The sequence below is a fragment of the Streptomyces sp. NPDC019937 genome (assembly GCF_040631655.1).
GTDB lineage: Bacteria > Actinomycetota > Actinomycetes > Streptomycetales > Streptomycetaceae > Streptomyces.
Map to the genome: position 1 here is coordinate 1 of NZ_JBEYAL010000041.1, position 55,478 is coordinate 55,478.

Annotated in this window: 54 protein-coding genes; 29 read left to right on the forward strand and 25 right to left on the reverse strand. The window is 72.2% G+C overall.

All coding sequences use genetic code 11. The features are described 5' to 3' along the window. Positions 1-182 precede the first annotated feature (182 nt). The 3 genes from ABZ562_RS32345 to ABZ562_RS32355 all read right to left on the reverse strand — a co-directional run bounded on the left by ABZ562_RS32345 (position 183) and on the right by ABZ562_RS32355 (position 4,935). Positions 183-2,306: an FUSC family protein gene (locus tag ABZ562_RS32345; RefSeq protein ID WP_361486483.1), complete on the reverse strand. Its 2,124-nt coding sequence runs from the start codon at positions 2,304-2,306 to the stop codon at positions 183-185. Positions 2,307-2,335: 29 nt separating this feature from the next. Next, a complete protein-coding gene (locus tag ABZ562_RS32350; protein ID WP_361486486.1) occupies positions 2,336-3,844 on the reverse strand; it encodes an alpha-N-arabinofuranosidase in 1,509 nt (502 codons plus the stop codon). A 119-nt stretch (positions 3,845-3,963) separates the two neighbouring features. Further along, positions 3,964-4,935, reverse strand: a complete 972-nt coding sequence (locus ABZ562_RS32355) for an arabinan endo-1,5-alpha-L-arabinosidase (protein ID WP_361486488.1) — start codon at positions 4,933-4,935, stop codon at positions 3,964-3,966. A gap of 127 nt (positions 4,936-5,062) precedes the next feature. On the opposite strand from ABZ562_RS32355, the gene ABZ562_RS32360 reads away from it, so the two are divergent. The 4 genes from ABZ562_RS32360 (at position 5,063) to ABZ562_RS32375 (ending at position 9,487) form a co-directional block, all read left to right on the forward strand. Then, positions 5,063-6,454, forward strand: a complete 1,392-nt coding sequence (locus tag ABZ562_RS32360) for a glycoside hydrolase (RefSeq protein ID WP_361486491.1) — start codon at positions 5,063-5,065, stop codon at positions 6,452-6,454. A gap of 85 nt (positions 6,455-6,539) precedes the next feature. Then, on the forward strand, positions 6,540-7,127 hold the full coding sequence (locus ABZ562_RS32365; protein ID WP_361486493.1) for a GNAT family N-acetyltransferase: 588 nt from the start codon (positions 6,540-6,542) through the stop codon (positions 7,125-7,127). Positions 7,128-7,172: 45 nt separating this feature from the next. Further along, on the forward strand, positions 7,173-8,186 hold the full coding sequence (locus ABZ562_RS32370) for a hypothetical protein (RefSeq protein ID WP_361486496.1): 1,014 nt from the start codon (positions 7,173-7,175) through the stop codon (positions 8,184-8,186). Further along, complete coding sequence (locus ABZ562_RS32375; protein ID WP_361486499.1) at positions 8,183-9,487, forward strand: MFS transporter; 1,305 nt, start codon at positions 8,183-8,185, stop codon at positions 9,485-9,487. Before ABZ562_RS32370 ends, ABZ562_RS32375 begins: the two co-directional genes overlap by 4 nt. 67 nt (positions 9,488-9,554) lie before the next feature. Here ABZ562_RS32375 and ABZ562_RS32380 read toward each other — a convergent pair whose 3' ends face one another. Continuing rightward, on the reverse strand, positions 9,555-10,574 hold the full coding sequence (locus ABZ562_RS32380; protein ID WP_361486501.1) for an NADP-dependent oxidoreductase: 1,020 nt from the start codon (positions 10,572-10,574) through the stop codon (positions 9,555-9,557). A gap of 90 nt (positions 10,575-10,664) precedes the next feature. Here ABZ562_RS32380 and ABZ562_RS32385 point away from each other — a divergent pair, with 90 nt between their 5' ends. Then, a complete protein-coding gene (locus tag ABZ562_RS32385) occupies positions 10,665-11,093 on the forward strand; it encodes a MarR family transcriptional regulator (RefSeq protein WP_361486504.1) in 429 nt (142 codons plus the stop codon). Between the two features lie 40 nt (positions 11,094-11,133). Here ABZ562_RS32385 and ABZ562_RS32390 read toward each other — a convergent pair whose 3' ends face one another. The 5 genes from ABZ562_RS32390 to ABZ562_RS32410 form a co-directional block, all read right to left on the reverse strand. After that, positions 11,134-11,433 carry a hypothetical protein gene (locus ABZ562_RS32390; protein WP_361486507.1) on the reverse strand — a complete coding sequence of 100 codons (300 nt, stop codon included), beginning with the start codon at positions 11,431-11,433 and terminating at the stop codon, positions 11,134-11,136. A 99-nt stretch (positions 11,434-11,532) separates the two neighbouring features. After that, complete coding sequence (locus ABZ562_RS32395; RefSeq protein WP_361486509.1) at positions 11,533-12,390, reverse strand: SMP-30/gluconolactonase/LRE family protein; 858 nt, start codon at positions 12,388-12,390, stop codon at positions 11,533-11,535. Continuing rightward, the gene (locus ABZ562_RS32400; protein ID WP_361486512.1) at positions 12,387-13,166 is read right to left on the reverse strand and encodes an IclR family transcriptional regulator; all 780 of its coding nucleotides are present in this window, start codon (positions 13,164-13,166) and stop codon (positions 12,387-12,389) included. Before ABZ562_RS32400 ends, ABZ562_RS32395 begins: the two co-directional genes overlap by 4 nt. 163 nt (positions 13,167-13,329) lie before the next feature. Further along, positions 13,330-14,556, reverse strand: coding sequence for a helix-turn-helix domain-containing protein (locus ABZ562_RS32405; protein ID WP_361486514.1), 1,227 nt, complete (start codon positions 14,554-14,556; stop codon positions 13,330-13,332). A 14-nt stretch (positions 14,557-14,570) separates the two neighbouring features. After that, entirely contained in the window at positions 14,571-14,750 is a 180-nt protein-coding gene (locus tag ABZ562_RS32410) for a hypothetical protein (RefSeq protein ID WP_361486517.1), read from the reverse strand. A gap of 155 nt (positions 14,751-14,905) precedes the next feature. Between ABZ562_RS32410 and ABZ562_RS32415 the strand changes: the two genes are divergently transcribed. The 9 genes from ABZ562_RS32415 (at position 14,906) to ABZ562_RS32455 (ending at position 26,091) form a co-directional block, all read left to right on the forward strand. Then, positions 14,906-15,967, forward strand: coding sequence for a DUF3068 domain-containing protein (locus tag ABZ562_RS32415; protein ID WP_361486519.1), 1,062 nt, complete (start codon positions 14,906-14,908; stop codon positions 15,965-15,967). 106 nt (positions 15,968-16,073) lie between these two features. Beyond that, positions 16,074-17,264, forward strand: a complete 1,191-nt coding sequence (locus ABZ562_RS32420; protein WP_361486521.1) for a glycosyltransferase family 4 protein — start codon at positions 16,074-16,076, stop codon at positions 17,262-17,264. Between the two features lie 6 nt (positions 17,265-17,270). Further along, on the forward strand, positions 17,271-17,999 hold the full coding sequence (locus tag ABZ562_RS32425) for a class I SAM-dependent methyltransferase (protein ID WP_361486524.1): 729 nt from the start codon (positions 17,271-17,273) through the stop codon (positions 17,997-17,999). Further along, a complete protein-coding gene (locus ABZ562_RS32430; protein WP_361486526.1) occupies positions 17,996-22,213 on the forward strand; it encodes an alpha-(1->3)-arabinofuranosyltransferase family protein in 4,218 nt (1,405 codons plus the stop codon). The genes ABZ562_RS32425 and ABZ562_RS32430 overlap by 4 nt, the downstream gene beginning before the upstream one ends. After that, positions 22,210-23,607 (forward strand): condensation protein, encoded by a 1,398-nt coding sequence (locus ABZ562_RS32435; protein ID WP_361486529.1) that lies wholly within the window; start codon positions 22,210-22,212, stop codon positions 23,605-23,607. Before ABZ562_RS32430 ends, ABZ562_RS32435 begins: the two co-directional genes overlap by 4 nt. After that, on the forward strand, positions 23,604-24,344 hold the full coding sequence (locus tag ABZ562_RS32440) for a methyltransferase domain-containing protein (RefSeq protein WP_361486532.1): 741 nt from the start codon (positions 23,604-23,606) through the stop codon (positions 24,342-24,344). The genes ABZ562_RS32435 and ABZ562_RS32440 overlap by 4 nt, the downstream gene beginning before the upstream one ends. Beyond that, on the forward strand, positions 24,329-25,240 hold the full coding sequence (locus tag ABZ562_RS32445; protein WP_361486534.1) for a hypothetical protein: 912 nt from the start codon (positions 24,329-24,331) through the stop codon (positions 25,238-25,240). Before ABZ562_RS32440 ends, ABZ562_RS32445 begins: the two co-directional genes overlap by 16 nt. After that, entirely contained in the window at positions 25,237-25,446 is a 210-nt protein-coding gene (locus ABZ562_RS32450) for a Trm112 family protein (RefSeq protein WP_361486535.1), read from the forward strand. The genes ABZ562_RS32445 and ABZ562_RS32450 overlap by 4 nt, the downstream gene beginning before the upstream one ends. 33 nt (positions 25,447-25,479) lie before the next feature. Then, positions 25,480-26,091, forward strand: coding sequence for a hypothetical protein (locus ABZ562_RS32455; protein WP_361486536.1), 612 nt, complete (start codon positions 25,480-25,482; stop codon positions 26,089-26,091). Here ABZ562_RS32455 and ABZ562_RS32460 read toward each other — a convergent pair. The 4 genes from ABZ562_RS32460 to ABZ562_RS32475 form a co-directional block, all read right to left on the reverse strand. Further along, on the reverse strand, positions 26,066-26,491 hold the full coding sequence (locus ABZ562_RS32460) for an OsmC family protein (protein WP_361486538.1): 426 nt from the start codon (positions 26,489-26,491) through the stop codon (positions 26,066-26,068). The two genes, ABZ562_RS32455 and ABZ562_RS32460, sit on opposite strands and share 26 nt — an antisense overlap. 52 nt (positions 26,492-26,543) lie before the next feature. Next, positions 26,544-27,152: a histidine phosphatase family protein gene (locus ABZ562_RS32465; RefSeq protein WP_361486540.1), complete on the reverse strand. Its 609-nt coding sequence runs from the start codon at positions 27,150-27,152 to the stop codon at positions 26,544-26,546. Continuing rightward, on the reverse strand, positions 27,145-27,528 hold the full coding sequence (gene trxA, locus ABZ562_RS32470; protein WP_361486543.1) for a thioredoxin: 384 nt from the start codon (positions 27,526-27,528) through the stop codon (positions 27,145-27,147). Before trxA ends, ABZ562_RS32465 begins: the two co-directional genes overlap by 8 nt. Positions 27,529-27,628: 100 nt before the next feature. After that, positions 27,629-28,669 (reverse strand): hypothetical protein, encoded by a 1,041-nt coding sequence (locus ABZ562_RS32475; RefSeq protein ID WP_361486545.1) that lies wholly within the window; start codon positions 28,667-28,669, stop codon positions 27,629-27,631. 188 nt (positions 28,670-28,857) lie between these two features. On the opposite strand from ABZ562_RS32475, the gene ABZ562_RS32480 reads away from it, so the two are divergent. Then, positions 28,858-29,364: a DinB family protein gene (locus ABZ562_RS32480; protein WP_361486548.1), complete on the forward strand. Its 507-nt coding sequence runs from the start codon at positions 28,858-28,860 to the stop codon at positions 29,362-29,364. A gap of 9 nt (positions 29,365-29,373) precedes the next feature. On the opposite strand, the gene ABZ562_RS32485 is transcribed toward ABZ562_RS32480, so the two are convergent. Further along, positions 29,374-29,727 (reverse strand): VOC family protein, encoded by a 354-nt coding sequence (locus ABZ562_RS32485; protein ID WP_361486550.1) that lies wholly within the window; start codon positions 29,725-29,727, stop codon positions 29,374-29,376. A gap of 169 nt (positions 29,728-29,896) precedes the next feature. Between ABZ562_RS32485 and ABZ562_RS32490 the strand changes: the two genes are divergently transcribed. Genes ABZ562_RS32490 through ABZ562_RS32505 form a run of 4 tightly spaced genes read left to right on the forward strand, consistent with a single transcriptional unit; the run spans position 29,897 to position 36,199 of the window. Next, positions 29,897-30,337 (forward strand): SseB family protein, encoded by a 441-nt coding sequence (locus ABZ562_RS32490; protein ID WP_361486552.1) that lies wholly within the window; start codon positions 29,897-29,899, stop codon positions 30,335-30,337. Beyond that, complete coding sequence (locus tag ABZ562_RS32495; RefSeq protein ID WP_361486554.1) at positions 30,334-31,005, forward strand: hypothetical protein; 672 nt, start codon at positions 30,334-30,336, stop codon at positions 31,003-31,005. The genes ABZ562_RS32490 and ABZ562_RS32495 overlap by 4 nt, the downstream gene beginning before the upstream one ends. Further along, positions 31,005-35,747, forward strand: coding sequence for a putative T7SS-secreted protein (locus ABZ562_RS32500; protein ID WP_361486556.1), 4,743 nt, complete (start codon positions 31,005-31,007; stop codon positions 35,745-35,747). The genes ABZ562_RS32495 and ABZ562_RS32500 overlap by 1 nt, the downstream gene beginning before the upstream one ends. A gap of 29 nt (positions 35,748-35,776) precedes the next feature. Further along, positions 35,777-36,199, forward strand: coding sequence for a hypothetical protein (locus tag ABZ562_RS32505; protein ID WP_361486559.1), 423 nt, complete (start codon positions 35,777-35,779; stop codon positions 36,197-36,199). A gap of 14 nt (positions 36,200-36,213) precedes the next feature. Here ABZ562_RS32505 and ABZ562_RS32510 read toward each other — a convergent pair whose 3' ends face one another. The 5 genes from ABZ562_RS32510 to ABZ562_RS32530 form a co-directional block, all read right to left on the reverse strand. Beyond that, the gene (locus ABZ562_RS32510) at positions 36,214-37,728 is read right to left on the reverse strand and encodes an oligopeptide:H+ symporter (protein WP_361486561.1); all 1,515 of its coding nucleotides are present in this window, start codon (positions 37,726-37,728) and stop codon (positions 36,214-36,216) included. Further along, positions 37,725-39,170 carry an FAD-dependent oxidoreductase gene (locus ABZ562_RS32515; RefSeq protein ID WP_361486563.1) on the reverse strand — a complete coding sequence of 482 codons (1,446 nt, stop codon included), beginning with the start codon at positions 39,168-39,170 and terminating at the stop codon, positions 37,725-37,727. The genes ABZ562_RS32510 and ABZ562_RS32515 overlap by 4 nt, the downstream gene beginning before the upstream one ends. Positions 39,171-39,221: 51 nt before the next feature. Further along, a complete protein-coding gene (locus ABZ562_RS32520) occupies positions 39,222-39,788 on the reverse strand; it encodes an XRE family transcriptional regulator (protein ID WP_361486566.1) in 567 nt (188 codons plus the stop codon). A gap of 52 nt (positions 39,789-39,840) precedes the next feature. After that, a complete protein-coding gene (locus ABZ562_RS32525; protein ID WP_361486569.1) occupies positions 39,841-40,488 on the reverse strand; it encodes a transcriptional regulator in 648 nt (215 codons plus the stop codon). Between the two features lie 190 nt (positions 40,489-40,678). Then, the gene (locus ABZ562_RS32530; RefSeq protein ID WP_361486572.1) at positions 40,679-41,332 is read right to left on the reverse strand and encodes a hypothetical protein; all 654 of its coding nucleotides are present in this window, start codon (positions 41,330-41,332) and stop codon (positions 40,679-40,681) included. Positions 41,333-41,528: 196 nt separating this feature from the next. Here ABZ562_RS32530 and ABZ562_RS32535 point away from each other — a divergent pair, with 196 nt between their 5' ends. Together ABZ562_RS32535 and ABZ562_RS32540 are read left to right on the forward strand one after the other, a co-directional pair. Beyond that, positions 41,529-42,371 (forward strand): class I SAM-dependent methyltransferase, encoded by an 843-nt coding sequence (locus ABZ562_RS32535; protein ID WP_361486574.1) that lies wholly within the window; start codon positions 41,529-41,531, stop codon positions 42,369-42,371. Between the two features lie 82 nt (positions 42,372-42,453). Then, positions 42,454-43,002 (forward strand): DinB family protein, encoded by a 549-nt coding sequence (locus tag ABZ562_RS32540; protein WP_361486576.1) that lies wholly within the window; start codon positions 42,454-42,456, stop codon positions 43,000-43,002. 52 nt (positions 43,003-43,054) lie between these two features. On the opposite strand, the gene ABZ562_RS32545 is transcribed toward ABZ562_RS32540, so the two are convergent. After that, positions 43,055-44,023, reverse strand: coding sequence for a threo-3-hydroxy-L-aspartate ammonia-lyase (locus ABZ562_RS32545; protein ID WP_361486578.1), 969 nt, complete (start codon positions 44,021-44,023; stop codon positions 43,055-43,057). Positions 44,024-44,339: 316 nt separating this feature from the next. On the opposite strand from ABZ562_RS32545, the gene ABZ562_RS32550 reads away from it, so the two are divergent. The 4 genes from ABZ562_RS32550 to ABZ562_RS32565 all read left to right on the forward strand — a co-directional run bounded on the left by ABZ562_RS32550 (position 44,340) and on the right by ABZ562_RS32565 (position 47,650). Continuing rightward, complete coding sequence (locus ABZ562_RS32550) at positions 44,340-44,855, forward strand: toxin-antitoxin system HicB family antitoxin (RefSeq protein WP_361486580.1); 516 nt, start codon at positions 44,340-44,342, stop codon at positions 44,853-44,855. 107 nt (positions 44,856-44,962) lie between these two features. Beyond that, positions 44,963-45,805: a DUF4097 family beta strand repeat-containing protein gene (locus ABZ562_RS32555; RefSeq protein WP_361486583.1), complete on the forward strand. Its 843-nt coding sequence runs from the start codon at positions 44,963-44,965 to the stop codon at positions 45,803-45,805. Between the two features lie 85 nt (positions 45,806-45,890). Then, complete coding sequence (locus tag ABZ562_RS32560) at positions 45,891-46,871, forward strand: ATP-binding cassette domain-containing protein (protein ID WP_361486586.1); 981 nt, start codon at positions 45,891-45,893, stop codon at positions 46,869-46,871. After that, complete coding sequence (locus ABZ562_RS32565) at positions 46,868-47,650, forward strand: ABC transporter permease (protein WP_361486588.1); 783 nt, start codon at positions 46,868-46,870, stop codon at positions 47,648-47,650. The genes ABZ562_RS32560 and ABZ562_RS32565 overlap by 4 nt, the downstream gene beginning before the upstream one ends. A 74-nt stretch (positions 47,651-47,724) precedes the next feature. On the opposite strand, the gene ABZ562_RS32570 is transcribed toward ABZ562_RS32565, so the two are convergent. After that, entirely contained in the window at positions 47,725-48,135 is a 411-nt protein-coding gene (locus ABZ562_RS32570) for a cupin domain-containing protein (protein ID WP_361486590.1), read from the reverse strand. A gap of 140 nt (positions 48,136-48,275) precedes the next feature. Next, positions 48,276-49,292, reverse strand: a complete 1,017-nt coding sequence (locus ABZ562_RS32575) for a zinc-dependent alcohol dehydrogenase family protein (protein ID WP_361486593.1) — start codon at positions 49,290-49,292, stop codon at positions 48,276-48,278. Positions 49,293-49,545: 253 nt separating this feature from the next. Here ABZ562_RS32575 and ABZ562_RS32580 point away from each other — a divergent pair, with 253 nt between their 5' ends. Beyond that, entirely contained in the window at positions 49,546-50,433 is an 888-nt protein-coding gene (locus tag ABZ562_RS32580) for a helix-turn-helix transcriptional regulator (protein WP_361486596.1), read from the forward strand. A 76-nt stretch (positions 50,434-50,509) separates the two neighbouring features. On the opposite strand, the gene ABZ562_RS32585 is transcribed toward ABZ562_RS32580, so the two are convergent. Beyond that, positions 50,510-51,022 (reverse strand): PadR family transcriptional regulator, encoded by a 513-nt coding sequence (locus tag ABZ562_RS32585; RefSeq protein ID WP_361486599.1) that lies wholly within the window; start codon positions 51,020-51,022, stop codon positions 50,510-50,512. Positions 51,023-51,120: 98 nt separating this feature from the next. Here ABZ562_RS32585 and ABZ562_RS32590 point away from each other — a divergent pair, with 98 nt between their 5' ends. Continuing rightward, positions 51,121-51,675, forward strand: a complete 555-nt coding sequence (locus ABZ562_RS32590; protein ID WP_361486602.1) for a hypothetical protein — start codon at positions 51,121-51,123, stop codon at positions 51,673-51,675. Positions 51,676-51,733: 58 nt separating this feature from the next. On the opposite strand, the gene ABZ562_RS32595 is transcribed toward ABZ562_RS32590, so the two are convergent. After that, complete coding sequence (locus ABZ562_RS32595) at positions 51,734-52,249, reverse strand: MFS transporter (protein WP_361486605.1); 516 nt, start codon at positions 52,247-52,249, stop codon at positions 51,734-51,736. Here ABZ562_RS32595 and ABZ562_RS32600 point away from each other — a divergent pair. Next, a complete protein-coding gene (locus ABZ562_RS32600; RefSeq protein ID WP_361486608.1) occupies positions 52,242-52,925 on the forward strand; it encodes a substrate-binding domain-containing protein in 684 nt (227 codons plus the stop codon). The two genes, ABZ562_RS32595 and ABZ562_RS32600, sit on opposite strands and share 8 nt — an antisense overlap. 278 nt (positions 52,926-53,203) lie before the next feature. Here the strand turns inward: ABZ562_RS32600 and ABZ562_RS32605 are convergent, their stop codons facing one another. After that, positions 53,204-54,007 carry an SDR family NAD(P)-dependent oxidoreductase gene (locus tag ABZ562_RS32605; RefSeq protein WP_361486610.1) on the reverse strand — a complete coding sequence of 268 codons (804 nt, stop codon included), beginning with the start codon at positions 54,005-54,007 and terminating at the stop codon, positions 53,204-53,206. A 124-nt stretch (positions 54,008-54,131) separates the two neighbouring features. Between ABZ562_RS32605 and ABZ562_RS32610 the strand changes: the two genes are divergently transcribed. Further along, the gene (locus tag ABZ562_RS32610) at positions 54,132-55,040 is read left to right on the forward strand and encodes a LysR family transcriptional regulator (RefSeq protein ID WP_361486613.1); all 909 of its coding nucleotides are present in this window, start codon (positions 54,132-54,134) and stop codon (positions 55,038-55,040) included. Positions 55,041-55,478: the final 438 nt, after the last annotated feature.

Here is a 55,478-nt window from a genome sequence, read left to right on the forward strand (position 1 = left end):
AGCGAGCGGCGTCTGGTGCAGGGGGCACCTCCCAGCGGTAGCTGGGGGAGGCTCGCAACCCGCGTGAGGAGAGCGCGGCGGCGCTGCGTGCGACGCCGCCGCCGCCGCGAGGCGCCGCCCGCCGCGGCAGCGGCTGATGTCACAGCGGCGTCGGGAGCCCGGCATGATCCACACGACACCCCCTACCGCGCCACGGCGTACGAGGAGCGCTCTGCGGCCGGGGACAGGCCGGTGGCGAACGTGTCGACGGCCAGAGCCGTGCGCAGGCAGAGGGTCAGGGCGCGGGCCCGGGCGTGGGCGATGCCGTCCGGGGAGCGGTGGTCGGTGAGATCGGTGAGCCCGCCGCGCCGGGCCGACTCGTCGAAGGACGCCCGCAAGGTGGCGTCCGGGATCGGGGCGCCGCTGTCCAGGGCGTCGGCGAGGGCGGTCAGCCGGGCGTCGAAGAGGGCCGCGATCTCGGCGGCCTCCGGCACGGCGTCGGCCTCGCCGCGCGGCTGCGCGGCGTACAGCTGCGACGCGCACCGGCTCAGCTCCGCGATCGACCGCTGGATGGACGCGATCTCGGCGGCGCTCCAGCGGGCGCGGTGGCCGCGCGGCTCGTGGCGGACCGCGGCGACCGCGGCGTCCAGCCGCTCGCGGGTGTGGCGGCTGCGGGAGCGCAGCGCGTCGATCTCCTCGTGCCGCACCACGCCCGGCTCGGTCAGCCCGCCGACCAGTACGTTCAGCAGCCGCCGCTGTACGTCCGTCCAGGCGGCGACCAGCGAGGACAGCCGGTCGTGGTGGTACGTGGGCAGGACGACGAAGACGAGGAGCCCGATCATCGCGCCGAGGAGGGTGTCCGCGGGGCGGCCCCAGGCGATGAGGTCGGGGGCCTTGCCCAGCCGGGTGATGAGGACGACGAGCCAGGCGGTGATGAAGAAGTTCAGCACCAGCTGGCCGACGCGCAGCGTGAGGAAGACGCACACGGCGAGCACCACCGCGGCGATGACCAGCCCGTCCGGGGTCCACCAGGCGGGCCGCAGGGCGGCCCAGGCGGCGAGCCCGCCGAGGATCGAGCCGATGGGGCGGGCCCAGCCGCGGGCGAAGGTGTGTCCGTAGTCGGGGAACAGCACCAGCATGGTGGTGAGCGCCGCCCAGAAGCCGTGGCCCGGCAGGCCGTGGCCCCAGAAGTCGCCGAGGGCGCGGCCCGCCGCCTCACCGGCCGTGGTGCCGATGACGACGCGCAGGGCGTGCGGGAACAGCGGGTCGCCGGGGCGCGCCGCGGACCACAGCCGCCGGAACCCGGCGCGGGCGGGGTGTTCGGCGGGAAACAGGTCCAGGACGGGGTGCGTGCCGCCGGGAGCCTCCGCGTCGGCCCACAGGCGGGCCAGCCGCCCGGCCTCCTCCAGTGGCGGCAGCAACTCCTCGGCGATCGGGCCGCGCCAGGTCTCCAGGGCCCGCGCGACGTCCGGTGCGAGGGGCTCCGGGCGGGAGGTGCGCAGGGCGCGCGCCACGGAGTCGAGCGCCGCGGCGATCTCCTCGCGGGGCGCCTTCGGGGTGTCGGACACGAGCAGCAGGGCGCGCCGGATCCGTTCGGCCTCGACGAGCAGTCCGTAGAGCGGTGCCGCGCCGGAGCGGGCGAAGCGCGGCAGCAGATCGAGCGCCCTGCGGGCGGCGGTGAAGGGCGCCGGGGCGGGGTAGCCGCCGGTCCCCTCGGTCCGCGCGTACGCCGCCAGCGAGGCGTAGAGCGCGGCCAGCGCCTTGCGCTGCGCGGGGTGGCGCCGCCCGTACGGGGGCAGCAGCTGCGCGGCGAGGGTCAGGGCCGCGCCCGCGGCCATCCAGCGCACCATCACGAGCCCCGCCTCGACGGTGGCGGCGAGGTCGGCGGTGATCAGGCAGCCGATGACGACGAGGCAGGCGCGGATGCCGGGCGCCACGCCCAGCGCCCGCCACAGACCGGCCAGGTACGCGAGGACCGCGAGGGCGATCAGGAAGTACCAGCCGGTCCGGTGCAGCCAGACACCGGCGAGGGCGGCGAGCGAGAAGCCCGCGCCGAACGCGAACGCGTTCACCGCCCGGTGCCGGACCGGCGCCAGCAGGGTGCCGATGCCGCAGATGAAGGTGCCCACCGTCATCATGACCCAGGCCAGCGGATCGCCGGTCAGGGCGCCGAGCACCGCCGCGGCGACGACCGCCAGGACCGCGCGTGCGATCGCGGCGGGCTCCGAGGACACCCGTTCCATGGTCAGCGCGGCCCGGAAGCTACGGCCGACCGCCGATGCCCACCCCTGTATCCCGTCCTGTATCTCGCGTCGCACCGTACTCATATAGGTGCACTATACAAGTTATTTGCGGCCTACCCCAAACGGATCATGTTCCAGGACATCGGCTCCAAGGTGGCGCGCAGCACGCCGTCTGCGAGCGCCGTGCCCCGGCCCGGGTGCGGGGTGACGCGCTCGGGCTCGGCCAGGGTGTTGCGGGCCTCCGGGTCGGCGTCGGCCAGCACGCTGTGCTCGACCACCCGGGCGGGCGCCATCCCGTGCAGCGCCACCTCCAGCGGGAGCGGCCGGTGCTGGTCGCGGTTGACGGCGAAGACGGTGACCTCGCCGGTCTCCTCGTTCCGCACGGCCGTGGCGTGCAGCAGCGGCACCTCGCCGTACCGCGCCGTCTCGTGCGCGGGGCTGTCGACCGCGACCTGGAGCACCCGGCCGCGACCGTACGCCGAGGCCTGGGCGAAGGGGAAGAAGGTGGTCTGGCGCCAGGCCGGGCCGCCCGGTTCGGTCAGGATCGGGGCGATGACGTTGACCAGCTGGGCGAGGCAGGCGACCGTCACGCGGTCGGCGTGGCGCAGCAGCGCGATGAGCAGCGAGCCGAAGACGACGGCGTCGGTGACGGAGTAGTTGTCCTCCAGCAGCCGCGGCGTCTCCTCCCAGTTGGGCGGCTCGGCGTTCGCGAAGCGGCTCTGGTACCAGACGTTCCACTCGTCGAAGGAGAGGTTGATCTTCTTCTTCGACTTCAGCCGGGCGCCCACGTGGTCGCAGGTGGCGACGACGTTCTCGATGAAGGACTCCATGTCGACGGCGGAGGCGAGGAAGGAGTCGCGGTCGCCGTCGTGCTCCTCGTAGTAGGCGTGCAGGGAGATGTAGTCGACCAGGTCGTAGGTGTGCTGGAGGACCGTGGCCTCCCAGGCGGCGAAGGTCGGCATGGCCTGGTTGGAGCTGCCGCAGGCGACGAGTTCGACCTCCGGGTCGATCTGGCGCATGGCGCGGGCGGTCTCGGCGGCCAGCCGGCCGTACTCCTCCGCGGTCTTGTGGCCGGTCTGCCAGGGGCCGTCCATCTCGTTGCCCAGACACCACAGCCGGATGGCGTACGGGTCCTTGTCGCCGTGGCCGACGCGGCGGTCGGACAGGGCGGTGCCGGACGGGTGGTTGGCGTATTCCTGCAGCTCCAGGGCCTCGGCGACGCCGCGCGTGCCGAGGTTGAGGGCCATCATGGGCTCGCCGCCGACCTTGCGGACGAAGTCGACGTACTCGGAGATCCCGAAGCGGTTGGTCTCGGTCGAGCGCCACGCGAGGTCCAGGCGGCGGGGGCGCTCGTCGGCGGGCCCTGTGCCGTCCTCCCACTTGTAGCCGGAGACGAAGTTGCCGCCGGGGTAGCGCAGAGCGGTGACGCCGAGTTCACGGATCAGCGCGAGGACGTCGGTGCGCAGCCCGGCCTCGTCGGCGGCGGGGTGGCCGGGCTCGTAGATCCCGGTGTAGACGCAGCGGCCGAGGTGTTCGACGAACGAGCCGAAGAGACGGGGGTCGACATCACCGACGGCGAAGGCGGGGTCGAGGGTGAACCGGGCGGGGGCGGTCGACTGCATGGCACGCCTCTCTACTGCTCTGTTCGATATGCCGGATAGGGATCGCATATCCGAACGAGACGGTAAGAGCTGGCCGCCCGGGCGTCAACGCCCCCGCCCAAGCCTCATGGCGCGGCGCCTCAGTACGCGGTCGGCCAGCCGCCACTCCAGCTCAGCAGGTTGACGCCGAGCTTGGCGGTGCCGCCCGCCTGGCCGTCGTAGTAGTGGTAGACGAGCAGGTCGCCGTCGCTGTCGCTCATGATCGACTGCCCGCCGGGGCCGATGTAGCGGCCGTGGGACTCCAGGACCGGGGAGCCGCCGTTGTTCATCATGTTCACCCCGTTCTTGTCGTAGTACGGCCCGGTGGGCTTGGTGGCGCGGCCGACCTTGATCTTGTACGTGGAGCCGGTGCCCGCGCAGCAGGTGTCGTACGACGCGAACAGGTAGTAGGAGCCGTTGCGCTTGACGACGGACGGACCCTCGACCGCCTTGGTGCCGGTGGGCCGGGAGGCGATGCCGTAGACGGTCCTGTCGCCCGTGTACTGCTTGCCGGTGGAGGGGTCGAGGCGGATCATCTTCAGCCCCGACCACCACGAGCCGAAGGCCAGCCACCACTTCCCGTCGTCGTCCACGAAGAGGTTCGGGTCGATGGCGTTGTAGTCGCTGCTGCCGGTCGTGGAGTGGACGATGCCGTGGTCGGTCCAGGTGCCGGCCCGGCCGCTGGGCGACGTGGCGAAGCCGATGGCGGACGTGCTGGAGCCGAAGGACGAGACGGCGTAGTACATCAAGTACGTGCCGCCGTGGTACGAGATGTCCGGGGCCCAGGGGTCGTTGCCCGGGGAGTACGTCTTCCACCAGGACGGCGGGGAGTTGAAGGCGTTCCCGGAGCGGCTGAAGGCGATCCGGTCGGTGGAGGTGCGGGCCTCCAGACCGCCGTGGGTGGAGTAGAGCAGATAGGTGCCGTCGGCGGCGCGGAGCATCGTCGGGTCGTGGACGGCGATGTCGCCCGTCACCCGGCCCGGGTTGGGATAGGCGGAGGCGCTGGCCGGGAGCAGGGCGAGCAGGAGTGCGGCGGGCAGGGCGAGCCATCTGGTGCGCTGACGCGTTGTCATGCGGCGGTTGTCCTCTCGTGTGCCGTGTGTGTGCTCACTCTTGACCGGGGTGGGGGCCGCCTCTAGCGTGCGGCCGACGTTACGGAAACGTTCCGGAAGTTTTCGGAGCCTGGGAAGGGAAGTTTTCGTGATCAAGACGGTCCGTACCGCTCTCGTCGGCGCGCTCGCCGCCGCCCTGATCCCTCTGGCCACACCGTCCGCCGCCGCTGAGCAACCTTCCACCCCCGGCGCGGATTTCGGAAGACCCCTCCAGCCGATCGACGGCTTCGGCTTCTCGGAGGCCTTCCAGCGCGCCGATCTGATGCGGGGCGCGGGCGGGCTCACCCCCGAACACCGGCGGGAGGTGCTGGACCTGCTGCTCAACCGGCGCACCGGCGCGGGGCTCAGCATCCTGCGGCTCGGCATCGGCTCGTCCTCGGACGAGGTCTACGACCACATGAAGTCCATCCAGCCCACCGACCCCGGCGGCCCGGACGCCCCGCCGGCCTACGAGTGGGACGGCAAGGACGGTGGCCAGGTGTGGCTGGCCAAGGAGGCGAAACGGTACGGCGTGCAGCGCTTCTACGCCGACGCCTGGAGCGCGCCCGGCTACATGAAGACGAACGGAACGGACGGAGGCGGAGGCACGCTGAAGCCGGAATGGCGGCGCGCCTACGCCGACTACCTGGTGCAGTACGCGAAGTTCTACCGCCAGGAGGGCATCCGGATCACCGACCTCGGCTTCACCAACGAGCCGGACCTCACCACGTCCTACGCCTCCATGCGGTTCACGCCGAAGGAGGCGGCCGAGACCGTGAAGGCGCTCGGCCCGGCGGTCCGGCGCGCGGGGATCAACCTGGTGTGCTGCGACGCGGCCGGATGGGACCAGCAGGCCGAGTACAGCGCGGCGATCGAGGCGGACCCGCAGGCGTCGCGGTACGTCGGCACGCACACCGGACACCCGTACGTCACGCCCTCGGACCAGCCGCTGCCGACGACCCGGCGCACCTGGATGTCCGAGTGGAGCCCCAACGGCACGACGTGGAACGAGGCGTGGGACGACGACAGTGAGTACGACGGGCTCGCTGTCGCCGAGGCGATCCACACCACGCTCGCGGACGCGCGGGCCAGCGCGTACGTGTACTGGTTCGGCGCCTCGGTGGGGGCGACGCGGGGGCTGATCCAGCTCGACGGCGCGGACTACCACGTCTCGAAGCGGCTGTGGGCGCTCGCCGCGTACAGCCGCTTCGTACGGCCGGGAGCGGTGCGGGTGGCGGCGTCGGCCGGGGCGGCCGCCGCGGACGGCGTGAAGGTAACGGCCTTCCGGAACCGGGACGGGAGCCGGGTGCTGGAGATCCTGAACACCGGCCGGGAGGCGGTCCGTACGGAGTTCGTGGTGGGCGGCGGACGAGGCCGCGGCGCGGTGTACCGGACGGACGAGACGCATGCGCTGAGCCGGGTCGGCGCGGCGGTGGTGCGGGGCGGCGCGCTGGACGCGGAGCTTCCGCCGCGCGCCCTGACGACGGTGGTCCTGCCGTGATGTGCCGCCCGGCCTGACGTTCCGGGGATTTTTGCGTTAGGCGTTCGTTAGCGGTGCGTCAGCGCCCGGGCCGTAAATTGTCCGCGTGAACTTCCAAGAGAAGCTTGAGGACGCCCGTCGACGTTTTTTCCCGATACGCCTTCCGGGGAAGAATAGCGGCGCCGGCCTCTGCGTTGATGAAGCGACCTTCCGCGAAGCGGTAACGGAGATATACGCCGACGTCTTCCCCGAACGGGACGCCTACCCGTACAACCCGAAGTCCCCCGAACTCGTCCAGGAATACAGCGGGCTCCATGCGGAGCGCATCCTCATCGAGAACTCGGAAGGGAAGGTGGTGGGCTGGCTGAAGGGCAGGATGGAAGACCCCACCACCTTCTACCTGGGCACGAGCGGACTCCTGCCGGAGTACCGGGTGCAGCGCCTCGCGGCCCTGGTCTACTCCAGGCTGCTGGAGTACCTGGAGGACCTGGGCTACGAGCGGGTGACCTCACAGCACCATCCGCACAACCGCGCCGCCATGATCCTCCAGCTCAAGTACGGCTTCGCCTTCGAGGGCATGAGCCTGGACGAGCGGTGGGGACCGATGGTGAAGATGGTCTACTTCTTCGACGGCGACCGCCGTGCGGAATTCGAGAGGCGATTCGGGTTCGAGCAGTACCCGAAGGGGCCGTGATCCCGGCATGCCCCCGTTACCGCTCGCCATCTCATCGAGGACACCGTGCACGTAACCTATCTGCTCGCCACCGGCAGCAACTCCATCTACGACGGAAAGCATGACCAAGGCGGCCGCTATCACACCTACGGTCAGCACAGCTTCGTCCTGGATCTGATCGGGGTCATGAGCAAGGACGGGCACGAGGTCCGTCTCGTGGTCGACGACCTCCGCAGATTCGCGCTCACCTCGCAGGTCCGGAAACTGGACTCCGTGTCCGTATCCGTGACGGACGAGATCGGCCCTTCGGACAAGACCGACCTTCTCCTGGTCGACGAGGTGTCCGACGAGATGCTGCGCCTGTTCCCCGATGACATCCCCGCGTTCAGGATCGTCCATCACGCCGGCCGCCGCTCCTCCGATTACCTGGTGTCGCGCTGTTCGCGCTTCCTCTGCATGACGGAGAACGCCCTCGCCCTGCAACAGGCGTACCTGCCACCGGGCCGGGCGGTGCTCGCCCACCAGGGCGTGGACCTGGACCGCTTCCCCGCGATCTGGGACAAGAGCCGGGCGGCCAGGCCGCGCGTCCTGGTCTACGGCCGGATGGATTCGGGGCGTGAGGCGGTCATGGGCACGGTCATGGAGCACCTGGACCGGGAAAGGCTCCTCGTGTACGCGGCGGGTGACGGACCGGGGTTCTGGGACATCAGCGACCGCTTCGGCAGCGAGATCATCCTCATCAACCACGTGCCGTGCCCCTCGATACCGAACCTGCTGGCGGAGATGGATGTCGTCATCTCACTCGGCCGAGGCGCGATGGAGGCCATGGCGACCGGCATACCCACCCTCTGCGCGGGCTACGGCTACGCCGGTCTGATCACGGAGGACACCATAGGTTCCCTCCTGCGGTACAACCTCACCGGCGCGTACAGCGATGGCGACGCCGCGTCCGTCATGGAGGACGTCCACGCCGCCTTGCGCAGCGATCGCCGAGCCGTCCGGAAGCTCGCCGAGACCCACCTGTCGGCCGGCGCCTTCGCCCACCGCGTAGGCGAGTTGTACGCGCGGGCCACCGGATGACGGACAGCCGGCCGCCGGGACTCTTCGGCGCCCGCAACCCCCGGTTCTACTTCGTCGGACAGGTCGTCTCCCAGGTCGGCACCAATATGCAGATCGTGGCGCTGGGCTGGTTCACCTACCAGCTCAGCCGCGACGAGCTGGTTCTCGGTATCGTCACCGCGGCACCGATTCTCACGATGCTTCTGATCGGCCCGGTCGGAGGCCTGGTCGCGGATCGCTTCCCCGCCCGCCGGGTGCTGCTGTGCACCCATGCCCTGCTCGCGCTCTTCGCGCTGGCCCTGGGGCTGCTGGCCGAACACGGCTCGATCGCGGTGTGGCAGCTCATCGTCAGCGCCCTGTGCGTGGGGGCCGTGAACGCGATCGGCCTGCCCACGGCACAGGTGTTCGTCTCGGAGATCGCCGGAGACGCGATGCTCCGGCAGGCGGTCACCCTCAACAACGTGATCCTGGATCTGTCGCTGATCGTCGGGTCGGCGGCGGTGGGACCCGTGATGGCCATGATGGGGCTGGGCGGGGTGATCCTGCTGAACGCCGCGTCCTATCTGACGGTCGTCGTGGCCCTGCTCCTGGTCCGCCCGGCGGAGCTGCACACCCGCCGGCAGGCGCCGAAGGACCGCACCCAGTTGTGGCGGGCGTGGGTGTACCTGTGGGCCCGGCCCGGTCTCGCGCTCCTGATCGTCATCATCGCCACGGTGGGCGTGTTCGGAACCAGCCTGCCCTCACTGCTGCTCCTGCTCACCTCGAGCGAACTGAACGAGGAGGCGGGCGCCTACGGTGTGCTGCTCGCCGTGATCTCCGTGGGATCGCTGTTGGGCGCCTGGATGATGTGGCGCGCCAAGGTCGTCCTGGGCACGGTCCTCGCGGGCAGCGTTCTCCTGGGCGTTCTGGAGATCGTCACCTCGGTCATGCCCACGGTGGTCACGCTCGGCCTGGTGCTCCTTCCGCTCGGCATGGTGTCCCTCGTCCTCCGGGCGGGGCTGCTCAGCCTGGCGCAGCTCCAGACGAGGCCGGATTACCGCGGCCGCGTCATGGCCATCTTCCAGCTGGTCTACCGCTCCGGCTGGCTGCTGGGCACCCTGCTGACCAGTTGGCTGGCCGGAGTGCTGGGTCCACGGCCCGTGATCGGTCTCGGCGGGGCCGGTGTCACCCTCGGCGTGGCGCTGATCATCATGATCATGGTGACCTTCGGGGTCATGTCGGTCTCCTTCACCGCGGCCCGCCCTCCGCGGCTCCACGTCGAACTCCCGCAGCCGCCCGAGGGCCGCCATCGGCGCCGCCCCCGCCACGCGATAGCCGACTGAGGCGGGGGCGTTCGCCGCCTCGTGGCGCGACGAACGCCCCCGCCTCAGCGCTGCGGGGACCCGGTCCTCAGTCCTCGAAGGCGACGATCATCTTGCCGATGTTCTCGCCGCGGAGCATGCCGAGGAAGGCGTCCACCGCGTTGTCCACGCCCTTGACGACGGTCTCGCGGTAGTGCAGCTTGCCCTCCCGCACCCAGGCGCCGACCTCCTCGAAGAACTGCGGCTGGAGGTGGTTGTGGTCATTGACCAGCATGCCCTGCATGCGCAGCCGCTTGCCGATGACGAGCGCGAGGTTGCGCGGGGCGGCGGGCGGCTCGGTCACGTTGTACTGCGCGATCATGCCGCAGACGGTGATGCGGCCGTGCACCTTGAGGCTGCCGAGGGCGGCCTCCAGGTGCTCACCGCCGACGTTGTCGAAGTAGACGTCGATGCCGTCGGGGGCGGCCTCCCTCAGCTGCTCGGCCACGGGTCCGTTCTTGTAGTTGAACGCCGCGTCGAAGCCGTACTCGTCGAGCAGCAGCCGCACCTTCTCGTCCGAGCCCGCGCTGCCGATGACCCGCGAGGCGCCCTTGAGCTTGGCGATCTGGCCGACCTCGCTGCCGACCGCGCCCGCCGCGCCGGAGACGAACACCGCGTCGCCCTCCTTGAACGACGCGACCTCCAGCAGGCCCGAGTAGGCGGTGAGGCCCGTCATGCCGAGCACACCGAGGTACGCGGTGAGCGGGGCGACCTGCGGGTCCGCCTTCACCGCGCGCTTGCCGTCCACCACCGCGTACTCGCGCCAGCCGCTGAAGTGCAGGACGTGGTCGCCGACCGCGAGGCCGTCCGCGTTCGAGGCGATCACCTGGCCGATCGCGCCGCCCTCCATCGGCTGGTCCAGCTGGAACGGCGGCACATACGACTTCACGTCGTTCATCCGCCCGCGCATGTACGGGTCCACCGACATGTACAGGTTGCGGACCAGCACCTGGCCCGGGCCCGGCTCGGCCACCGGAACCTCGCGCAGCGCGAAGTCCTCCGGCTTCGGCCAGCCCTCGGGGCGGGCGACGAGGTGCCATTCACGGCCGGTGGCGGGGATCGCGGACATGGAAGTGCCTCCTCTTAATTACTTCACTACCTGAAACAATCATGGGACTCGATATTTCATGTTGTCAAGCAAACGGGTAGCCTGAGAGGCATGACGTCGCCCATGGACCCGCTGACCCTCGAGGTCGTCGAGCTGATCGGCACCATCGTCGCCCGCTATCACGAGGAGTACGAGGAAGCCGCTGCCAAGCATGCCCTCACCGGCGCCCAGGCGCGCGTCCTCGGCCTGCTCTCCCGGGGACCGACGCCCATGCGGCGCATAGCGCAGCAGCTCAAGTGCGAGCCGTCGAACGTCACCGGGATCGTGGACCGTCTCGAAGCCCGCGGCCTCGCCGAGCGCCGCCTCGACCCCGCCGACCGCCGCGTCAAGCTCGCCGCCGCCACGGAGGCGGGCCGCGAGACCGCCGAGCGGCTGCGCGGCTCCCTGGACTTCGCCCGCGAGCCGCTGGCCGGACTGTCGGCGCAGGAGCGGACGGTGCTGCGGGACCTGCTGCAGCGCATGGTGTGCGTCACGCCGTAGTCGTTCACGCGCCCGGGGCGGAGCCCCCGTGGCGCTCCGGTCAGGCGCACCACCACAGGAAACGGGTGCAGGTCGGCGACGGGCCGGGGGTCGGGGCCACCGGGGAGGGCGGGGGCGGGTGCGTGGGGTCCGCCGCCGGGCGCTCGGGCCGCTCCGGGGACGGCTTCGGCGCCGGGGCGCGCCAGTAGCCCTCGGTGGCCAGCTCCGCCACGAAGACCGCGGCGAGCACAGGGCCCAGCACCGCGGCCAGGATCAGCACGCGGCGGCCCCGCCCCCGGCGGGCGCGGCGGCCGCGGGTGCGGGGCTTCGGCTTTCGGCGGGAGGTGCGCGGATCGTTCATTTCGCCGGTGAGGTTATGTGACCTGCCCGGAGCGCGGGGGCCGCCGACTGTGAGGATCTTGTGCGGAGAGCCGTCGGGTCCGGCGGTGTACGACCCCGCTCAGCCCGCGAACGCCGGCTGCGCCAGCCCGCTCCCCGCGTCCGGGATGACCAGCACCGACCCCGCCAGCGGCGGGGCGGCGGCGCCGAGGCCGACGCGGGCGGAGGACACGTACAGATCGCTGAGTCCGGCGCCGCCGAAGGCGCATGCGGTGGGGCGGGGGAAGGGCAGCGGGATCACCCGATCGAGTGTGCCGTCGGGGGTGTAGCGGCGGACCGCGCCGCCGTCCCAGAGGGCGACCCACACACACCCGTCGGCGTCCACGCACAGCCCGTCCGGGAAGCCCGCGCCGTCCTCGATGTGGGCGAGGGGGCGGCGGCCGGTGACGCCCTCTCCCGTGACGTCGAAGACATCGACGCGGCGGGTCGGGGAGTCGACGTAGTACATGAGGCGGCCGTCCGGGCTCCAGCCGGTGCCGTTGCTGACCGCCACGTCCGGCAGGATCTCCGCCACGGAGCCGTCGGAGCCGATACGGGACAGGGTGCCGCCGCCCGCCGCCTCGTCGTAGCGCATCGTGCCCGCCCACAGCGAACCGTCCGGGGCGACGGCCGCGTCGTTGCCCCGGCGGCCGGGGACGGCGTCCCGGACCAGCCAGCGGAAGCCGTTCGCGGCGGAGTCGTACAGCCCGATGCCGTCGCGCAGGTTGACCACCAGACCGCCGCCCGCCCGTGGCTTCGCCGCGCCGACGTGCTGCTCGGTGGCCAGGGTGGTGTGCCGCCCGGTGGCCGGATCGTAGGTGTGGACACGGGCGGAGAGGATGTCCACCCAGATCAGCCGCCCGGCCGCCGGGTCCCAGGTCGGGCCCTCGCCCAGCTCGGCGGTCGCCCGGACCGCCACGTCCCATGTCCGGCCGCTCATACGCCGCGTCCCCTCCGGTGTCCGAGGCGGACGGACAGCTCGCCCGCGCCCTTGGCCGCCAGTTCCTCCAGCTCCGTCTGGCGCTCCTCGCTCCAGCGGATCGTCGGCACCGAGATGGACAGCGCCGCCACCACCTTGCCCGCCGAGTCCCGCACCGGCGCGGCCACGCAGCTCACATCGGGGTTGGACTCCTGCCGCTCGACCGCGACGCCGCGCTCCCGCACGGCGGCCAGGTGGCGGCGCAGCTCGGCCGGGGACGTGATGCTGTTGTCCGTCATGGCGACCAGCGGCCGGTCCTCGGGGAACCGGGCGGTCAGCTCGTCCTCCGGGAGGGAGGCGAGCAGCATCTTGCCGACCGAGGTGCAGTGCGCAGGCAGCCTGCGGCCCGCGGCGGAGACCATGCGCACGGCGTGGGTGGAGTCGACCTTGGCGATGTAGATGACGTCCGTGCCCTCCAGAATGGCCACATGGACGGTCTCGTCACAGGTCTCGGCGACGCTCCGGGCCACCTGCCGGCCCTCGGCGGCCAGGTCGAGCTGTTCCGCGTACCGGCTGCCGAGCTGGTACGGGCGCACACCGAGCCGGTAGCGGCCGGGCTGGTCGGGCACATGGACCAGATAGGAGCGAGCGGCCAGAGTGGTCACCAGCTCATGGACGGTGGTCCGGGGCAGTCCGAGCCGGCGGGTGATCTCGGGGGCGGAGAGTGTGCCGTCGCCGTCGAGGAACAGCTCGAGAATGTCCAGAGCCCGGGTCACCGCGGGCACGAGGCGTCCCATGTGGTTCGCCCACCCCTTCTGGTCCAGATGGCAAGTGTTCGAGATTCCGGCCGCTGGCCGGTATCGCGAACACAGATTACGCGTAGGCCACTTCCTCCGGCAATGGTTGCGCAAAGACCCTGAAGATCACTGACAAGACTGCCAGGGTCCCGGCCGCCATCCGCTAGGGGGTGGGCGGCAGCAGGTCGCCGCGGAGCCGCCGCGCCCGCAGCACCAGCTCCAGCTCGAAGCGGCGGTCCGGATCCTCCACCTCCTCGCCCCACAGCTCCCTGATCTGGCGGAGCCGATAGCGCACGGTCTGCGGATGCACCCCCAGCCGGTCCGCGATCTCCGGCGCGCCGCCCCGCGTCTCCAGCCACGCCAGCAGCGTCTCGGCGAGGCGACGGCCCTGGGCGGGGCCGCACCCGGCGAGCGGGGCGAGACGGCGGCGGGCCAGGGCGTCGATCAGCTCCTCCGGGGGCAGCAGCACCAGCGCCTCGGTGTGCTCGGTGCAGTGCAGCACCTCCCCGGCGGGCAGCAGCCCGCGCTCCATCAGCCGGACCGCGGCCGCCGCCCAGCGCAGCGACTTGGCGGCCTCGGCGAGCGGTACGGGCGGGCCGACCGCGCCCGACCACCCGGCGGTGGCGCGGCGCAGCAGGTCGGGGCGGCCCGCCTCCTCGGGGTCGGGGAGCACCATGCGCGGCTGTTCGCACTCCATGTCGAGGAGGACGTCCCGGCCCACGGCGGGGGCCAGCGCCTCGCGCGCGGGGCGCAGCAGTACGGCGACGGCGACCCGCTCGGGCAGCGGCCAGCCGATGCGGGCGGCCCGTTCGGCGAGGGCGTCGGCGTCGTCGGGGCTCTTGCGGGGGCGTTCGGTGAGGAGCAGGTCGAGCAGTCGGCGCTGGAGCCGCAGCCGCTCCCCCGCCTGGCGCGCGGCGGCCTCGGCGTAGCCGCGCATGGACTCGGCGACCAGCCCGTCCAGATACTCGAAGCCGGACTCGGCGAGTTCGTACATGGCGGGCGCGGGGATCTCGACCTGCTGGCCGATCTCGGCGAGGCGGCGCCAGGCGAGCCGTACGCCGAGCCGGTACATGGCCTGGAGGGAGTCGAGGCTGCGGCCGTGCTGCACCTGGCCGCGGCCGAACTCCTGGAAGACCTGGGGGTGTTCGCGGGGGCCGCCGGAGCCGTCCGACACGTAGCCGACGAAGTGTTCGAGGGCGCGCCGGATGCCCACCAGCGCCACCGGTTCGCCGCTCTCGTCCGGGACGATGGTCAGGTTCGGGTACTCGCGGCGGATCTCGCGGAAGATGTCCTCGGCGAGGACCGGCACCTCGTCCAGGGCGAGCCGGGCGAAGTGGCGCACCCGCGACCGGGGCACCTCCCGCCAGGCGGAACGCAACGGCGATGCCATCCCCGTCCCTCCCCCTACCGCTTCTCCGCCGGGGTCGCGGGGGAGGCCGGATGCGACGAGGTCGGGAAGGTGACGAGGGGGACGTTCGGCTGGTCGGGGGTGGCGCCCAGCAGGGCGACGATGCCGAACGCGGCGCCGACCGCGAGGGCGGCGGACAGGACGCAGGTCACGGCGGCGGCGAGCAGTCTGGGCATGGCGCGGTGAGCCCCTTCCGTATGACGTGCGCACCGGCCCGGTCCGGCAACTCACCAGCATGGAAGGAGGATTGACACTCCGTCAACCCTGCGCTTACGGTCCCGCCTCAAGACTCGCCGGTCATATCCGGCCGCATCGAGACGGAGTGCCTGCCATGCGCCGCTCGGTACCACCCACTTCACCCGTTTTCTGGCCGCTGTCGCTGGTCCCGCTCGGGCTCGGCGTCTTCCTGCTCGTCCTCGCACCCCTGCTGACCTGGTACGTCGAACCGCGTGCGAAACGCACCCCGATCGACACCGATGTGACCACGGTGTTCACCGGACGGGGCAGCTACTTCGACACGGACGACGTCAAGGAGCGGCGGGGGCAGAAGCTGACCATCACCCGCCGGGTGCTGGGCGACGTCCACGACAGCGACCGCACGGGCCGCGCCGTCTGGGACGTGTCGACGACGGTCGACACCCCGCGCACCCTGCCGCTGCGGGATCCGCGCCGGGCCTTCCAGTGGAAGACCGAGCGCTGGGTCACCGACCGCCGCACCAACGAGCCGGTGCACTGCTGCGGCGAGGCGCCGGGCCCGTTCGAGGGGGACGCGTACCTGAAGTTCCCGTTCGATCTGAAGAAGCGGACGTACCGCTGGTGGGACAGCACGCTGGGCGACACCGTCCCGCTCCGCTTCGCCGGGACCGCGAAGATCCAGGGGTACGAGGGCTACCGCTTCACCGGCACCGTGCGGCCCACCAGGACCGGCACCCGCCAGGTGCCCGGGCGGCTGGTCGGGCGGGCGAAGCAGGGCCAGGTGCAGGCCGAGGAGTGGTACGCCAACACCGGCATCGAGCTGGTGGCCGACCGCCGCACCGGCCGGATCATCTACGCCGGGATCTCGCCCAAGGTCACCCTGCGCGCGCCCGGCGGCCACCGGGACCGGGTGACGCTGCTGCGCGGCGAGGGGCTGGCGTTCACCGAGGCCACGCAAGCCGGCCAGGTGAAGCTGGCCAGGGACGACAACCGCAGGCTGAAGCTGGTCGGCGAGACGGCGCCACTAGCCGCGGGGATCGCCGGGGCGGTGCTGACCGTGGCGGGCGTGGTGCTGATGGTGCGGGGGAGGCGGCCACGCGTGAGTGATACTGCGCAAGGTGATGAAGCGTCAGCTTCCGGGGGCGGTCAATTTGTCACGCCGGTGAGTAGCCGGGGCGAACGAGGAAGCGAAAACTGACCACCCCACGAGCATCACGCCATCGCACACCCCCGGTTCGGCACGTCTCCTCCCGCAGTCTTCCCACGAAGTCTCCGCACCCTGAGGCGAGTTGGAGCACCCCGCCATGCCCCAGCCGTTACGACCGTCCCCCGCCGCGACCCATGAATCCACCGCGGAGGCCATCGCGCCGCTGCCGCGCCGGATCGTCTTCCTCGCCCGCCGCGACCTCGGCAATCCGGCGGCCGGTGGCTCCGAGCTGCTGGTGGACCGGATCGCCGAGGGGCTGACCGCCCACGGCCACCAGGTCACCGTGGTGTGCGGCGGACCCGCCCACGCCCGCGGCTACCAGGTGGTGTCCGCGGGCGGCAACGGGCGCGCCCTCGGCGAGCTGGGCCACTTCCTGCGCGCCCCGCACACCCTCGCCCACCGGGTCGGCCCCTGCGACCTGCTGGTCGAGGTGTGCAACGGGCTGCCCTACCTCGCCCCGCTGTGGCATCGCGGCCCCACCCTGTGCCTGGTCAACCACGTGCACACCGACCTGTGGAAGCTGCGCTTCCGGGGCCCGGCCGCCCGGCTCGGCAGGCGCCTCGAACACTGGGCGCTCACCGGCACCCACCGCGGCAACCTCATGGTGGCCGTCTCCGACTCCACCGCCGCCGGCCTACGCTCCCTCGGCGTGGACCGGACCCGGATCCGGGTGGTGCACAACGGCGTCGAGGAACCCGGTCCCCTGCTGCCCACCTCCCGTGAGCCGCTGTTCCTCGCGATGGGGCGGCTGGTCGAGTACAAGCGCGTCGACTTGCTGCTGCGGCTGTGGGAGCGGGTGCGGCCGGTCACCGGCGGACGGCTCGTCATCGTCGGCGACGGCCCCGAACGGGCTCGGCTGGAGGCGATGGCCGGTCCCGGGGTCACCTTCGCCGGCCATGTCACCGAGGAGGAGAAGCACCGGCTGCTGTGCCAGGCGTGGCTGCTGCTGCACCCCTCCCTCATCGAGGGCTGGGGCCTGGTGGTGATGGAGGCGGCCACCCGGGGCACGCCCACGCTCGGCTTCGACATCCCCGGGCTGCGGGACTCCGTCGATGACGGGGTGACGGGTGTGCTGGCGCGCGGCGAGAGTTCGTTCGCCGCCGCCTGGTGCGCGCTCGCGCTCGGCCCGGAGCGGCGCGACGCGCTGGGCCGGGCGGCGCGGCTGCGCGCGGAGCGGTTCCGGTGGAGCGCGACGGTGCGGGGCTTCCGGGCCGTCGCCGCCGAGGCGTATCTGTCGGAGCCACCGCCGCTCCCCGCTGTCGCGTCGTCGCCCGGACCCTGGCGGTGAGCGGCCGTGCGGGACCCCTCCATCCGTCGCTCCGTCGCCCTCTTCCGCGCGTTCCTGCGGGAGCAGACCGACCCCGGACACTGCTACCGGCTCCTCGCGCGGGACGCCGCACAGCAGCTGACGCGCTACGCCGGGCCGCTGCGCGGGCGGGTGGTGGTCGACGTGGGCGGGGGCAGCGGCCACTTCACCGAGGAGTTCCGGCGCCGTGGCGCCCACGCCTACCTCTTCGAGCCGGACACCGGTGAGCTGACCGCCCGGGGACGCCCGCCCGCCGGGGCCGTCCTCGCCGACGGGTATCTGCTGCCGCTCGCGGACGGCGTGGCCGACATGACGTTCTCCTCCAATGTGCTGGAGCACGTGGCCGATCCGTACACCTTCCTCAGCGAGCTGGTGCGGGTCACCCGCCCCGGCGGGCTGATCTACCTCTCGTACACCAACTGGCTCTCCCCCTGGGGCGGCCACGAGTGGGCGCCCTGGCACTATCTGGGCGCCGAGCGGGCCCGGGCCCGCTACCGGCGCCGCACCGGCCGGGCCGCCAAGCACACGCTCGGCGAAAACCTCTTCCCCCTCCACATCGGCCCCGTCCTGCGCCACGTCCGCGGCCGCGCGGACGTGTCCGTGGTCTCGGCGCGCTCCCGCTACTGGCCGTTCCTCACCGAGGCGGTCACGCGCGTGCCGGGGCTGCGGGAGGTCGCGACGTGGAATCTCCTCCTGATCCTTAGGCGGTCGCCATGACCCAGGTCGTCCCGTCCCCGCCCCGGTTACGCACCCCGGCCGCCCCGCCGCCGACCGCGCCCGGCGAACGGCCGCGCGGGCGGCGGTGGCTGGTCGGGTTCTGGGCCGCCGTGCTGGTCGCGTTCCTCGCGCCCTCGCCCGGCAGGATGTCCTTCGACACCAAACTGCCGGTGGTCCTCGACCCGTTCGGCTTCCTCGCCGACCTCGGCTCGCTGTGGCACGACCGGGCGGGCTTCGGCGGGATCGCGGACCAGTACGTCGGCTACGCGTTCCCGATGCTGCCGTACTACGCCCTCGCCCACCTCCTCCACATCCCGGTGTGGTTCGCCGAGCGGCTGTGGATGTCCCTCATCGTCACAGTCGCCTTCTGGGGCGCGCTGCGGCTGGCGGAGCGGCTGCGCGTCGGGAGCCCGGCGGGCCGGCTGCTGGGCGCGGCGGGGTACGCGCTGTGGCCGGTGTTCACCATCGTCGTCGGCTCCACCTCCGCGGCCGCGCTCCCCGGCGCGCTGCTGCCGTGGGTCGTGCTGCCGCTCACCGACCCGGCGAGCCGCCCCCGTATCGCCGCCGCCCGCTCCGCGCTGCTCGTGCCCTGCATGGGCGGCGTCAACGCCGCCTCCACGCTGGCCGCGCTGCTGCCGGTCGCGCTGTATCTGCTCAGCCGCCCCGCCGGGCGGCGGCAGCGGGCCCTGCTGGGGTGGTGGATCCCGGGGGTGCTGCTGGCCACGCTGTGGTGGGTCGTACCGCTGCTGCTGCTCGGGGTGTACGGCGAGAACTTCCTGCCGTACATCGAGCAGGCCGACACCACCACCGCCACCATGTCCGCCACCGAGACGCTGCGCGGCGCGGGCAACTGGGTGGCGTATCTGCACTTCGGCGAGGCCTGGCTGCCCGGCGGCTGGACCGTGGCCGCGTCCGTCGTCGCCGTCCTCGGCTCCGGGCTGGCCGCCGCGCTGGGGCTGGCCGGGCTGGCGCGGCGGGATCTGCCCGAGCGGCGGTGGCTGCTGCTCGTGGTGCTGTCCGTCGCGCTGATCACCCTCGCCGGGTACGGGGGGACGCTCGGCGGGCCGTTCCACGAGGCGGTGCGGGGGTGGCTGGACGGGTGGCTGCGGCCGTTCCGCAACGTCTACAAGTTCCAGGCCGGGCTGGCCCTGGCGCTGGCGCTGGGGCTGGCGCACGTGGTGGGCGTGGCGGCCACCGGAGCGGCCGGGGACTCTGCCCGGCCGCGCCTGTTCCGCGGCCGCCGCTTCCTCCCCGCCGTCCTGGCCCTGCTGCTCCTCCCCGCCCTCGCCTGGCCGTACCTCAACGGAACGGTCCTCCAGCCGGGCCGCTTCAGCGCGCTGCCCTCCCACTGGAAGAAGACCGCCGACTGGCTCGACGCACACGCCGGACAGAGCCGCGCCCTCGTCGTCCCCGCCACCGCGCACGGCCTCTACACCTGGGGCAGCCCCATCGACCAGCCGCTGGATGTGCTCGCAAAATCCCGCTGGGCACAACGCGACTTCGTGCCCTTCGGCACCGCCGGATCGCGGCGGGCGCTGGACGCGGTCGAGCAGGCGCTGCTGAGCGGCGGCGAGGTGCCGGGGCTGCGGGACTTCCTCGCCAGGGCAGGGCTGCACGAGGTCGTCGTGCGCAACGACCTCGACCCGGACCAGCTCGGCTACGTACCGCCGCAGACCGTCGTCCGCACCCTGGAGGCCTCCGGCTACCGCAAGGTCGCCGGGTTCGGGCCGCTCATGACCGGGGGCCGGATCGCGGCCGACACCCCGGTGCAGGTGCAGGGGCTGTTCCCGCGCCGTCAGGCCGTCGAGATCTACCAGCCCGAAGGGGTACGGCGGCCGGGCGCGGTGACGGCCAAGCAGGTGTCGGCGACCGCCGCCGTCAGCGGCGGCCCCGAATCGCTGCTCCAGCTCTCCGCCGACCCCTCGATGGCCGACCGCCCCACCGTCCTCACCGGCGACCGCCACCCCGGCACGAACGCCCCCGCCCTGCAGGCGGTCGGCGACGGCATGCGGCGCGCCGACACCCGCTTCGGGCTCGTCAACTCCAATACCTCGTACACGTACACCGCCGACGAACGGAACCCGTCCGGCAGCCTCACCGACCCGGGCGACACGCCGCGCCAGATCCTGCCGAAGAAGGGCACCGCGCACCAGACGACCGCCACCCTGCGCGGGGCGCTCTCGGTGACCGCCTCCAGCAGCGGCAACTGGCTGTTCCAGCTGCCCCAGTACGACCCCGTGGGCGCCTTCGACGGCAACCCGGACACGGCGTGGGCCGAGGGCAGCGCGGGCAAGCCGGTGGGGCAGTGGCTGCGCATCGAGTTCGCGCAGACCCTGCGGCTGCCGGATTCCATCCAGCTGACCCCGCTGCCCGGCGACGGCATGCGCGCCGCGCCCACCTCCGTACGCGTCGAGACCGACAACGGGTCCGCGGACAGCCCGCTCCAGCCGCACGGCACCCCGCAGCCCGTCAAGGTCCCCTCCGGTCCGGCGAAGTGGCTGAAGATCACGATCACCGGTTCGCAGACGCCCAGGCCCGGCCTGTCGGGCGCCGGGTTCTCCGAGGTGTCCGTGCCGGGTGTGCAGGTCACGCGGCTGCTGTCGCTTCCGGCCGACGCGGAGCGGAGCACGGCCCCGGCCGAGGTGGTCTCGCTGCACCGGTCCGCGGACCCCGGGGGCCTCGCGCCGGTGTCGGCGGAGGTCGGGCTGCACCGCCAGTTCCGCACCGGCAGCGGCGGTACGTACGCCATCGCGGGCCAGGCGCTGGCCGTGCCCGGTGGCGCGCTCGACGCCCTGCTGAACCGGGCGGGCGCCAAGGGGCCGCGGATCGAGATCACCGCCGACTCCACCAGCCGCACCGGCACCGCGCTCAGCGCGCGCAACCTCCTCGACGGCGACCTCACGACGGCGTGGATCGCGGGCGACTCCCCCGTGCTGCATCTGCGCTGGCCGGAGAAGAGACGCGTCAGCGAGCTGGTCCTCGCGGCCGCCGGCGGGCTCTCCACCCGCCCCGAGGAAGTGCTCATCAACTCCCCCGACGGCGCCGCCACCGCCGGAGTCGACGCAGACGGCTGGGTCCGCTTCCCGGCCTTCACCACCGACCGGCTCGACATCACCATCAGCAAGACCGCGCCCTTGACCTTGCACAACCCGGTCGCCGGGCAGGAGTTGCAGCTCCCGGTGGGGCTGACCGAGGTCGGCCTCCCCGAACTGGGGGACATACCGCGCGTCACCCAGCCCTCGCCGAAGGCCCGTTTCTCCCTGCCGTGCGGCCAGGGCCCGGCGCTGGCGGTGGACGGCACCCTGCACGCCACCAAGGTGTCCGGCCCGGTACGGGACCTGACCGAACGGCGGCCGGTGAAGGTCGAGCTGTGCGGTGACGAGGCCAAGGGCGGCAAGCTGCGGCTGGACGCGGGCCGCCACACGGTCGAGGCGGGCGACGCGGGCCCGCTGGCCCTGACCGATGTGACCCTGACCCGCGGCAAGCCCGCCACCGCCGCGCTGGAGACCCGTACCGTCCAGGCCGAGGACTGGTCGGGCGACCGCAGAACGGTCGAGGTGGCCCCGGGCCAGGCCGTCTACCTCCAGACGTACGAGAACCACAACGACGGCTGGAAGGCCACGCTGAACGGCCACTCCCTCACCCCGCTGCGCGTCGACGGCTGGCAGCAGGCGTTCCTCGTCCCGGCGGGCCGGGGCGGCACGGTGACGCTCACCTACGAGCCCGCGACGACGTACCGCGCTGCCCTCATCGGCGGCGCGGCCGCGCTCCTGGTGCTCGCCGGCCTGGCGTTCGCCCGGCGCCGCGAGCCCGAGCCGGAGGTGGCGGAGGCTTCGGTGCCACCGGGGCCGGGCTGGGTGCTCGGCACGGTCGCCCTGACGGCGGTGATGATCGCCGTGGCGGGCTGGCTCGCCCTGGCCGTCCCGCTCCTGGCGCTCCTGGCCTGGTACCGCCCCGGCTGGCTGCCCCCCACGGCCCTCGTGGCGATGGCCGCCGCGACGGTGGTGGCGGCGACGGGCGCGGGCGAACCGGCGGCGTCCGGCGAGGGCGCGTTCAGCGGTGCGGCCCAGGCTCTGGCGCTCGTGGCCCTGACGGCGGCGGTGGTGACGCTGCCGCCCCGGGCCGCCGGGCACGCCGCCGACGGCGCTCCGCCGCCACCGCCGCCTACCGGTGCGCACGGTGCCCGGCGGCCGGCCGAAGGTGAGGGCCGATGACCGCGGTCGAGCGGAGCGCGGGCTCCGGCGCGGCCGCGTACGGGCAGGCGGCGGACCGCGCGCGGCGGATCCCGTTCCCCACCGTGGACGAGGTCTCCCGGCACTGTCTGCAGGACGACGAACCCGAGACCGTGCACATCGAGGTGCATCTGCCGGGACGGCCCGAACCCGGCCGGTTGCGGGCCGCGTTCCGGGAGGCGTTGCGGCGGCATCCGCGGATTCTGGTGCGGGAGGCACCCGGGCGGTGGTGGCGGCGGCGGTACGAGTGGGAGGTGACCGACGGGCCGGACGTGGAGCCGGTGAGCTTTCCGCCGTGCGCGGCCGACGCCCTCACCCGGGCCCGGGAGCGGGCGCTCGCGGTGTGCCCGCCGCTGACGGCGTCGCCTCCGGTGCGGCTGGAGGTGGTGACCGAGCCGGACCGTACCGGCTGTGTGCTGGTCCTCACCGTCAACCACACCGCGCTCGACGGGCCGTCGTGCCTGCGGGTGCTCGCCACCGCCGCCACCCTGTACGGCGGCGGTGCCGCCCGGGCGACGCCCCCCGCGGCGCCCCCGCCCCTCGCGGTGGCCCCGCCGCCCACGGCGGCCGGGACCCCGCCCGCGCGGGGGCTCGCCCGGCCCGTACGGATCGCCGGGGACACCCACGCGCCCCGCACCGGCAACGCCATGCTGCTCTCCGAACTGCCCGTACCGCCCCGCCCGCCCGGCGCCCCCGGCCCGGCGCCGCGCCCCACCGTCAACGACCAGCTCCTCGTCGCCACCTGCCTGATGGCCGCCCGCTGGAACGCGTTGCACGGCCGCCCGCCCACCCCCGTACGGATCACCATGCCCGTGGACGACCGGCCGCGCGGCGCGTCCGAGATGGCCATCGGCAACGGCACCCGGCTCGTGGAGGTCGGCTTCGGACCCGAGGAGCGGGCGGAGTCGCGGCTGCTGACCCGGGAGACGCCCGATCCGGCGGCGGTGGCGCGGCTGCTGCGCCGCACCGCGGCCCGCACCCGGGCGCTGAAGGCCGCGCCGGGGGCGCAGCTGGGGGTGGCGGGGACACTGCTCACGCTGCCCGCCGTACCGGTCGGGCTGCGGGCCGCCGTGACGCGGGGGCTGCGGCGGGCGGCCGGGCCGTGGACGTCCACCACGCTGCTGAGCAACATCGGCCGGATCCCGTACGCGCTCGACTTCGGCGAGGCGGGCGAGGCCACCGCCGTCTGGTTCTCGGCCCCGGCCCGTATGCCCCGCGGGCTGACGGTGACCACGGCCTCGACCGGCGGGCGGCTGCACGTGACGCTGCGCTGGTCGCGGGCGCTGCTGGACGACGCGGCGGGGGCGGGGCTCGCGGGCCTGTTCCAGCGCGCGCTGGCGGCCACCGCCCGAGCACACGGGGAAGGGGCCTCGTGAGCCCGGCGCTCCGGGAGTTCTACGAGAACCCGGCCGTGCCCGTCGCGTCCGGCCCGGACCGCAGCCGCCGCCAGGCGCGGATGCTGGCGCGGGCACTGAACGCCGCGGGCCCCGGCAAGGCCGCCACCATCCTCGACATCGGCTGTGGCGACGGCACCGCGGCCGCCACCGCCCTCCCCCTCCTCCGCGGCCACCGCCTCATCGGCGTCGACTGGTCGCAGGACGCGCTGCGCCGCGCCGCACGGCGGCTGCCCGCCGTCGTACGGGGCGAACTCGGCCACGGCGGGCTGCCGTTCGCCGACGGGAGCGCCGACGCGTGCGTGTTCAGCGAGGTGGTCGAGCATCTGGTCGACCCCGACGCGGCGCTGGACGAACTGCGCCGCGTGCTGCGCCCCGGCGGCCATCTGCTGCTGTCCACGCCCAACCTGGCGGCCTGGTACAACCGCGGGCTGCTGATGGCCGGGGTGCAGCCGGTGTTCTCGGAGGTCAGCCTGCGGGGCATCCACGGCCGCCCCGGCCGCGAGGTCGTCGGCCATCTGCGGCTGTACACGGCGCGGGCGCTGCGCGGGTTCCTCACCGCGTCCGGGTTCGAGGTGGTACGGCTCGCGGGGGCGCCGTTCCACGGCGTACCGCGGGGCTTGCGGCCACTGGACCGGGCCGCCTGCCGGGTGCCGTCGCTGGCGTCGATCCTGCTGGTGCACGCGCGGCGGAGGGAGGACACATGGGGTGGGGCGTGATGGCGGCGCTGCTCGCGAACGTCGCGTACAGCACCGGTTTCGTCCTGGAGAAGCGCGCCCTGTCGGCGCTGCCGCCGCTGAGCACGACCCGCCCGGCGCGGCTGCTGCGGCTGCTGCTGGGGAGCCCGCTGTGGCTGGCGGGTTCGGCGGCGCTCGCGGCGGGGTTCGCGGCCCAGCTGGTGGTGTACCGCACGTTGCCGATCGCGGCCGCGCAGGGCCTGTTCGTGTCCGGTCTGGTGCTGCTCCTGCTGCTGTCCTCGCGGGTGCTGGGCGAGCGGACCAGCGGCCGCGAACGGGCCGGGATCGGGCTGATCCTGTGCGCGCTGGTGATGGTGGTGGCCTCACTGCGAGGTGGCGGCGCGGTCAGCCGCACCGCCACCGGCAACGGGACGCTGCTCGCCCTCTGCGTCCCCTCCCTGGTGGCGGGGGTGTGGCTGTACGGCGCGACCGAGTGGCGCGCCCGCCACTCCGGTCGGCGGCCACCGACCGGGGTGGAGTACGGGGTGGCGGTCGGGCTGCTGTACGGGGTCAGCTCGCTCGCCATCAAGGGCGTGTCCGGGCTGCTGAGGACGGACGGCCTCGGATCGCTGGCGCTCACGCTGCTGCGCGGCCCGTACCCGTATCTGCTGCTCTTCACCGGGGCGGCGGGATTGGTGCTGTCGCAGACCGCGCTGCAGCGCTGCCGCGCGTCGCTGATCGTACCGGTATGCACGACGGTGACCTGCGTGTTCACGGTGGTGTGCGGGACGGTCGCCTTCGGTGAGCCACTGCCGCACGAGCCGTGGCGGCTCGCGCTGCGGCTCGGCGGGACGGCGCTGGCGGTGTGCGTCCTGCTGACCCTCCCCCGCCACGACGCCGCCCGCCCCGATCCGGTACCCGAAGGAAGGCAACGATGACCCCCGACGACCCGATCCTGGCCATCCTGGCCTGCCCGCTCGACAAGGGCCCGCTGACCCTGCTGCTGCCCGAGGACGTCCTGTACAACCCGCGGCTGCGCCGCCGCTACCCGATCGTGGACGGCGTCCCGCAGCTGCTGCCGTCGTCGGGGGAACGCGTCCCGGACGAGGAACACGAACGGCTGGCGCGGCGCCTCACCCTCTGAGCCGGGCGGTACGCCGTACGCCACGATGGAGCCATGGACTCCGCGCACGACCCGTCGTTCCCCACTCCCTTCCCCTTCGTCCTCGTCCTGCTGCGCCGCATGGCCGACTACCAGCCGGGCCTGGTCGAGGACGCGCTGCGCGAACTGGGCCACGGGCGTGCCGTGATGCGCGAGGCCAACCGCCGCTGGCAGGCGATGCGGCGCTCACCGCGACGGCGCCCCGCCGTCGCCCGCTACCGCTCGGTGCTGGGCCCGCCCGAGACCACCGCGCGGCGCCGCATCGGCGATCTGACGTGCGACGCGCTGAGCTGGCCGGTCCCACTGTGGCCGGATCTGCGGTTCGAGGTGCTGACCGCGCCGGGCGGGGCGGTGTGGAACGAATGGCTGGTACGCGCCCCCGGCGCCCCCGCGCCCGCCCTGCGCACGGCCGCCGACCTCGCGCCCTGGTCCTGCACGGTGGACGACGTGGCGCGCGCCTTCCCGCCCGCGCGGCCGATGGAGGGCTCCGCCCCGACCCGCTCCCGGCTGGCCTTCGACGCCCCGGCCGACGCCGAAGGCGGTGAACTCCGCCACTATGTGGCGGAGTTCACCTGGGGACTGCTGCAGCGGGTGGAGGACGTCAGGCCAGCTTCGCCGTCAGCGTGATCTCCGTACCGGCGAGCGCCTGGCTCACCGGGCAGTTCTTCTTCGCGTCCTCGGCGGCCGCCGTGAACCCGGCCTCGTCGAGCCCCTCGACCGTGCCCTCCACCGTGAGGTGGATACCGGTGATGCCGGTGCCCGGCTGGAAGGTGACGTCGGCCTGGGTGGTGAGCCGGGTGGGCGGGTTACCGGCCTGGGTCAGACCGTGCGACAGCGCCATGGAGAAGCAGCTGGAGTGCGCGGCGGCGATCAGTTCCTCCGGGCTGGTCTTGCCGTTCGCCTGCTCGGCGCGCGACGGCCAGGAAACCGGCTGCTCGCCGATCCCGGACGAGTCGAAGGTGACCGTCCCCTCGCCCTCGGCCAGATTGCCCTGCCAGACGGTGTGCGCGGTACGCGTCGTAGCCATGCTCGCTGTTCCCTGCTTTCCTCTGCTCAGTGTGTACGGTGGCGTACGGAACTTACGGGACCTGCTGCTCCGAGCCTACGTTCCACGCCATGAGGGCCGGACGCCCGTGCTCGGTTCCCAGTCGACTGACGGTCGCGGTCTCCAGCCGGAAGAGCGCCCCCGCGGACGGCGGCAGGCCCAGTCGGCGGGCGGTGAGCACCCGCAGCACATGCCCGTGCGCCACCAGGACGACGTCGCCGCCGTCCGCGCGCAGCTCGGGCTCGATCCTGGCCAGCACCCGGTCGACCCGCGCCCCGACGTCCCCGGGCGCCTCCCCGGGGTGCTCGTCATCGCCCGGGGCGACCCCGTCGGTCCACAGCTCCCAGTCGGGCCGGGTCTCGTGGATCTCGGCGGTAGTGACGCCCTCGTACCCGCCGTAATCCCATTCGTGCAGCTCAGGCTCGGTCGTCACGTCGGTGAGCCCGGCGAGGCGGGCCGTCTGCACGGCCCGCCCCAGCGGGCTCACCAGCGTGAGCCCGATCTTCCGCCCCGCGAGCAGCGGGCGCAGCGCCCGGGCCTGCTCCTCCCCGCGCGCCGTCAGCGGCAGATCGGTCCAGCTGGTGTGCTTTCCGGCCCGGCTCCACTCGGTCTCGCCGTGCCGGATCAATACCAGCTCAGCCACGGCCGTCGGAGGGCGCCGGAGTGGCGACAGAGGCGCGTACGACGTCCATGTCGAGGTCCCGGGCCTGCCCGATGACGTCCTCCAGGGCCTGCTCGGGCAGGGCGCCGGGCTGGGAGAAGACGGCGATGTTGTCGCGGACGATCATCAGCGTGGGAATCGACTGGATGTCGAACGCGGCCGCCAGCTCGGGCTGCGCCTCGGTGTCGACCTTCGCGAAGATCAGGTCGGAGTGGCGCTCCGCGGCCTTCTCGTACACCGGTGCGAACATCCGGCAGGGGCCGCACCAGGAGGCCCAGAAGTCGATCAGCACGAAATCGCTGCCGGAGACGATGTCGTCGAAGTTGTCCTTGGTGAGTTCCACAGTGCTCGCGCTCATGGGTGCGTAACGGCACGACCCGCCCCGGTTATTCCTGCCCGGGGCAAAGTCGCAGGTCAGCGCCCCACCCCCGCCCGCTCGAACGTGGCGGTCGGGGCGGTCAGTGGAAGCGGCGGATGAAAACGTCCGACTTTCCGTTGGTGTCGCCGGGCACGATGTCGTCGGCCGTGGATTGGAAGACCACGTCGCGCCCACCGGCGCTGACCGCGTCGGTCCCGGCCGAGGCGACCTGGTTCGAGACGATCTCCTCGGTGCCCGTCTCCAGGTCGCGCAGCATGAGCGACGGTCCGCTCGTGTCGTGCGGGGCGTACAGCAGATAGCGTCCGGTGGGATCGATGGCCACGCCCCGCACGTCCGGCACCCGTTGGTCGGCGCCCGAGCTTCTGTCGTGGACGTAGGTGTCGGAGCCCGAGAGGTAGACGACCTTGCCGCCGTCCTTGCTGAGCTGGACGAGTGTCGCCGCCTTGGCCGGGCCCTCGATCGGGCCGGTGGAGGTGGCGTCGGTCCGGTCCCACACGAAGACGTCCCCGGCCCGGCCGTCCTGGTAGGCGACGAAGCGACCGTCGCCGCTGATGGACGGCCGAGCCGAGACGGTGTGGCCGAACTCGGCGACGGTCGCCGTGGTGTCGGCGCGCCAGTCCCGTACCTCGATGCGCTGCCGGGACGGCGGTCGGCCGAAGGTGGCGGCCTGGGCGATGGAGCGGCCGTCCGCGCTCGGCGACGGCTGGCCGCAGCTGAGGCCCGGACAGTTGATGCCGATCGTGCTTCCCGAGCTCACCTGGGACAGGAAGGACTTCGTGTCTCTTTGCAACAACCCCCAAAAAGCGACGTATTGCCCGTCACCGCTGATCACCGGGCCCTGGTTGGTCGGGGTGATGCTGCTCATCAGCGTGGTCAGGCTCGTCTGCTGATCGCGGACGAACACCCTCTCCCAGGTCACCGGGTTGGCGGGGGTGAGGTTGTTCGCCAGCGACGAGAAGGCGATACGCCGGCCGTCGGCCGTGATCGTGGCGCCGGCGGAGTCGCCGTCGCCCTGGGTGCCGTCGGTCGCGACACTGATCCGCTCGACGGTCACGGGCTCGGCCGAAGCGGCTCCGGGCAGCACCGTCGTGACCGCGCAGACCACGGCCGTGGCGCTCAAGGCGACCCGTACACGTCTGGTGGCGCTCCGATTCGTGTTTCCCCTCATTTTTTCTCCCTGAGACAGCCGCATGACTATGGACAAAGGCCGAGCCCGATGCCGCCGCAGCCCCGAAACCGGTTGCCCGGGAGCCACCGAACGCTGATCGTGGTCACACACACGGCCCGCCCCCGGAAGGACCCACGGCCATGCCCGCCGAAAGACCCGTCCCGCCCCTCATCGCGGGGGAACGCGAAACCCTGCGCGGCTTCCTCGACTTCCACCGCGCCACGCTCGCCATGAAGTGCGACGGCCTCTCCGACGAGGAGCTGCGGCAGCAGTCGATGCCGCCGTCGACGCTGTCGCTGCTCGGCCTCGTGCGCCACATGGCCGAGGTGGAGCGCACCTGGTTCCGCATCGTCGTCAACCGCGAGGATGCCCCCCTGGTCTGGTCCGACCGGCGCGACTACCAGGTGGCGTACGACGCCACGACGGCCACCCGCACGGAGGCGTTCGACGCCTGGCAGCGCGAGGTGGAGCACGCGCGCCGCATCGAGCGGGAGGCCGCGTCGCTGGATGCCGTCGTGCACAGCGAGCGCTGGGGCAAGGACGTGACGCTGCGCCTGGTGATGACCCATGTGCTGCTGGAGTACGCCCGGCACAACGGCCATGCCGACCTCCTCCGCGAGGGCGTCGACGGAACGGTGGGCGCCTGACGAGGAAGCCTACTGACGCCGCTGCCCCAGGACGCAGAACTCGTTACCTTCGGGGTCCGCCAATACCACCCACGGCTGATCACCCTGGCCGATATCGACACGCTGCGCGCCGTGCGCCACCAGACGAGCCACCTCGGCGTCCTGGTCGTCGGGCCTGAAGTCGAGATGCAGCCGGCTCTTGGCCTTCTTGGCCTCATCGAGCCGGACGAAGTCCAGCCCCGGCAGGCGATCCGGCTCCGGACGGATCTCGAACTCCTCGTCGGAGGAGTGGACCACGACCCAGCCGAGGGCCTCGGCCCACCACTGCCCCAAGGCCACCGGATCCTTCGAGTGAACAATGACCTGTTCCCATGCCAAAGCCATCCGCCGAGCCTAGCCCTGCCGGACTTCGGACGACACGCATTTAACGAGGCGTGCGGTTCGCCGAAGGCCGCGGCCCCGCCGCTCCTGTGAGAAAGCCCCTCCTCCGTTCCGGCGCTCGGCCCGCTGCGTTACCGTAACCGCGATCGGAAAGGGAACACGGGGGTCCGCAATGGAGCTGGTGGAGCATATAGCGGCGGTACGGGACGGATCGGGCGATCCCTCCGCGATGGTGGGCGAGTTCCGGCGTACCGCGGTACTGGTGCCGCTGGTCGACGACGACTTCATGACGGCGACGTACGGCGGGATCCACTGGATCTACGCCTTCACGGACGAATTCGCCCTGGCGCGCTTCGCCGAGGCCCGCGGCGCGGCGCGCGAGGAGTGGGAGTTCGCGTCCGTGCTGGGGGCCCGGCTGCTGGATGTGATGGTCCCCGCGCTGGACGGTCCGGCGGGGGTCGCCCTCGACGTGGCCGACGAGGACGGCTCGATGATGTTCCCGCCGGTGAAGGGGATCGTGCCGGACGAGGTGGCGGTGGACCTCACCGAAACCGAAGCCGCGGAGATCCGGGCGGAAACCGGCCCGAACACCACCCCGGGAACCCCCCGATGAGCGGCGGCGGAAACGCCGACTTCAAGGTCACCCAGGAGTCCGTCGGCCTCATCACCAAGGGCCTGCGCTCCGCGATCGGCGAGCTGAAGGACGTGGGCAGCTCCACCGGCGCCCTCCAGGGCAGCGGCTTCGGCGACATGACGATGTCGAAGACGGAGGCCGGTGGCGGCGGCCTGGCGGACGCGTTCGAGGGGTTCTGCGACCGCTGGGAGTGGGGCGTACGGGCGCTGATCCAGGACGCCAACGCCCTCGCCGACCGGCTGGGGATCGCGGCGGGCGCGTCCTGGGAGGAGGACCAGTACTGGGGCGGCACGTTCAAGGTGGCCGTGAACGCCCTGTCCCCCACCGGCAATCCGCACGCCACCGAGGAAGAGATCGCCAAGCAGAGCTGGGGCGATGTCCTCATGCCCGACGCGCCCGACTACAGCGCCGAGTCCTGGAAGCAGGCGGGCGCCGAGATGGGCCAGACCTGGAAGGACACCGGCCGCAGCCTGGTGACCGAGGGGTACGGCGGTTTCCAGACCGGGCTGGCGAACGACATCGCCGGGGTCGACGACCAGCGGTTCGACCAGGCCGTGGACGACACGTTCGGCCCCTCCCCGGAGGAACGCGCCCAAGCGCAGGCACAGGCACAGCAGCCCGGCCAGGGCAGCGGGGGTGAGCACTGATGGGGCTCGGTGACTTCGTACCGGACGGCGTCGAGGACTGGGTCGAGGACCGGGTCGAGGACGTCGGCGACGGCATCGAGAGCGCGGGCAGCTGGACCGCGGACCGGCTGGACGACGCCGGCTGGGAGAGCGGCGCGGAGTGGGTCCGCGACAAGAGCGCCACCGCCGCCGACGCGCTCGGCGCCGACGTGGACGAGTGGCAGCTCGACCAGACCGACGACCCCAAGAAGCTGATCCACGGCGACCCCGGCAAGCTGCGGTCCACCGCCGAGCACCTGACCGACTTCGCGAAGGCGTTCAACGACGTCGGCCGCGGCCTCAAGGGCGTCGACCCCGACCAGCTCATGAAGGGCGTGTTCGCCAACGCCTTCTACAACAGGGTCTCGGTCGAGCCGAAGAAGTGGTACAAGGCCGCCGACGCCTGTGAGAAGGCGGCCGGCGCGCTGAGCGGCTTCGCCGCCACGGTCGAGTGGGCGCAAGCGCAGGCGCAGCTGGCCATCGACAAGTACAAGGCGGCGAAGAAGGCGTCCGACGACGCCCGCTCGGCGCACAACAGCAAGGTGGACGCGTACAACGCGGCCGCGTGGAAATACAACCTCCTCCCCGCCGACCAGCGCGATCCGAGCACGCTGCCGGACAGGCCCGGCGCGTTCCACGACCCGGGCGCCGAGGGCATCAAGGCGGCGGAGGACATCCTCAAGGAGGCCCGGCGGCAGCGCAACGAGGCACACGACACGGCCAAGAAGTCGGTGGAGAAGGCCCGTGACGAGGCGCCCGCGAAGCCGTCGTACAGCGAGCAGGTCTCGGACGGGTTCGAGGGGCTGAAGCTGGACGCCTCGCATCTGGCGGGCGGCATCATCAAGGGCACGGCGGGCGTGGTGAACTTCGCCCGCCAGGTGAACCCGATGGACCCGTACAACCTCACCCACCCCGCCGAGTACGTCACCAACCTCAACAGCACCGCGGCCGGTCTGGTCCAGATGGCCAACAACCCGGGCGGCGCGCTGAAGGGCATGTACGACTCCTTCACCAAGGACCCGGCGGAGGGCATCGGACGGCTGCTGCCCGAGCTGATCGGCACCAAGGGGCTGGGCGCGGCCAAGGGGGCCGTCACCGCCGCCAAGACGGCCAAGACCGCCGAGACCGCGGCGGCCGCGAGCAAGGTGGAGTCCGGGCTGGCGCATCTGGCGAAGGACGGCCACGCGCCGCACTCCATCCCGAACGCCGCCAAGACCCCCGGGCCCACCGACCCGGTGGACCTGGCCACCGGCCGGATGTATCTGCCGCAGACGGATGTGTCGCTGCCGGGTGTGCTGCCGCTGATGTTCACCCGGCAGGGGATGTCCGGCTACCGGGCGGGCCGCTGGTTCGGCCCGTCGTGGGCGTGCACCGCCGATCAGCGGCTGGAGATCGGACCGGCGGGCGTGGTCCTCGTCCAGCAGGACGGGCTGCTGCTGGACTACCCGCATCCGGCGCCCGGCGTGCCGACACTGCCGAAGGCTGGCCCGCGCTGGCCGCTGGACCGTACCCCCGAGGGCGACTTCACGGTCACCGACCCGGGCACCGGCCACGTCCGGTACTTCACCGGCCCGGCGGACGGCGGCGACGGAGACGCGCCGCTGGCGGAGATCGGCGACCGCAACGGGCACCGGCTGACGTTCGAGTACGGTGCGGACGGCGCCCCGACGGCCATCGTCCACAGCGGCGGCTACCACCTGAAGCTGACCACGCGGGACGGCCGGATCACCGCCCTGCACCTGGTGGGCGGCGCCCCGGACGGCTCGGACCGGGAGCTGGTGCGGTACGGCTACACCGACGGCGATCTCACCGAGGTCATCAACTCCTCCGGCAGCCCGATGCGCTTCGCCTACGACGACGAGCGCCGGATCATCGCGTGGACGGACACCAATGGCCACACCTACGACTACGTCTACGACAACCGCGACCGGGTGATCGCCGAGGGCGGCACCGAGGGCCACTTCGCGGCCCGCCTCCACTACGGCGCGCCCGACCCCGCCACCGGTCACCGGGTCACCACGGTCACCTCCGCCGAGGGGCACACCAGCCGCTACGTGGTGAACGAGCGGTCCCAGATCGTGGCCGTGACGGACGGCGCGGGCCATACGGTCCGCACCGAGCAGGATCGTTTCGGCAGGGTGCTGTCCCGTACCGATCCGCTCGGCCGGACCGTCCGTTACGCCTACGACACGGCGGGCCGCCCGGTCCTCATGGTCACCCCCGACGGCCACCGCGCCGAGGCCACCTACAACGACCTGGGCCTCCCGGTGGAGATCAGCGCGGCCGACGGCACGGTCCGGCGCCACGCGTACGACGAGCGCGGCAACCGCACCGCCTCCACCGACCCCATGGGGCGCACCACGCGCTACACGTACGACGCGCGCGGCCATCTGTCCACGGTCACCGACCCGCTCGGCGCGACCACCCGGGTGCGCTGCGACGCGGCCGGGCTGCCGGTGGAGATCACCGATCCGCTGGGCGCCGTCACCGTCTACCGCCGGGACGCCTTCGGCCGCCCCACCGCCGTCGTCGACCCGCTCGGCGCGACCACCCGCCTGGAGTGGACGACCGAGGGCAGGCTGGCCCGGCACATCGCCCCGGACGGCGCCGAGCAGACTTGGGTCTACGACGGCGAGGGCAACTGCACGTCCCATGTGGACGCCGGTGGCGGGGAGACCTCGTACGAATACGCCCACTTCGACCAGCTGGTCGCCCAGACCGGACCGGACGGGGCGCGCTACGAGTTCACCCACGACAAGGAGCTGCGGCTCACCCGGGTCACCAATCCGCAGGGGCTCACCTGGGATTACACCTACGACCCGGCCGGGCGGCTGCTCTCCGAGACGGACTTCGACGGCCGGACCCTGGAGTACACGTACGACGCCGCCGGGTCGCTGGTCTCCCGTACCAACCCCCTCGGCCAGACGGTCTCCTTCGAGCGCGACGCCGTCGGCCGCGTCGTGCGCAAGGACGCCGACGGCCGGTCGACCACCTTCTCCTACGACCCGGCCGGGCGGCTGGCGACGGCCTTCGGCCCGGACACGGAGGCGGTGTTCCGGCGGGACCGGGCGGGGCGGCTGACCTCCGAGGTGGTGGGCGGCCGCGCGCTGACCCACGCCCACGACGCGCTGGGCCGCCGCATCCGCCGGACCACCCCCTCCGGGGCCACCTCGACCTTCGCGTACGACGCGGCGGGCCACCGCACGACCCTCACCTCCTGCGGCCACACCCTCGCCTTCGCCCGCGACGCCATCGGGCGGGAGGTCGGCCGCCACATCGGCGACAACCTCACCATCGCCCAGATCTGGGACCCGGCGGGACGGCTGGCCGAACAGACCGTCACCGGCCCCTCGGCCCAGCCGCTCCAGCACCGCGCGTACCACTACCGCGCCGACGGCCATCTGGTCGGCATCGACGACCAGCTCGGCGGCGCCCGCCGCTTCGACGTCGACACGGGCGGCCGCGTCACCGCCGTCCACGCCAGGAACTGGACCGAGACCTACGCCTACGACGGCGCGGGCAACCAGACCTACGCCGCCTGGCCGGAGAAGCTGCCCGGCGGCGCCGACGCCACCGGCCACCGCGCGTACGACGGCACCCGCATCACCCGCGCCGGACGGGTCCGCTACGAACACGACGCGGCGGGCCGCATCACCCTCCGGCAGAAGAACCGGCTGTCGAAGAAGCCCGACACCTGGCGCTACTCCTGGGACGCCGAGGACCGCCTGACCTCCGTCACCACCCCCGACGGCACGGTCTGGCGCTACCTCTACGACCCGCTCGGCCGCCGCATCGCCAAGCTCCGGCTCGGCGAGGACGGCGAAACGGCGGTGGAACGGGTCGACTTCACCTGGGACGGCTTCACCCTGGTCGAGCAGACCACCACCGCCCCCGGGCTGCCCGACCCGGTGACCCTCACCTGGGAGCACGACGGCGCCCGCCCGGTCGCCCAGACCGAGCGCATCACCGACGCCACCACCCAGGCCGAGATCGACCGGCGCTTCTTCGGCATCGTCACCGACCTGGTGGGCACGCCCAGCGAACTGGTCGACGAGTCCGGTGAGATCGCCTGGCGCACCCGCACCACGCTGTGGGGCACCACCACCTGGTCCCGGCGCAGCAGCGCGTACACCCCGCTGCGCTTCCCCGGCCAGTACTACGACCCGGAGACCGGCCTCCACTACAACCACCACCGGTACTACGACCCGGAGACGGCCCGCTACACCACCCCGGACCCGCTGGGTCTGGAGGCCGCGGCCAACGCCGCCACCTACGTCCCCAACCCGCACGCGGCCATCGACCCGCTGGGCCTGTGCCCCAAGCTCCCCCACGAACAGCCCCCGTCCGGCGCCTTCGGCCCGGCCCCCGAACCCTGGGCCCGCCCGGACGGCGACGCCGTGCTCAGCGGCCATGGCGGCATCGCCCCGGGCGACGGCGCCGCGGCCACCGTGCCCGAGGGCACGTACCTGCACATGTACAGCCGGCACGGCGAAACCATCTCGGACGCCCTGGGCAACCAGATCGAGATCGGCAATCCCAAGGCCCTGGAGGTGTACGGTCCCGGGGAGAAACTGCCGGACTACATCCTGTCTCCCCCGGAGGGCCTGAAGATCATGGGCTCGCCCACGACGGTGGCGAGCGACACCCGTCTCTCCCAACTGCTCCAGCCGAACATGGGACGCGTGCACTGGGCCGCGTGCCGCTGGGTCCCCGACATCTTGTAGCCCTCTCTCCACTGAAAGGAATCGCCACCGTGTCCCGGTTCGAGGACCTGTCGCCGTACGCCTACACCCCCGGCATCGGGGTGCCACCGGGGGTCGAGGCGTTCACCGTCGGCTGGCTGGAGAAGCAGGACGACTTCCCGCGCGGCGAGGTGCCGGTGGCCTTCGTCGAATCCCTCGGGGTGCTCTGCCGGGACGACTCGCAGAACGCCATGCGCGGCCTGTTCCCCTGCACGCTCCCGCACCCGGAGGGGAAGCCCCCGTACCCGGTCGCCATCGAGGTCGGCGGCCGGCGGGTCACCCTCGGCGCCGCGGAGATCAGGGTGGTGGCCGAGGACGGCAGGTGGCTGATCGCCCCGAACCTCGTCCACCACTACGTCACCGCGCACTCCTACCTTCCGCCCGCGGAGTTCATCGAAGCGGTGACGGCCCGGCGCACCGCCCCCAGGATGTAGCCGGGCCGTGCGGCTCAGCCCTCCAGGCCCGCCCCCAGCAGACGGCCCACCGGCTTGCGCGTGGCGAGCAGGGTGAGGCCGATGCCGATGCCGCACACGGCGGTGACGGTGAAGTACGAGGCGTTGTCGATCGCGGTGAACAGCTGGCCCAGCAGGCCCGCCAGGGACGAACCCAGGGCGAGGGTGAGGAAGTTCAGCCCGACCATCTGGGACCGGAACGTCCCGGGGCCGATCCGCGTGGCCAGGGACAGTCCGATCGGTCCGACGAAGACCTCCGAAGAACCGGCCGCCATCATGAACAGGAGGATGAGGAGCAGGGGGATGTCGGCGTCCCCGGTGGCCTCGGAGATGATGAGCAGGAAGAGGTAGGCGCAGCCGATCTGGGTCAGCCCCAGGGCGATCTTGGTCACCGGGCCGGGCTGGCGGTCCCCCATGCTCTTCCACATCCTGGCGATGAGCGGGGTGATGAGGACGGCCGCCAGCGGGCTGACGGTCGTGACCCAGGCGACCGGGAAGCTCCAGCCGCCGATGTGCAGGTCGATGCGTTCGGTGATGAGGACCGAGATGGCCGTGAACTTCTGGAACAGGAAGCCGAAGTACACCCCGGACGCGAGGAAGAGCGGCAGGTAGCCGAGGATCCGGCGGCGCTCGTCGCGGCTGACCGCCGACGAGGTGGTCATGGTCAGGAAGTAGGTGGCGGCGGCCACCAGCGCGGCGATGGTCACCACGGTGGACAGGTTCTCCGCCCGGAGCAGGCCCGTGGCGACGGCGGCGCCGACGGCCGCGAGGCAGGCGAGGGCCGCCAGGGCGACGAGCGGGCGGCGGCCCGCGGGCAGGGGGTTGTTGACGGTCCGGGCGCGCTCGGGGAGTTTCCCCATCGAGACGACGTACTGGACGAGCGCCGCGGCCATGCCGGCGGCCGCCAGACCGAATCCGTAGTGGAAGCCCAGCTCGTTCTGGGCGAGGCCGGTGGTGAGCGGGCCGACCACGGCACCGATGTTGATGGCCATGTAGAAGTAGGAGAAACCGGCGTCCCGGTAGCGCTCGTCCCTGTTCTGGTCCAGGACGAAGCCGACGATCGAGGTGATGTTCGTCTTCAGCGCGCCGGTGCCCAGGACGATGCACACCAGCCCGGCGCCGAGGCCGGCCAGGCCGGGCGCGAAGGCGAGCACCACGTGCCCGATGGTGATGACGACGGCGCCGTACAGCACCATGTTCTGCGGGCTGATGAGCCGGTCCCCCAGCCAGGCGCCCAGGATCTGGGAGAGGTAGACGGCACCTCCGTAGGCGCCGACGACGCCCGTCGCGACGGCCGGGGCCAGCGCCAGGCCGCCGTCGTGGACCGCGTAGAGCAGGTAGAAGGAGAGGATGCCCTGAAGGCCGTAGAAGGAGTAGCGCTCCCACAGTTCGGTGAAGGCCATGCTCACCAGGCCGCGCCGGAGGGAACGTCCGGACACCTCCGTCCCGGCCGGTGTTCCGCCGCGCTCACGGTCGGCCGTGGTGGTGCTCGGGGGCGGTGTGTTCTTCATTCGCTGAGTCCTGCCAGTCGTGAGCCGAAGCGGGCGATGAGCGAGGTGTCCTGGGAGTGGCGGCTCTCCTCCCATCGGTCGGCGACGCCGAAGAGCCGGTACATGGCGTGGACACCGATCCAGCGCAGCGGTTCGGGCTCCCAGCGGCCGGAGTCGTGGTCGTTCCAGGGCAGTCGGGTCATCGCGGTGTCGCGCCCGGCCGCCCGGTCCAGCAGCGTCCGTGCGGCCAGATGGGTCGCGGTCACGCCGTGTCCGGCGAAGCCGCGCGCGACGCCGATGCCGGTGGCGGGATCGAAGGTGATGCCGGCGCACCAGTCGCGGGTCACACCGATGGCACCCCGCCAGGCGTGCTCGATGGTGAACCGCACCTCGGGGAAGAACAGCTGGAGACGTTCCCGCAGGACGCGCACCGTACGGGCGTCCACGCCGCCCTGGCCGGGGGTGCCGGAGTTGAAGGCGTAGGGCGTGCCGCGGCCGCCGATGGCGATGCGGTCGTCGGCGGTGCGCTGGGCGTAGACGAAGGTGTGCGCGGCGTCGCCCAGGCATTCCCGGCCCTGCCAGCCGATCCGCTCCCAGGCGCTTTCGGGGAGCTGCTGGGTGACGACCATGGAGGAGTTGACGGGGATGACCTCACGCCTGCCGAGCCCGCGGGCCTCGCTGTCGACCTCCCCGGAGTAGGCCTCCAGGCAGGTCAGGATGGTCTTGGCGGGTACGGTTCCGCGCTCGGTGGTCACGGCGCCGGGCGCGATGCGCGTGGCGCGCGTGTCTTCCAGGATGCGGACGCCTTTGGCCTCCACCACCGCCGCGAGGCCGTGGACGAGCTTGACCGGGTCGACCCGCGCGGTGGTGCGGGTGAGCATGCCCCCGAGCGCGGGCCGGACGGCGATGCGCTTCCTGACGGCTTCGGCGTCGAGGAGTTCGAGGTCCTCCGCGCGGTATCCGCCGGCGAGGTCCGCCGCGTAGGTGCGTTCGAGGCGCTTCATCGCGGCCGGGGTGGTGGCCACGCGCAGGTGCCCGCCCCGGTGCTGATCCGCCTGGATTCCCTCCTCCTCGAGGATGCGGAGGGTGTCGTCGATGGCCCCGTGCATCTCCCGCTGGAAGGAGGCGACGGCGGCGGCCCCGTCCTCGCCCCGCCCGCGCGCGGCCTTGGCGTACACGGCCCGGTTGCCCGGGATGAGCGGTGAGAGCCAGCCGCCGTTGCGCCCGGAGGCGCCGTAGCCGACCTCCCGGGCCTCCAGGACGGTGATCTTCGCGCCGGGACGTTCCACGGCGGCGAGGTAGGCGGCCCAGAGCCCGGTCAGGCCGCCGCCGACGATGACGAGGTCCTGTTCCTCGTCGGGCAGGCCCGCGGCCCGGCCCCGCGACAGGTCGGCGGCCGACCCGTCCGCGGCGCGGGAGGCCGCCATCCAGTGCGATATCTCGCCGTTTCGACAGGCGGGCATGAGGGTCTCCAGCGGTGGGCGACGAGCGGTGTTCCGATGGTGCGAGGGGGTTCAGTAGGTGGGCGGTGCCATCGCCCACAGGACTCGGGCCTCCTCGGTGCCCGTGATCTCGACGACCCGGTGGGGGTCGCTGCTGAGGTAGTGGATCGAGTCGAAGGCGGAGAGCCTGTGCGACTGCTCACCGACCCACACCTCCACCTCGCCGGACAGCACCAGCAGCAGTTCTTCGGAGCTGCCGTGGGTGTAGGGCTCCACGCCGGTCGAGCCACCCGGCGTGAAGTGGCCGAGGAGCACCTCCAGGTGGTCGAAGGACCCGGGGGTGAGCTTGATCTTCGTGGCGCCCTCGCCGAAGGACATGCCGTGGGTGTCGCGGAACCGCAGGACCGGGCTGGCCGCCGCCCCCTCCTGGTCGAAGAGGTCGCCGACGGTGAGCTTCAGCACTTCGCACAGCCGCTGGAGCGTCCGCACGCTCGCGTTGACCTGGTCGCGCTCGACCTGGGAGAGATGTCCCTCGGTGAGGCCGGTCCGGTCGGCCACGTCCTTGAGCGTTAACCGGAGGGCTCGCCTACGGCGCCGCAGACGGCTGCCGACACCGGAGCCCGGTTCCCTGTTCGTCATAGGCGGGAACGTAACAAGCCTGCGGTCTCACCACAATAGATATTGCCCGCATCTAATTTTTCTTTGATTGACGGCAATCCCGCGCGAAGGCGCCCTTCCTTTCCGGAACGTCCCCGGCGGTGAGACTGCCGAGCAGGGACAGCGCGTGTTCGGAGGGGCTGTCCGGGGCGGCCTGGTAGACGACCAGCTGCTGGCCGGGGGCGCCGTTCACGGTCAGCGACTCGTAATCCAGCGTCAGCTCGCCGACCACGGGGTGCCGGAAACGCTTGGTCTCCTGCGTCTTCCGGCGGATGTCATGACGGGCCCACAGCCGCCGGAACGCCTCACTGCGCAACGACAGTTCGCCGACCACCTCGGTCAGCCGAGGGTCGTGGTAGTCGGTGCCGACGGCCGCCCGCAGCCCGGCGACCGTGCTGACGGCCACCCGCTCCCACTCCGGGTAGAAGTCCTCGGCGTCCGGATCGAGGAACACCAGCCGCAGCAGATCCCCGCTGTGGGCGTGCCCCTCGAACAGGGCCCGGCCCAGGGGGTTGTGGGCGAGCACGGTCAGACGGCGCCCCAGCACCACGGCCGGGGTCCGGTGCCAGCCCTCCATCATCCGCGACAGCACCGGACTGACCCGCTCCTCCCGTGCGCCCTCCCGTGCGTCTTTCCGGCGCCGCGCGGGAGCGGGCCGCGCGAGCTGATGCAGATGCGCCACCGCGTCCTCCTCACCGCCGAGGACATAGCGGAAGCGATCGCCTTCGCGGTCGCGGCCCCGCCGCATGTGAACATCGCCGAGCTGGTGGTGGTCCCCGTACAGCAGGGCTGACACCCCCGCCCCCGGCCGCGACCGCGGCCGGGGGCGGGGGCGCCCTGAGCGGCGGCACCAAGCCGTCACCGTCGGTTCTTCAGCGCCGCTGCCCTGAGGTGAGCCGCCCGGCGCCGCGGTAGGTGGAGACGCCCAGGGCCAGCAGCCACCAGCTGAAGATCGCACCCATCAGCGCGGTGGTGCCCCAGCCGTTCGCCGCGTAGAAGTGCGCGGGGGTGTTGCCGAAGAACAGGGACGGCACGAACGCCAGGTTCACCCCGGCCAGGACGTACGCCGAGCGGCTGGTCCACCGCGGGAGCAGCTTCGTGCGGGCGACGACGTACCCCACCGCGGTCAGGAAGAACGCCAGCATGAGGCGGGAGATCGAACCGTAGAGGATGTACGTGCCGCTGACGGCGACGGTCGGATCGATCCGGCGGTCGGCGGCGATGACCGCACCGGCCTCCAGCCCGTGGGAGACCAGAGTGACCGTCAGATAGACGAGCCCCGTGGCGAAGGCCATCGAGCCGGCCCACTCGTGCGCGGGGCTCACGCGCTTGACCAGTTCGCGGAAGGCCGTCACGAATACCAGCAGGAACGCGAGCGCCACGATCCCGATCAGCAGTCTGGCCAGGACGTTCGAGTCCGGCGGCGGCCCGGAGTAGAGGAAGTACAGGGGCACTTCGATGAGGATGGCGGCCGCGGCGGCGATGCCCGCGATGCCGGTCACGCGTCTGGCAATGGTCTCGTTCATGAGTGCCCCCGGTCGTCCCTGTGGGTGGATACCTCGTCCATCCACCTGCTGACGGGTCAATCCTGCCGATCCAGACGCCCGGCGTCGGTGGGCCTGAACACCGGATCAGGGGTGGCCCTGCCGACACCCCGGCTCGCCGTCGGCAACGGTGCCTCGCGGCTCCCTCGGACGCCTCCCGGACTGGGATAGTGACCCCATGACCGACGCGTACGAGCGGATGATGGCGGCCAACCAGTCGAACTGGGACGCCCGGACCCCCGTCCACCTCGCCAGCCGGTTCTACGGAATAGACGGGGCCGACGGGGCCGACGGGGGGCCCGACCCGTCCCGCTGGTTCGCCCCATGGGAGTGGGACGACCTCGGCGAGCTGGCCGGACGCGACGTGCTGCACCTGCAGTGCCACCTCGGCACGGAGACGATCGCCTTCGCGCAGCGCGGGGCACGCGCCGTCGGCCTCGACTTCTCCGCGGCGTCCGTGGAGGCGGCGACCGGCATCGCGGCGCGGGCGGGCTTCGACGTGACGTATGTGCGGGCCAACGTGTACGACGCCGTGGAAGCGCTCGGCGGACGGCGGTTCGACGTCGTCTACACCGGCAAGGGTGCCCTGTGCTACCTCCCCGACCTGGACCGCTGGGCCGGCGTCGTCGCCGGTCTGCTGCGCCCCGGCGGCCGCCTGTACGTCGTGGAGTTCCATCCGCTCCTCAACGCGCTGGGCCCGAAGCCCGCCCCCGAGGAGGGCCCCGACCTCCTGCTCCGGCACGACTACCTGGGCGGCGGGGGCCCCGTGCACCGCGACGCGACGCACACGTACACCGACGGCCCGGCCGTCGAGGGCGCGACCGACAGCTACGAGTGGATGCACGGGCTGGACGAGGTCGTCAACGCCCTGGTCGGGGCGGGTCTGAGCGTCCGGCGGCTGCGCGAGTCACCCGAACTGCCCTGGCCCCGCTGGCCCCACATGACCCGCGCCTCATCCGGCTGGTGGCAGCTGCCGGAGCCGCGGATCCCGCTGCTGTACGGGCTTTTGGCGTCCCGTTGAGCGAGGGGCCGCGTCCACCGCGCTCCGGCGATGTCAGTGGTGCCTGACAGACTCGGGCCGTCCCCGTCCAGGAAGGCAGACGATGACCGGTACAGCCTCCCCCGAGCACTACGCGCCCGGCTGGGACGACGACACCCGCCCGGCCCCGCCCTCCGCAGGCGGCGAGCGGGAGACCCTGAGCGCCGTCCTGGACTGGCAGCGGGCGACCTTCGAGCTCAAGTGCGCCGGTCTGCCTCCGGAGCGGCTGTCCGAACGGGCGGTGCCGCCGTCCGGCCTGTCCCTGCACGGCATCGTGCGGCATCTGGCCGGTGTCGAGCGCTGGTGGTTCCGTATCCAGTTCGCCGGTGAGAACGTCCCGATGCTCTACTACTCCGACGACGACCCCGACCAGGACTTCGACAGCCTGGACGGTGACGTCGACGAAGCATTCGCCGTCTGGCGGGCGGAGTGCGAGCGCTCCCGGCACATCACGGCCGCCGCCGCGTCCCTGGAGGAAACGGGGATCCGCAAGCGCACCGGCGAGCCGGTCTCACTGCGACGGATCATGGTGGACCTGATCGCCGAGTACGCACGGCACAACGGGCACGCCGATCTCCTGCGCGAGCGCATCGACGGCTCCACCGGGATGTGACCGGACCGGAGCCGCCGCGCCTGTCGAGCCGCCATCCGCGGCACCGGGCACGTCAGCGGTCGATCAGTTCCGCGAACCGCCGGGCGTTGATGTTGCCGCCGGAGGCGATGAGGCCGATCCTGCGCGGAAGACCTTCGAGACGCCCGGTCATGAGGGCGGCCAGAGGGGTGGCGCCGCTGGGTTCGAGGACGATCTTCAGGCGTTCGAAGGCGAAGCGCATGGCATCGACGATGTCCTCGTCGCCGACGAGGGCGATGGCGTCCACCAGGCGCTGGTTGATGGGGAAGGTGATCTCGCCGGGCGTGGGCAGGGCTTGGCCGTCTGCGATGGTGTGGGGCACGGGGATGGTGACGCGCGCGCCGCTGTCCAGGGAGCGCTTGGTGTCGTCGCCTTCTTCGGGTTCGACGCCGATGACCTTGACGCCGGGGTGAAGCGCCTTGGCGGCCGTGGCGCTCCCGGCGATGAGGCCACCGCCGCCGACGGGCACGACGAGGGCGTCGAGGTCGCCGGTCTCCTCGAAGAGTTCGAGGGCGGCGGTGCCCTGCCCGGCGATGACATGGGGGTGGTCATACGGCGGGATGAGGGCCAGGCCGCGCTCCTCGGCCAGGGCTTCGCCGAGGGCGGTGCGGTCCTGGGTGTAGCGGTCGTAGGTGACGATCTCCGCGCCGTAGCCGGCGGTGGCCTCCAACTTCGAGCGCGGGGCGTCCTCGGGCATGAGGATGACCGCGGTGGTGCCCAGTTCGCGGGCGGCCAGGGCGGTGGCCTGGGCGTGGTTGCCGGAGGAGTAGGCGGCGACGCCCTTGGCCAGTTGCCCGGCGGGCAGTTGGGCGACGGCGTTGTAAGCGCCGCGGAACTTGAAGGCGCCGACGCGCTGGAAGTTCTCGCACTTGATGAACACCTCGGCGCCGACCTGGGCGTTCAGGGTGCGGGAGGTGAGGACGGGCGTGCGGTGGGCGATCCCGTCGAGACGCGCGGCGGCCTCACGGACGTCGTCGAAGGAAACGGGCGGTGCAGCGGCCATGGTGAGTCCCCTTGCGCTGGTGAGAAGTCGAACCGCGTGCTGAGGGTCGCCGAGTCTAGCCCATTCGTCTAGATCTGTAAGAGCAGTCCAGAAAACCCTCCGTGGGCATGGCGCCAGATGGCACCGCGTAGCGCCACCGAGGCGCCACCCGGCACCATTCCGTGCCACCAAAGGTGCGCGGACACGCATGGCACCACCATGACGCAGACTGACTCCCTTACGTTTCCGCAGGTCAAGGGCACTACACCCGCATCCGCCTCGCACGCGACACCCCACAGGCTTGCGCATGACGCCATAGTGGTGCCACTATGGCGTCATGGACCTCACGCCGTATGTCGACACCCTCCGCCGCGAACTCGCGGTGGCCGCCGAAGCCGGCGGGGAAGACGCCCGCGAGCTGGCCGAGCGGCTCACCGCTCCTCTGGAGTCGGCGACCCGTCTGACCATGCTCAATGTGCTCTCCGCCGCGATGGACGAGATCACCCGCGAGCTGGCCCCCGGCTCGGTCGACGTACGGCTGCGCGGGCTCGACCCCGACTTCGTGGTGACGCCGCCGCCCACCGACGGCGGCTCCATGGAAGCGGCGGCCGCGCCCGTCGAACCGCCCAGGGCGCCGGCACCCGCCGACGGCGACGAGGGCGGCACCGCCCGCGTCAATCTGCGGCTGCCGACCCACCTCAAGGCGCGCGCCGAAGAGGCCGCGAGCCGCGAGGGGCTGTCGGTCAACGCGTGGCTGGTGCGGGCGGTGTCGGCCGCGGTCGATGGCGGCACGCGGCCGCATACGCCGCAGAAGTCCCGCACCGGACAGAGCTTCACGGGCTGGGTGCGCTGACCGCACCCGCACCCGCGCCACGCCCACGCCCCACAAAGAACGGCACTTCACCCACACCACGTCCCACCAGCGGGGACGCCCCAAGGACTCACGAGGACGGGACAGCCATGCCTTCTTTCGACACTCCCGAACCGATTTCGGTCGACGCGCACATCGGCGCCGGTTCCCTCCGGATCACCGCCAGCGACCGCCCCGACACCGTCGTCGAGGTACACCCCGCCGGCCCGAAGCGGGACAAGGACGTGCGGGCCGCCGAGCAGACCGAGGTCACGTACGCGAGCGGCGTCCTGACCGTCAGGACGAAGGAACGCCGCCTCATCGGGCCCTCCGGCGCCGTCGACGTGGCGATCGACCTGCCCACGGGCTCACGCGTCGACGTCACCGGCTCCTGGACCTCGGTACTCGGCGAGGGCCGGCTCGGCGAGGTCCGCGTGAAGACCTCGGGCGGTGACGTCCGCCTCGACACGACCGGGCCGCTCCAGATGACCGTCTCCCACGGCTCGATCGCCGTCGACCGGGTCGAGGGCACGGCCGAGATCACCACCAGTTCCGGCAGCATGCGCGTCGGCACCCTTGACGGACCCGCCGTCCTGAAGAACTCGCACGGCACCACGTCCGTCGCCGCCGTGACCGGCGATCTGCGGGTGAGCGGCGCCCACGGCGACATCGACATCGAGCGCGCCGAAAGCTCTGTCACCGCCACCACCGCCTACGGCGCGCTGCGCCTCGCCGACATCGCCTCCGGCACCGTCCAGGCGGAGACCTCCTACGGCGCCATCGAGGTCGGCGTCCGCGACGGCACCGCCGCCTGGCTCGACGTCAACTCCGAGCGCGGGCAGGTGCGCAACACGCTCGCCGACGCCGAGCCCCCCGCGGAGACCGAGGACACCGTCAAGATCCGTGCCCGGACCCGCTGGGGCAACATCGACGTGCGCCGCACCCGGCGCTGAGCACCGGCCCCACCCGGCTCGCCCACTTCCCCAGCCACTTCACCCTTCAGCCTTCGAACGGGAGGGCTCCATGCCTTCATCTGTCATGCCCACATCCAAAAGCACCACGGCCCCCGCCGTCTCCAGCGTCGGTCTGCGCAAGTCGTACGGCGACAAGACCGTGCTCGACGGCATCGATCTGCGCATCCCCGCCGGGTCCGTCTTCGCGCTGCTCGGGCCGAACGGCGCCGGTAAGACCACCACCGTGCAGATCCTGTCCACGCTCATCGCCGCCGACGGCGGGCAGGCCCAGGTCGCCGGCCACGACGTCGCCACGGCACCCGACGGGGTGCGTGCCGCGATCGGCGTCACCGGACAGTTCGCCGCGCTCGACGACCTGCTCACCGCCGAGGAGAACCTGCTCCTCATGGCCGACCTCCTGCGCCTCGACAAGCGCGAGGGCAGGAAGCGCGCCAGGGAACTGCTCGAGCGGTTCGGCATCGCGGACGTCGCGGGCAACCGGGCCGCGACCTTCTCCGGCGGTATGCGGCGCCGGCTCGACATCGCCATGACGCTGGTCGGCGACCCGAAGGTGATCTTCCTGGACGAGCCGACGACCGGGCTCGACCCGCGCAGCCGCCGCACCATGTGGGAGACCGTGCGCTCGCTGGTCGCGGGCGGGGTCACCGTCTTCCTCACCACCCAATACCTGGAAGAGGCCGACCAGTTGGCGGACCGGATCGCCGTGCTCGACGGCGGCCGGATCGTCGCCGAGGGCACCGCCGACGAGCTCAAGGCGCGGATCCCCGGCAGTCACGTACGGCTGCGGTTCGCCGGGACCCAGGAGTACGAGCGCGCGGCGGCCGCCCTCTCCGGCGCGGCCCGCGACGACGAGAACCTCGCCCTGCGCGTGCCGAGCGACGCCGGCATGGAGGCGCTGCGCGCCCTGTTCGACCGGCTCGACGCGGCCGGGATCCGGGCCGCCGACTTCTCCGTCCACACCCCCGACCTCGACGACGTGTTCCTCGCCCTGACCGGCGACGGCAGCACCGGCACCGCCCTTCACATCAAGGAGACCCTGCGATGAGCACGCTCACTTACGCCGTGCACGACTCGATGACGATGCTGCGGCGCAATCTGAAGCACGCCCTGCGCTATCCCGCAGTGTCCCTGGGCCCGGCCATGATGCCCATCCTGATGCTGCTGCTGTTCGTGTACGCCTTCGGGGACTCGATCGGCGCCGGCATGGGCGGCGGCCGGGACGCGTATCTGGAGTATCTGACGCCCGGTGTCATCATCATGGGCGTGGCGGCCGGAGCCATGTCGACCTCGATCGCGGTCTGCCAGGACATGACCGAGGGCATCATCAACCGCTTCCGCACCATGAACATCACACGCTCGTCGTTCATGACGGGCCATGTCGTCGGCAGCGTCATCACGACGGTGGTGAGCCTGGTCCTGGTGGTGGGCGTGGCGCTCGCGCTCGGCTTCCGCCCGGACGCGAACCCGCTGGAGTGGCTGGCGGCGGCCGGACTGATCACGGCCATCGCGTTCGCGGTGGCCTGGCTGTCGGCGGCGCTCGGCCTGATCTCCAAGACGGTGGAGTCCGCGAGCAACAAGCCGCTGCTCATCCAGTTCCTGCCGTTCCTCGGCTCGGCGTTCGTGCCGGCCGACTCGATGGCCCCGGGGCTGCGCTGGTTCGCCCAGAACCAGCCGTTCACCCCGATGACCGAGACCCTGCGCGGTCTGCTCACCGGGTCCCAGATCGGCAACAGCGGCTGGATCTCGCTCGCCTGGTGCGTCGGCATCACCCTGGTCGGCTACGTCTGGTCGCGTTCGCTGTTCAACAGCACCACCAAGCGCTGAGAGCCCGCCAACTTCCGCAGACCCGGTCCGGGTCTGCGGAAGTTGGCGTGGTGCGGTCGCGGCCGCGGTCGCCGTCAGCCGGTGGCCGGGGCGGCGGCGTACTCCTCGTCCGTGACGGGAGTCAGCCAGTGCACCACGTCGTGCTCGGCGTCGCTCTCGTTGATGGCCAGGTGGACCATCAGCCGGTCCGGCGCGGCGCCGTGCCAGTGCTCCTCGTCGGCCTCGAACAGGACGCGGTCGCCGGGACGGATGACCTCGACCGGCCCGCCCCGGCGCTGGCACAGACCGACCCCTTCGGTGACGAAGACGGTCTGGCTCAGCGGGTGGCGGTGCCAGTGGGTGCGGGCGCCGGGCATGAAGTGCACCAGGTTGGCGGTGACCCGGGACGGCGCGGGCGCGGCGGCGACGGCGTCGATGTAGACGTCGCCGGTGAACCAGTCGGCGGGGCCCTTGACGGTGTTGATCGAGCTTCGGGTGATCTGCACGTCGTTCCTTCCTTGTGGGCTGCGGCGGGGGATCAGGGCTCGGCGTGGGGCCAGGGCTCGGCGTGGGGCCAGGGCTCGGCGTGGGGCCAGGGCTCGGCGTGGGGTCAGGGCTCGGCGTGGGGTCAGGGCTCGGCGTGGGGTCAGGGCTTGAGGAGTGCCTTGATGGCGCGGCGCTCGTCCATGGCCTGGTAGCCCTCGGCGACCTGCTCCAGGGGCAGGGTGAGGTCGAAGACCTTGCCCGGGTCGATCCGGCCCGACAGGACGTATTCGATCAGCTGGGGCAGGTAACGGCGCACCGGGGCGGGGCCGCCGCGCAGGCCGACGTGGGAGAAGAACAGCTCCTGACCGTCGACGGCGACCCCGTGGGGGACGCCGACGAAGCCGACGTTGCCGCCCGGCCGCGCCGAGTGCAGCGCCTGCCCCATGGCCTCGGCGGTACCGACGCACTCCAGGACCGCGTCGGCGCCGATCCCGCCGGTGAGGTCCTTGATCCGCGCGATGCCTTCCTCGCCGCGCTCGGTGACGATGTCGGTGGCGCCGAATTCCCGGGCCAGCTTCTGGCGGGACGCGTGGCGGCTCATCGCGATGATCCGCTCCGCGCCCATCTCCTTCGCCGCGATCACCGCGCACAGGCCGACCGCTCCGTCGCCGACGACGACGGCGGTGGAGCCGGGCCGGACCTCGGCGGCGTCGGCGGCCCACCAGCCGGTGCCCATCACGTCGGAGACGGCCAGCAGTCCGGGCCAGAACTCCTCGTCCGGCACCTCGTCGGTGGCGACCAGGGTGCCCTGAGCGTTGGGGATGCGCACGTAATCGGCCTGACAGGTGCCCATGAACTCGCGGTTCAGGCAGTTGGCCTGGAAGCCGTTGCGGCAGTTGGCGCAGGTGTTGTCCGACGTGGCGAACGAGCCGACGACGAACTGGCCCGGCCTGACCGAGGTGACGTCGCTGCCGACCTCTTCCACGAAGCCGACGTACTCATGCCCCATCGGGTGTGCCTCGTCGGTCGGCTCCACGCCGCGGTAGGGCCACAGGTCGGATCCGCAGACACAGGTGACGGCCGTGCGGATGATCGCGTCGGTGGGCTTGAGGATCTTGGGGTCGTCGAGGGTCTCGAAGCGCACATCGCCGGGGGCGTGGATGACTGCTCCGCGCATGGGGGGACGTCCTTACGTGCTCAGGGTGGGCGCTGGTGCCCGAGTGCGGTTGCGTACCGGGCGCGAGGAGACGGCACCGCCGTGGGTGCCGTCGCGTCCCGGACGGGCGCTTCCGGGTGCGGCGCCATGGCGCCGCGGACGGGAAGTGCCACGCCGTCCAGGTAACCGGATGTCCGCGCGGACAGCGAGATACCAGTGAGAGGTGTACTGCCAGTACACCCCTCGCGCGGCGCGCAGGCCGTACGGTCGAGGTGTGGACAACCGTGACGAGGTCCGCGAGTTCCTCACCTCGCGGCGAGCGAAGATCACCCCCGAGCGGGCCGGCCTGCCCTCCGGGAGCAGGAGGCGCGTGCCGGGGCTGCGCAGGAGCGAGGTCGCGACCCTGGCCGACATGAGCGTCGAGTACTACGCGAAACTCGAGCGGGGCAACCTCGCCGGGGTCTCACCGGCCGTCCTCGAAGCCGTCGCCCGCGCCCTGCGGCTGGACGACGCCGAGCGTGCCTATCTCCTGCATCTCGCGCAGGCCGCCGACGGCTCCGACGCCCTCACCCGTCCCCGGCGCCGTACCACCCGGCAGTGGACGCCGCACCGCAGCCTGCAGTGGACCCTGGACGCGATCACGGCCGGGCCCGCGTTCGTGCGCAACGCCCGCATGGACGTCCTCGCCACCAACCAGCTCGCCCGCGCCTTTTACGCCGACCTCTACGCCACGCCCCGCAACCACGCGAACCTCGCCCGGTTCAACTTCCTCGACCCCGCCTCCCGGCGCTTCTACCCCGACTGGGACCTCTTCGCCGACATGGCGGTGGCCATCCTGCGCACCGAGGCCGGCCGCAACCCCCACGACAAGGACCTGCACGACCTCGTCGGCGAGCTGTCCACCCGCAGCGAGGAGTTCCGCGCCCGCTGGGGCGCCCACAACGTGCGCCGTCACGGCACCGGCACCAAGCGGTTCCACCACTCGGCCATCGGCGACCTCACGCTCGCCTACGAGGGTCTGGAGATGGCCGCCGAACCCGGCCTCACCCTCACCATCTACACCGCCGAACCCGGCTCCCCCTCGGAAGAGGGCCTGCGCCTGCTCGCCTCCTGGGCCGCCACCCAGGAGACCGGCTCGCCCACCCGGCAATCCACCGGCTGAGGCACCCGGGGCCGAACGGCGGGGCCCGGATGGACTCCGGCACCGCCGTCCGGCCGATGCCCCGCCGGCCCGGGACCTACGTGATCTGCCCGGCCGCCCACTCGGCCCATTCGCGGCGCATGGCGTTGAACCGCAGGCCGTATTCCAGAACGATCCGGCCGTGGGACGAGAGGTTGTCGTCGTCCCAGTCGATGGATTCGGCCAGGCGGCGCAGGCTCTCCTCCCCCTGGGCCGACATGTCGGCCAGTTCGGCGAGGTAGGTCTGCGCCTGGGCGGGAGTCAGGACGCCGAGGAAGAACACGCGCAGCAGGATCTCGCTGCGGGTGTTGCGCTGTGGCGTGGTCTCGGTCAGCCAATGCCGGAGTTCGGCCATCCCCTCCTCGGTGAGGGCGTACTCCTTGCGGCCTCTCGGCCCCTCGGCGGCCACGGTGATCAGACCGCCGCGCGCGAGCTTGGTCAGCTCGGTGTAGATCTGGCTCTGGGTCGCCGGCCAGACGGTGGCCAGCGAAGTGTCGAACGTTTTCAGCAGGTCATAGCCACTGGCGGGCCGGTCGGAGAGAAGCCCCAGCAAGGCATGTCGAAGGCTCATGCCCTCACCCTACCTTCCACTATTGACATGTCACTTTAGGAAGGTCTAACTTCCCCATGTCGGAAGAGGAGATAACCGGACCGAACGGGGAATCACCGATGTCGTATCTGCGCACCTTCCTCCCATGGATCGTCTTCGCCGTGCTCCCGTCCGGCCAGTGGAAGTGGGCGGCACTCGCCGCGCTGGTGATCGCGGTGGCGGTGACCGTTCAGCAGCGCCGGGCCGGCGCCGGATTGGACAGCCTGATCATCGAGGTGAGTTCGGCGGCCTTCTTCGCGGTCCTGGCCGTGATCGCCTTCGTCGACCCGCACTCCGCCGTGCACGACTATTCGGCGGCCGCGTCGTCCGGCACGCTGGCGGTCGTCGCCGGGATCTCGCTGGCCGTCGGCAAGCCGTTCACCCTGGGCATCGCCAAGCGCACCACGCCCCGTGAGATCTGGAACCTCAAGCCCTTCCTCCGGGTCAACACCGTCATCACCGCCGTGTGGACCGCCGCCTTCGCCGTGACCGCCGTCGTGCTCGCCGTCGTCGCGCACACCGGCAACGGCCACTCCACTCCGGCCACCCTCATCCAGGTCGCCGGGTTCGTGATCCCGATGGTGTTCACCATCCGCTACGTCGCCACCGCTCAGGCCAGGGCCGGCGCCGCGTAGTACAGAAACGCCGTACGGCCTCGGGCAGGGGACGCGCCCCGCGTGAGCGGGGACGACGTCACCTGGTCCCCTTGATGAACAGGACGGCGAAGGCGCCCAGCAGGGCGAATCCCGCGGCGCCGAGGGAGAGGACCGCGTAGTTCGAACCGCCTCCGATGGCCAGGAACAGGGGCGCGATGGCGGGCGCCACGCCCTGCGGAAGGGCGTTGGCGACGTTGAACAGCCCCATGCCCTTGGCGGCTTCGGTCTCGCTGTCGGGCAGGACGGAGACGACCAGCGCGTGGTCGACGCCCACGTAGACGCCCTGTCCCAGACTGTCGACGGCGATGCCCACGATGAAGCCGGTCAGCGTGGAGGAGAGCGCGATGACGCCCATACCGGCGCCGAACAGCAGGGACGCCGCCACGATGAAGACCTTGCGGCGCTGGAGCCGGTCGGACAGCCAGCCGCTGACGTTGCTGCCGAGGACGACCCCCACGGCGAGGACGAGCATGGCCCGGCTCAGGATCGAGGCGGCCCGGTCCGTGGTGTACCCGAGGTGGTCCATCAGGAAGTACGTCTTGTAGGTGAGCAACAGCGCCCGCCGCGTCAGCGCCCTGCTGATGATGCCCGACGGCGACCACCGCGACTTCCTCGCCGCCGAGCACACCCACGGCACCGCCATCGTCCTGGTCGGCCGGCCCGCCGCCGGCCTGACCGCCGACGTCGTCAAAACCGACGACGACCACGCCGTCCAGCAGGCCACCCAGCACCTCATCGGCCTCGGCCACCACCGCATCGCCGCACTCACCGGGCGCCTGGACTCCTTCCGCGCCACGCAGCGGCTCAGCGGCTACCGCAGCGCCCTCGCGCAGGCCGGGGTCGGGGAGGAACCAGGGCTGGTGGTCGGCGACCTGGCGCCCCCTCAGCAGGCCCGCGACGCGGTCGCGCACCTGCTGGAGCTGCCGTCGCCCCCCCCCACGGCCGTCCTCGCGCTCAACCTCGGCATCAGCACGGGGGTCCTCATCGAACGGCTCGCCGGGCGGCACGCGTTCGCCTTCATCGGACTCGACGAGACCGACGTCTCCAAGGGGCTCGGCGTCTCGGCCGTCGTCCGCGACCCGCAGGAAGTCGGCCGCCAGGCGGCGCGCCTGGCCACCGACAGGACCGCCACCCCCGACCGCCCGCCGCGCACCGTCACCGTCCCCAGCAGCTACGTCCGGCGGGGGCACCGGCGAAGTCGGGCCCACGGGCAGCGGCGCCCGGTCTGACCGCAATTCCGTGGAGGCGTCCGGCGCCCGCGTGCTCTACTCCGGCCATGGGCAGCTCGAATGGGTCCGTGACGCCCAGGCCGAGGTGTGGCTGTACTTTCTCGCACAGGAGGCCAAGGCGGTCGCCGCTCCCGCCGAATGGCTCGTCGCCGCCCGCGAGCACTGGGAGTTGCAGGCCACGGCCGGGTTCACGGGGTGTGTGTCGTCCTGCCTGGACGAACACGTCGGAACGGATCCCGATCGCGTCGCCCTCACCGCGCGGCAGGACGCCCCCCCCCTCAGCCGAACGCGGCCAGGGAGACCGGCTGCCACTCGCGCCAGGTGCTCAGACGCTCCTCGTAGAGACCGGCGACATCGGGGAAGGACTTGCCGAGGAGGATCCTCAGTGGGGGCCGCTCCGCGTCGACGATCCGAAGAATCGCCTCGCGGGTCGCGCGCGGGTCGCCGACCTCGAATTCCTGCGCGGTGACCGTGTGGACTTCGGTGTAGTCCGGGTGCCGCTCACTGTGCTGTGCCCCGCGGGCCAGCCAGTCGGTGGCATAGGGGCCGGGCTCGACGTTCGTGATGTGAACGCCGAAGGCCGCCACTTCCTGCGCCAGCGACTCCGACAATCCCTCGAGAGCCCATTTCGAGGCGTGGTACGCGCCGATGCCGGGGAACGCCCGTACGCCGCCCTCGCTGGTCACTTGCAGGATCCTGCCCGATCGCTGCGCCCGCATGAGGGGCAACACCGCCTGCGTGACCCACACCGCGCCGAAGAAGTTGGTCTCCATCTGGGCCCGGAGTTCGTCCTCGTTCACCTCCTCGACCATACCGAAATGCCCGTAGCCGGCGTTGTTGACCGCGATGTCCAGCGAACCGAAATGCGAGTGGGCACGCCGCACCGCCTCATGCACCGCGGCACGGTCGGTGACGTCGAGCCGCACCGGCAGCACCGCGTCCCCGTACCGCTCGACCAGAGGGGTCAGCCGGCTGACATCCCGAGCAGTCGCCGCGACGCGATCTCCGCGTTCGAGCGCGGCGTCCGCCCACTCTCGGCCGAACCCCCTCGAGCTGCCCGTGATGAACCACGTCTTCGCCATGATCGGTACTCCCTGTGGATGGATCGCCTGCGTAGCCACTCCATCGTGCTGCCGGTCAAGGTATTCCACCAGCGAAGGTCTGACATGGCAGACATGCGGCCTCGGAATACGTCAGAATGGCCGCATGGCCGAGCTGTCCCTCACTGGTCTCCGCGTCGTCCAGGCCGTGGTCGACACAGGATCGTTCACCGCCGCGGCCGACGCGCTCGGGTACACCCAGTCAGCGGTGTCCCATCAGGTGGCGGCCATGGAAGCCGCCGCGGGCGCACCGCTGTTCGTCCGGGGCGCCCGCGGGGTGACCCCCTCCCCCGCGGGCATGATGCTCGCCCGCCGAGCCGCGACGGTCCTCAACGAGATCGACGCCGTCAGCACGGACCTCGCCGGGCTGAAGGACCACGTCACCGGACGAGTCGCCATCGCGGCCTTCTCCTCGGCCGCCGCCGTGCTCGTCCCCCGCACACTGGCCCGCCTCCGAAACGACCACCCGGGTCTGATCGTCGAGTTCGTCGAGGCGTCCTCGCCCACGCAGCTCCGCCAACTCCGTGCCCATCGCATCGACGTCGCGGTGATCGGCGTGGGACCGGACCTGCCCGCCTACGATTTCGAAGGGCTGCGCCGCGAACTGCTCTTCGACGGCAGCCTCCTGCTCGCCGTCCCCGCGCACCACCGGTTCGCCGGCCGTGGAACCATCCCGGTGGCCGAGCTGAGGGACGAACCCTGGATCGTCGGCAAGGGCCTCCGCGACGACCCCCAGTTCGGCGCCTGGCCAACCCTCGACCACCCACGCATCGCCTATGCCGCCCGCGAATGGCCCACTCGCCTCGGCCTGGTCGCCACAGGTCTCGGCATCGCCGTACTCCCCGAAGTGGCCGCCGCCTCGGTCCCCACCGGCGTCCACACCGTCCGCGTCGACGACCCCGCCTGGCTCGGCCGGGCGATCGTCGCCGTCACGATCCGAGACCGCTCTCCCGAGGTGACGGCCACCGTGGGGGCGCTGCGCCACGAGGCCGCGCAGCTTCGTACGGCGCCATGACGCCGCACCCGGCGCTCCCGGCATGACCGCACCGTCGAATCGATCACTGCCCTACGGTTCATCGCCGGCCCCACAGCTGTGCGGCTGTGATCGTCCACGGATTCCACGGAGCACAAAGTGGTACTCGTGGGGGCGCAGAGGCCACGCCGCGTCGACCAACAACGGCGTCAGGCAGTGGCTGCTGGAGACCGACTCACTGGAAATCAACGACATGCTCGCGGAGACCAGGTGGGGCGAATACCCTGCCTACGCCGTCGCCTGCGGGATGCGTTCCTCCCTCTCCCTGCCGATAGCCGCCCGCACCCACACCACCGGCGCCCTCAACCTGTACGCCGCCCCGCCGAAGGCGTGCCGCTCAGGCGACCGGCGCCATCGCGGTGGCCCAGCGGATCACCGACACCCAGCGGCCGGCCCCCGACCGCCCACGAGCTGCGCCGC

Bases quoted from the DNA above. Each gene is read 5' to 3' on its own strand.
- ABZ562_RS32345 (WP_361486483.1), bottom strand. From the start codon at position 2,306: ATGAGTACGGTGCGACGCGAGATACAGGACGGGATACAGGGGTGGGCA.
- ABZ562_RS32350 (WP_361486486.1), bottom strand. From the start codon at position 3,844: ATGCAGTCGACCGCCCCCGCCCGGTTCACCCTCGACCCCGCCTTCGCC.
- ABZ562_RS32355 (WP_361486488.1), bottom strand. From the start codon at position 4,935: ATGACAACGCGTCAGCGCACCAGATGGCTCGCCCTGCCCGCCGCACTC.
- ABZ562_RS32375 (WP_361486499.1), top strand. From the start codon at position 8,183: ATGACGGACAGCCGGCCGCCGGGACTCTTCGGCGCCCGCAACCCCCGG.
- ABZ562_RS32380 (WP_361486501.1), bottom strand. From the start codon at position 10,574: ATGTCCGCGATCCCCGCCACCGGCCGTGAATGGCACCTCGTCGCCCGC.
- ABZ562_RS32385 (WP_361486504.1), top strand. From the start codon at position 10,665: ATGACGTCGCCCATGGACCCGCTGACCCTCGAGGTCGTCGAGCTGATC.
- ABZ562_RS32390 (WP_361486507.1), bottom strand. From the start codon at position 11,433: ATGAACGATCCGCGCACCTCCCGCCGAAAGCCGAAGCCCCGCACCCGC.
- ABZ562_RS32395 (WP_361486509.1), bottom strand. From the start codon at position 12,390: ATGAGCGGCCGGACATGGGACGTGGCGGTCCGGGCGACCGCCGAGCTG.
- ABZ562_RS32400 (WP_361486512.1), bottom strand. From the start codon at position 13,166: ATGGGACGCCTCGTGCCCGCGGTGACCCGGGCTCTGGACATTCTCGAG.
- ABZ562_RS32405 (WP_361486514.1), bottom strand. From the start codon at position 14,556: ATGGCATCGCCGTTGCGTTCCGCCTGGCGGGAGGTGCCCCGGTCGCGG.
- ABZ562_RS32410 (WP_361486517.1), bottom strand. From the start codon at position 14,750: ATGCCCAGACTGCTCGCCGCCGCCGTGACCTGCGTCCTGTCCGCCGCC.
- ABZ562_RS32415 (WP_361486519.1), top strand. From the start codon at position 14,906: ATGCGCCGCTCGGTACCACCCACTTCACCCGTTTTCTGGCCGCTGTCG.
- ABZ562_RS32420 (WP_361486521.1), top strand. From the start codon at position 16,074: ATGCCCCAGCCGTTACGACCGTCCCCCGCCGCGACCCATGAATCCACC.
- ABZ562_RS32430 (WP_361486526.1), top strand. From the start codon at position 17,996: ATGACCCAGGTCGTCCCGTCCCCGCCCCGGTTACGCACCCCGGCCGCC.
- ABZ562_RS32435 (WP_361486529.1), top strand. From the start codon at position 22,210: ATGACCGCGGTCGAGCGGAGCGCGGGCTCCGGCGCGGCCGCGTACGGG.
- ABZ562_RS32445 (WP_361486534.1), top strand. From the start codon at position 24,329: ATGGGGTGGGGCGTGATGGCGGCGCTGCTCGCGAACGTCGCGTACAGC.
- ABZ562_RS32450 (WP_361486535.1), top strand. From the start codon at position 25,237: ATGACCCCCGACGACCCGATCCTGGCCATCCTGGCCTGCCCGCTCGAC.
- ABZ562_RS32455 (WP_361486536.1), top strand. From the start codon at position 25,480: ATGGACTCCGCGCACGACCCGTCGTTCCCCACTCCCTTCCCCTTCGTC.
- ABZ562_RS32460 (WP_361486538.1), bottom strand. From the start codon at position 26,491: ATGGCTACGACGCGTACCGCGCACACCGTCTGGCAGGGCAATCTGGCC.
- trxA (WP_361486543.1), bottom strand. From the start codon at position 27,528: ATGAGCGCGAGCACTGTGGAACTCACCAAGGACAACTTCGACGACATC.
- ABZ562_RS32480 (WP_361486548.1), top strand. From the start codon at position 28,858: ATGCCCGCCGAAAGACCCGTCCCGCCCCTCATCGCGGGGGAACGCGAA.
- ABZ562_RS32485 (WP_361486550.1), bottom strand. From the start codon at position 29,727: ATGGCTTTGGCATGGGAACAGGTCATTGTTCACTCGAAGGATCCGGTG.
- ABZ562_RS32490 (WP_361486552.1), top strand. From the start codon at position 29,897: ATGGAGCTGGTGGAGCATATAGCGGCGGTACGGGACGGATCGGGCGAT.
- ABZ562_RS32495 (WP_361486554.1), top strand. From the start codon at position 30,334: ATGAGCGGCGGCGGAAACGCCGACTTCAAGGTCACCCAGGAGTCCGTC.
- ABZ562_RS32500 (WP_361486556.1), top strand. From the start codon at position 31,005: ATGGGGCTCGGTGACTTCGTACCGGACGGCGTCGAGGACTGGGTCGAG.
- ABZ562_RS32510 (WP_361486561.1), bottom strand. From the start codon at position 37,728: ATGAAGAACACACCGCCCCCGAGCACCACCACGGCCGACCGTGAGCGC.
- ABZ562_RS32515 (WP_361486563.1), bottom strand. From the start codon at position 39,170: ATGCCCGCCTGTCGAAACGGCGAGATATCGCACTGGATGGCGGCCTCC.
- ABZ562_RS32520 (WP_361486566.1), bottom strand. From the start codon at position 39,788: ATGACGAACAGGGAACCGGGCTCCGGTGTCGGCAGCCGTCTGCGGCGC.
- ABZ562_RS32530 (WP_361486572.1), bottom strand. From the start codon at position 41,332: ATGAACGAGACCATTGCCAGACGCGTGACCGGCATCGCGGGCATCGCC.
- ABZ562_RS32535 (WP_361486574.1), top strand. From the start codon at position 41,529: ATGACCGACGCGTACGAGCGGATGATGGCGGCCAACCAGTCGAACTGG.
- ABZ562_RS32540 (WP_361486576.1), top strand. From the start codon at position 42,454: ATGACCGGTACAGCCTCCCCCGAGCACTACGCGCCCGGCTGGGACGAC.
- ABZ562_RS32545 (WP_361486578.1), bottom strand. From the start codon at position 44,023: ATGGCCGCTGCACCGCCCGTTTCCTTCGACGACGTCCGTGAGGCCGCC.
- ABZ562_RS32550 (WP_361486580.1), top strand. From the start codon at position 44,340: ATGGACCTCACGCCGTATGTCGACACCCTCCGCCGCGAACTCGCGGTG.
- ABZ562_RS32555 (WP_361486583.1), top strand. From the start codon at position 44,963: ATGCCTTCTTTCGACACTCCCGAACCGATTTCGGTCGACGCGCACATC.
- ABZ562_RS32560 (WP_361486586.1), top strand. From the start codon at position 45,891: ATGCCCACATCCAAAAGCACCACGGCCCCCGCCGTCTCCAGCGTCGGT.
- ABZ562_RS32565 (WP_361486588.1), top strand. From the start codon at position 46,868: ATGAGCACGCTCACTTACGCCGTGCACGACTCGATGACGATGCTGCGG.
- ABZ562_RS32575 (WP_361486593.1), bottom strand. From the start codon at position 49,292: ATGCGCGGAGCAGTCATCCACGCCCCCGGCGATGTGCGCTTCGAGACC.
- ABZ562_RS32585 (WP_361486599.1), bottom strand. From the start codon at position 51,022: ATGAGCCTTCGACATGCCTTGCTGGGGCTTCTCTCCGACCGGCCCGCC.
- ABZ562_RS32590 (WP_361486602.1), top strand. From the start codon at position 51,121: ATGTCGTATCTGCGCACCTTCCTCCCATGGATCGTCTTCGCCGTGCTC.
- ABZ562_RS32605 (WP_361486610.1), bottom strand. From the start codon at position 54,007: ATGGCGAAGACGTGGTTCATCACGGGCAGCTCGAGGGGGTTCGGCCGA.
- ABZ562_RS32610 (WP_361486613.1), top strand. From the start codon at position 54,132: ATGGCCGAGCTGTCCCTCACTGGTCTCCGCGTCGTCCAGGCCGTGGTC.